This is a genomic window from Corynebacterium pelargi (assembly GCF_014635485.1).
Taxonomy (GTDB): Bacteria; Actinomycetota; Actinomycetes; order Mycobacteriales; family Mycobacteriaceae; genus Corynebacterium; species Corynebacterium pelargi.
Window position 1 is genome coordinate 230,686 of record NZ_BMCX01000003.1, and the last position, 55,432, is coordinate 286,117.

Below are 55,432 nucleotides of genomic sequence, written 5' to 3' on the forward strand. Positions count from 1 at the left end.
GAAGGTTGCTGTAATCGCCGTCGCTGACCTCTGGATCCAGAATCGAGGCTGCCTGGCCTTCCCAACTCAAGCCCAGGTAGCACTCATCGGAAGCCAAGATCGCATTGTGCTTGCGGGCATATTCCACCCAGTCACGCAATTGCTCGTGGCTTGCCACTGCCCCGGTGGGGTTCGATGGCGAGTTGATAAAGATTAGGTCGACGTCTTCTGCTTCCGCTGGCGGGGTGCTGGCTCGCAGCGGGGTGGCGCCGGCGAGCAGCGCTGCTACCTCGTAGGTGGGATAGGCAACCTCTGGGATGATCACGGTGCCGCGAACCCCAAGAAGGGAGGGCAGCAGCGCAATGGCTTCTTTGGTGCCAACCACGGGAAGCACCGCCGGGGCGGGGCTGATGCCGTAGCGGCGCGCCAAGGAATCGACGATGGCTTGGCGCAGTGCTGGCGTACCGATGGTTTGTGGGTAGCCACCGGCTGCGCCTGCTTCCGCAAGGGCGAGTTGGATGCCGGGCGCTACGTCGTCGACAGGCGAACCCACAGAAAGGTTGATTAACCCCTCTGGGTGTTGGGAGGCCTGGGCCTTCGCTGGTTCTAGAGAGTTCCAGGGGAAATCAGGCAGCGTCGAAGACGACGGTGTGCGCACGGGTGGCTCCTTTGCAGCAGAAGAAAATGAGAACTAGGCCTGGGGTGGCAGTTCCGCAATCATCGGGGCGTCGAAGTCTTGAGGCCCCAGCTTGGCGGCGCCACCGGGTGAGCCGAGATCATCAAAGAAAGCGGCGTTGGCGTCGTTGTAGTCGATCCACTCATCGGGAACATCGTCTTCGTAGAAGATGGCCTCGACGGGGCAAGCGGGCTCGCAAGCACCGCAGTCGACGCACTCATCGGGGTGAATGTAGAGGGAGCGCTTGCCCTCATAGATGCAATCGACGGGGCACTCTTCTACGCAAGAGCGATCCATGACATCAACGCAAGGTTGTGCGATTGTGTACGTCATTGAAAGTACAATCTCCAAATTCCAAACAGTTGGCTTAATCTGCCTTATTATGTCACTTCGCACGCAGCATAGGCCACACGCCTCCGGCTATGCCAGCAAGAAGTAATAAAATTGAGCGGATTCCGGGAACTAATACCGTATCGCCCGCACCGGCGGTGGCAAATACAAAGAGGAAGAACCCCAAAATCCACACACCAAGTGGCAAGAACTTCAGCGGGGATGCCGGCGCCCACAGCAGCGCAGTTTTGCTTAAGACCAGGTTAAATAGCAAAGCAATCACCACGGTGTACGGCACCGGCACACCACCGATCCAGGTGCCTAGGTAGATCACCTCTAAAAAAACGGAGATCAGCGCGCCAAGCGAAAGCCAAAAAAGACCGAAAGCGGCCTCCCCTTTGCTAAAGCCTTGATGCACATAGGCGGTGCGATCATCGCGAGGGTCTGTCACTTGCTGCTCCTTGGCGTGTTGCCTCGCGTGGTTTTGGGCTGCCACTTAGAGTCCTTCCATTGGGTCATTCGACTCCAGCGGATCGGTATTGCTTCCGCCACCGAGGCGATAGTGCTCCTCACGCAGCAGAGGCTGGGCAATCAGATTGGAAAGCGCGAACACTGCGGGCACCAAGTCTGGATCGTCTACTTGGGCGATTGCCGCGTGGGGGTTGGTGGCAGAAATTGTGCCATCGGCGATCCACAACTGGGTTGCGTGGGCCTTCATGCCGTTGAGCTTGGCTGTCCAACTGCGCGGATCAAGGGTGACGGTGATATCCACGTCGTTTACGCAGGCGAGCTCTCCCGGTAAGGCTTCGCGCCAGCCATGGGGAATCTGGGTGATCGCCGCTAAACCGCGATTGAGCATCGTCCGGGAGGTAACCGCCCACAGGATGCGTGGCACCGGCACCTCTTTGGCAGCCTCGTGGGTGATGTGGTGGGCGCGCACGTGATCGGGGTGCCCGTAGCCTCCATCAGGGCCGTAGGTGATGACGAGATCGGGCTGCAAACGGCGAAAGACCTCGACGAGGGCGTCCACCGATGCAGGGCCGGAGGAAATGAATGCACGCTCGTGTTCATTCGAAGGTGCGCCGATCATGCCGGAATCACGCCAGGTGCCGGCACCGCCGAGGAATTCCCCTTGCACCCCTAAGGCCTCCAGTGCAGCGCGCCACTCCCCGATTCGAAATCCGCCGAGCTGGTCTGCGGCATCTGCCACCAGGCCTTGCAGGGGCTCGCCGATGACCTCGCCTTCTTCACCCAGGGTGCAGGTCACCACGGTGACTTCCGCACCGCGGGCAGCGAGTTGGGCTAGCAGGCCACCAGTCCAAATGGATTCATCATCGGGGTGGGCATGCACCGCCACCACGGTTTTTCCTAATAGGTCGCGCATCATTGTCCTTTGTTTATGGTCCATTCGGCAAGAGAAGTGAGCCCCGCTGGCCAGCGTTCCAGGGATGGATTCGGCCCAACAATACCCCTGCCCAAAGCCTGCAGGCGCACATCTCGAACGATGACCGTATTCAGGTGCTGGGTGGCCTCAAGCTCAGCTACCGCAGCAGCAAGCTCCTCGGCCGTGGCGTTGCCCTGAATCATCCGCTCAATCATCGCCTCCACCTCTGGGACGCACATGGTGGAAAGATTCGCCGCAACCACTTCACCGTCGCAGTGATACTGGTCGCGATTCTTAGCGGGCGTCCAAGTGATCAAAGCATCCAACTCGCCGTTGGGCAGGGCATTTTCAAAGAGATCGGTGGCATCAGAGGTTTCGATGTTGGCCGGAATATCTGCGTTGCGTAGGACGTCGACAAGCGCCCTGGTGGCAGCCAGCGCAGTTGGATCTGAAGGATCAACCCCAATCACCAAAGGCCTACCCAAGGCTTGCAATGCTTCAGGCTGCGGCTCCTTGGGCTCAAGTGCTTGTTCTACTTCGAGTGCGGCACTTCGGCCTGTGGCCAAGCGAGCTAAGGTCGCGGGGTCGATCATGGAAGCCAAGCTCGCGCGCTGCGCAGTATCGAGCTTGGTGGTGGCTGTGACCTGCAAACGGCGATCCAACACCGTGGTACGCACCTGCGTTTCGGGGATGAGCTCCAAGGTCTCGGAAGCCACTTCCGTGGGCGTCATATCCACAAAGCTCAATTGTCCAGATCGCAGCATTTCTGCTGCTTGAGGCAGCGAACGGACCTCGACAAACTGCAGGGTTTCAACCTGCGCCGGCTTTGCTCCCCAGAAGCGATCATTGCGATGCAAGGTGATCACACCGCGGCTGCGATCCACGCTATGGAGAGAAAAACGCCAGCCGGAGGCAGGGATGTCTTCTCTTAATGCCTTGTCAAAGCCTGCTTCATCCTTCAGCACATGGCTTGGAAGCAGCGCAAGGAACATCGTTTGCCAATTGGCAATGGGCTGGGAGAAATCCACAAACACCGTGCGGCCGCCGTTGGCAGATCGAATATCGCTAATGGCTCGATAGCGCACCGCATCGAGGGTGCCGGGGGTATTGGCAATGCCATTGCGCAGGTATTCAAAGTCGGAGACGGTAATCGGCGTGCCATCAGACCACTGCGCTTCGGGGTCAATGTCGTAGCGAATAGTAAGCGCCACATCATCAGCCGGGGTGACCGGCTTGGCAGATTCCAAGAGGTCTTTGTTCATCTGCCCGTCCACGAAGGTGCTTGGCAGCACGAGCTGGGCGAGGGTTCGAACGAACTCCGAATCATCTGCCAAAAGATGCGGGTTCAAACCAGCGTAGATGGGGTCGATGCCCACACTCAGCCGCGGCGGCTCATCGGGAGTTTCGGTCTTGGTGGTTGCCACCGCTTTGCTTGGCTTTGCCTGTTCTACAGGAGCAGGGCCGGGATTGGCCGAACATGCAGCAAGCACCGCTGCCAGAGCGATGATGCTGGTGCGGTGCTTGATTAACATGAATGTAGATTTTAGCGCAGGTTGCAGCTCAAAACCCTTGGGCTCTGAGCAGCACCAACGCCCCTACTCATTGCGCGGCTTACTTATTGCGCGCCTTCTCGCGGGAACGAGCGCGAGCACGCTCGGTGGCGTTCAGGATGACCTTGCGCACGCGAAGCGTCTCTGGGGTTACTTCCACGCACTCGTCTTGACCACAGAACTCCATGGCCTCATCCAGCGAGAGTGAACGTGCCTTTGCCAGGGTGACGGTGGCATCTGCGGTAGCAGAGCGCATGTTGGTGAGCTTCTTTTCGCGAGTGATGTTGATGTCCATATCCTCATCGCGATTATTCGCACCCACGACCATGCCCTCATAGGCTTCGGTGCCTGGCTCCACAAAGAAGGAGCCGCGGTCTGCAAGCTGCATGAGTGCATAGGCGGTGATCTGACCGGAACGGTCGGCCACCAAAGAGCCCGTGGCGCGATCCTTGATCTCGCCGGCCCAAGGCTCGAGGCCTTCGGAGTAGTGGTTGGCAATACCGGTACCGCGAGTCTCAGTCATGAAGGTGGTGCGGAAGCCGATGAGGCCGCGGGCAGGAACCTTGAATTCCATGCGAACCCAGTCATCGGAAATATTGTCCATCGCCACCATCTGGCCCTTACGAGAAGCCATCAACTGGGTTACTGCACCCTGGTACTCGCTGGGCACGTCGATCACCATGTGCTCATAAGGCTCGTAGAGCTTGCCGTCGATTTCTTGGGTCACCACCTGTGGTTTACCCACGGTGAGCTCGAAGCCTTCTCGACGCATCGTCTCCACCAGCACCGACAGGGCCATCTCGCCGCGGCCTTGTACTTCCCAGGCGTCGGGGCGCTCCGTCGGCAGCACGCGCAGCGAGACGTTACCGATGAGCTCTTGGTCCAGACGGGCCTTCACCATGCGGGCGGTGAGCTTATCGCCGCCACCACGGCCAGCCAGCGGCGAGGTGTTCACGCCGATGGTCATCGAAATAGCAGGCTCGTCGACGGTGATGCGTGGCAGTGGGTTCGGGTGCTCGGGATCTGCGAGGGTATCGCCAATCATCACATTGTCGATGCCCGAAATAGCGGCAATATCACCGGCAACTACCTCATCCGCAGGCACGCGGGTCACGCCGACGGTGCGCAGCAGCTCTGCGATCTTGGCGGTCTTGGTGTGCTGGTTGCCTTCTTCGTCATAGTGAATCCAGGCAACCTGCTGGCCTTTCTTCACACTGCCGGAGTGCACGCGAATCAGACCAATACGACCCAGGAAGGAAGAGGAGTCCAAGTTGGTAACGTGCGCCTGCAGGGGTCCATCGATATCGGCGGTGGGCTCGGGCATGACCTCGTAGATCACGTCGAACAGCGCCTGGAGATCTTCAGCCTCGGGCACATTGCCATTGCCGGGGTTTTCGGTCGAGGCCTTGCCCTCACGGCCGGAGGCATAAAGCACCGGCAGATCGAGCAGGTTCTCAGCGGCTGCAGCAGCTTCTGGATCGTCAATGGCGCTTGCCAGTTCCAGCAGCAGATCGTGGGCTTCTTCTACCACCTCGTCGATACGAGCGTCCGGGCGGTCGGTCTTGTTTACCAAGATGATCACCGGCATCTTCGCGGCGAGAGCCTTACCAAGCACGAAGCGGGTCTGCGGCAGCGGACCTTCGGATGCGTCGATCAACAGCACCACGCCATCAACCATGGACAAAGCGCGTTCAACCTCGCCACCGAAATCGGCGTGGCCGGGGGTGTCGATCACGTTGATCACAAGGTCGTTGCCGTCTTTGCCTGCGCCCTGGCGTCGAATAGCCGTGTTCTTGGCCAGGATGGTGATGCCCTTTTCTTTTTCCAGATCTCCGGAGTCCATCACACGATCAACGACTTCTGCGTGGGCGTCAAACGCCCCTGATTGACGCAGCATTGCGTCGACAAGCGTGGTTTTGCCGTGGTCAACGTGTGCGACGATGGCAACATTGCGGAATTCTGGACGGGTCAAAGGAGATCTCCTGGGGTATAGCTGCTGCACCCGATGGATCGTGGGCGCAGGTGTACAGCGTTTCAACAGTACTGCACCGTGGGTACAAGTGCACCTTTTCGCACTTTTTCTTAGCCCTAAAGGCTCGCTTCTCCCAGGGCGGTGATGCTGCTGGTCGCGCGGCGTGACATTGGGTGGCGCAGTTTTACAAGGCCACATTCCTCCAGGAACAAGCCTCCAGCATTGACCGATTGCGCTTTTCTACCAAAAAGTATCTGCAGCGCCTCATGGTGCTTGGCATCGTAATTCTTTCGCTGCTAAGCTGCTCAAAAAGTAACGAATTGATAACAAAGCTGTGATTTTCCTGGTAGTGGCGTTTTTCGCGCGAACAGCGAAGATAGCAGCCCTCCCCGTCTTGACATGCGCAAACACGGGGCTATTGTTACTTGAGTACGCTTGTGTGACTAATGAGTTGGAGACACGCCGAGAAAATTCTCAAAATCTCCTGTCAATACTCACACCCTGACTTCTAGGAAAGGCACGCCGTGACCCTTCTTTCCCGAAAGGCGATTGCTGCCGCCGCTATGGCCTTGGGCCTGTGCTTCGGCTCAACTCCGGCCGTTCAAGCTGCCCCCTTGTTCCCTGTTGAAGATCTCGGCCTTCCACTCGATCATCTGGGTCGGCCTAACCAAGAAGTGCTCAACGCAGCAAAAGACTTCGCCCAAAAGCTCCCCGAGCAACAGCGCGAACAGCTCCTTGCTGCCATCCGCTTCTATGAAGGCCCCAGCAAGTCGAACACCCTCCTGCCCGATAACGCACCGGTATTTACCCAGTTTTTCTGGCCCGTCGTTGCCGGTAAATGCATCGACGGCAAGTTCGACTCCACCGGAACCGCCATCGCCGTGGCAGGTCCTGCACCCATCCCCGCCCCCAAGCCGGGCGTAGGCGAGGCCACCTTCGTGTTCACTGCCTTGGGCACCCGCCCGCTGGCAGGCGAGCAGAACATGAACGTGCACTGGTTTAATATCGACACCCTCCAAGGTGGCACCACCAAGCTTGGAGATCACGGCATTAACCCCCAAGGCCCTTCGACTGTTTCCGGCAAAGCCGAAACGGGACGCGGCCGCGTGGTTGCCTTGCTTGAAGGCACCGTGGGCACCCAAGACGGCCCTTGCAACTACTTCCCCACCACGGCAGCGTTTGTGGTGATGTAAATGGTGGATCTGCACCCGGTAAAAAGCGAGTCCTTCGATACGACTGCGTCTTTAAACACCGATCCCAAAGGTTTTTTGCGTCAGGTTGATACCTTCAAGGAAACCGAGTTTGGGCTCTACATGGCTAGAGGTGCAGATCACCCACGCTTCGGCTACCTAGAATCCTGGCTTCTGCCAGACCTGGGTTTGCGCGCAAATATCTTCCACTTCCGCGATGGCGTGGACGCGCGCATGGACTTCTACTTCGATATCGCCGATATTTCTAAATCGGAAGGCGTCTGGCACACCCGCGATCTTTATGTGGATCTTGTGAGCGTCTGCGGCGAGCCGGTCAAGGTGATGGACATCGATGAATTGGCCGCCGCCACCAGCGAAGGCCTCATCACCGCCGAAGAAGCTGAGCGGGCCATCGACGCCACGCTTGCAGCCGTAGAAGGCATTACTCGCCACAGCGATGATCCCATGGCCTGGCTGGCCTCCATGGGCATAAGCCTGGACTGGGCAGAGCACGTCGATCTGATGCCTGCTGGTTCCTAAAGAACCTGGTTCTTCGGATCGACGCCGAATCTTCCCAAGGGCTGCGCAACGCAGCTTGAATATCCTTAAGAAAAGCTCAGGTGGCCAGACATACAAGGGGCGCAACATGCTGTTGCGCCCCTTGTATTCGTGCTAATACCCAAGCGAGTTTTCGCTCTTGGTTTTTCCGCTCTTGGTTTAGAGCAGCCCCAGGCCTGGCACGGAGTTGATCAGATCCCTGGTGTATTCCTGCTGTGGATCAGCAAAGATCTGATCGGTGGTGCCGCGTTCTACCAAACGACCCTGCTCCATCACCACGACCTCGTCTGCGGTTTGACGCACCACGGCCAGGTCGTGGGTGATAAACAGATAGCTCAAGTGGAGTTCTTCTTGTAGCTCCGTGAGCAACTGCAGGATCTGGTGCTGCACCAACACATCGAGTGCCGATACTGCCTCGTCGAGCACCACCACTTCCGGGTTCAGTGCCAGGGCTCTAGCCACCGCGATGCGCTGGCGCTGGCCACCAGAAAGTTCGTTGGGATACCTGCGCATGGCAGAACGAGGCATCGCCACCATATCCAGCAGCTCGGCTACGCGCTGCTCGCGCTCTTTGCGATTACCCACCTTGTGCACCACCAATGGCTCTTCGATGCAGCGATAAATCGAATACATCGGATCCAAAGAGCCATAGGGGTTTTGGAAGACCACCTGCAGCTTGCGGCGCATATCAAAGGTTTCTTTGCTGCTGAGCTTGGTAATGTCCTTGCCCTTATACAGCACCCGACCGCTGGTTGGCTCCAGCAGTTTCAGGATCATATTGGCAACGGTCGATTTACCCGAACCGGATTCACCCACGATTGCCAGCGTGGTGCCTTCGCGCAGCCCGAAGGTCACGTCATCGACGGCACGCAGTTGCTTCTTAGCACCTCGGGCGCCTCGCACATCGAATACCTTGGTCAGGTTCTCAACTTTGATCACGTCTTCTGCTTCGACGTCGTGCTCAGCCACCAGCACTTCTTCTGCTTGCACACCTGCGGCCTTGGCCGATTGGATGCGTGAAGAAGCAAGCGAGGGGGCGGCACTGACCAGGCGTTGGGTGTAGGGGTGCTGGGGATCGCGCAGGATCTCAAGCGAAGGCCCAGATTCCACGATGCGGCCGCGGTGCATCACCACGAGATGTTCGGCGCGCTCTGCGGCAAGACCGAGGTCGTGGGTAATAAAGAGCACTGCTGTGCCGAGGTCTTTGGTTAAGGTGCCGAGGTGATCCAGGATCCGCTTCTGCACCGTCACATCGAGGGCCGAGGTGGGTTCATCAGCAATGAGCAAACGCGGCCGAGCGGCAAGGCCCATACCGATCAAGGCGCGCTGGCGCATACCGCCGGAGAATTCGTGCGGATACTGCTTTGCGCGACGTTCTGCGTCGGGAAGCCCGGCCTCTTCAAGCAATTGCGTTACCGCAGCATCCATTTCGGAGGCTTTGACTACGTTATTTGCCTTCAGCGCCTCTTTGATTTGAGTGCCGATTCTCCACACCGGGTTGAGGTTGCTCATTGGGTCTTGAGGCACAAGGCCAATCATGGACCCGCGATATTCCTGCATCTCCTTATCGTTGAGCCCGGTGATGTCCTTGCCCTCAAAGGTGATCCGCCCCTTGGTCACTTTGCCGGTTCCAGGCAGCAGACCAATGATCGCCATGGCGGTGGTGGATTTACCGGAACCAGATTCACCCACAATCGCCACGGATTGACCAGGGTAAATCTTCAGATTCGCACCACGTACCGCCTCGACGGTGCCGGTGGAGGACTCGAAGGCGATGTGGAGATCTTCGAGCTCAAGTAGTGGAGTAGGTTGCTGCGTATTCATTTAACGCTTCCTCGCCTTCGGATCAAGGGCGTCGCGCACAACGTCACCCATCATGATAAAGCTCAACACGGTCGCACCGAGGGCCATGGCCGGATAGAACAGCACCATCGGTTGGGTACGCAAGGAGGCCTGTGCCTTAGCAATGTCGCCACCCCAGGAAACGATGGTGGGCGGCAGGCCGATGCCCAGGAAGGACAGGGTTGCTTCGGCCACGATGAAAGTGCCCAGCGCCACGGTTGCGTAGACGATGATGGGGGCTGCGGCATTGGGCAAAATGTGCTTGCCCAGGATGTACCACTTGCTTGCCCCAACCGCCTTGGCTGCGGTGACGAATTCTTCGTTCTTGGTGGCCATGACGGTACCGCGGGTAATGCGGGCGATGGAGGTCCAACCGAAAATTGCCAAGACCACCACCACCGTCAAAATGGTGCGATATTCCTTAAATACCTGCATCACCACGATGGCGGCGAGCACCAGGGGGACGGCGAAGAAGATGTCGGTGATACGCGAGAGAACCGAGTCGAGGATGCCGCCGAAGTAGCCGGCAAGTGCACCAATCGTGGTGCCGATGATCACCACGAGCAGTGTGGTGAGCACGCCTACGCTTACCGACGCCCTCGCGCCGTAAATCATGCGGGCATAAATATCGCAGCCCTGGCGATCAAAGCCGAAGGGGTGTCCGGCAGTGGGCTCGTTCAAAGACTTGGAAAGCTCGCAGAAGGTCGGGTCGGTGGAGGTAAATAGTTGGGGTACGGCAGCAAGCAGGAGCGCTGCAGTAATGAGCAGAGCCGAAACCCAAAACATGGGGCGCTTGCGAAGATATTTCCATGCCTCTCCCCAGACTGAGGTTGGGGCCGAATCATCGCGAACGGCGTCGACTGCACCGAGGCCCGTCTCATCGACTTCTGCCACGAAGCGCTCTTGACCGGGCAGTGGCTGGTAGGTAGCCCGGTTATCCTGCGTGTTCTTGGATGAGTTAGGCATAGCGAATCCTTGGGTCGAGCAGGGCGTAGAGGAGGTCGACGATCAGGTTGGCCACGATGTAGACGATGACCAACACGGTGGTAAACGACACCACGGTGGTGGGTTCACCCTTGAGAATCGCCTGATAGATGGTGCCACCGACACCGTTGATGCCGAAGATACCTTCGGTCACGATCGCGCCACCCATAAGCGCACCAAGGTCGGTGCCAAGGAAGGTCACCACCGGGATCAGGGAGTTACGCAGCACGTGTCGGCGGGTGACTTCTCCCCCGCTTAAGCCCTTGGCGCGGGCGGTGCGCACATAGTCGGCGCGCAGATTATCGGATACCGATTGGCGTGTGAGTCGAATGACGTAGGCACACGACAGTGCACCGAGCACTACCGCTGGCATGAGCAGCGATTTGAAGGAATCATTCGCGCCGACGGTCACAGGCAGGATGCCCCATTTCACGCCCACGAAGAATTGGAGCACGAAACCGATCACGAAGGAAGGTACGGCGATCACGAGGAGGGAGAGCACCAGCACGGTGGAGTCGAAGAAGCCACCGCGACGCATACCGGCGAATACGCCGAAGGCCACGCCCAGGATCATCTCAAAAATCAGCGCCATCACGGCTAATTTGATGGTCACGGGGTAGGCATTGGCCATCACTTCGCTCACGGGCCGGCCTGAGAAGGTGGTGCCGAAGTCGAGGGTGAAGATGCCCTTGATATACAGCAGGTATTGGACGATGAATGGTTTGTCCAGGTTGTATTCTGCCGTCAGTCTCGCTCGGGCTGCCTCTGATAGGCCTCGATCGCCACCGAGGGCTTCGATCGGGTCGCCGGGCATGAGAAAGACCATGGCGTACAGCAGCAGGGTGGCACCAAAAAATACAGGGATCATCTGTAAGATTCGGCGCCCAACGTAGCGCAACATGGTGGTGTTCCTTTGAAGAATGTTCGGGTGGGAAATGCTTGGAAGTGTAAATTTTTAAAGCAAATGCGAAGCCCCGGTCGCCGGAAGTGGCGACCGGGGCGAAAACCGTGGGCCGCGAGGCCTAGGGCAAAGAATTACTTCTTTTCGATCGCGGCGTACTCAGGCAGGGAGTTCCAGCTAAAGGTCACATTGCTGACCTTGTCGGAGGAACCGCCGGTGACGTTGGAGTACCACAGCGGAATGGCCGGGAGGTCGCGGAAGAGGATCTCTTCTGCCGACTGGTATTCCTTGATGCCTTCTTCAACATCCTTCTTGTTCGCAGCCTGCTTCACCTTGGAGTCGAACTCAGGGTTGGAGTAGTCGCCATCGTTGGAGGAAGCGTTGGTGACGTAGAGAGGAACGAGGAAGTTACCAATTGCTGGGTAGTCGGCCTGCCAACCGGAGCGGAAGGCACCCTTGATGGTGCGCTTCTTCACGTCGTCACGCAGGGACTTGAAGTCCGGGTAGGGGTTACCCGATGCCTCGATGCCGAGGTTGTTGCGGATCTGGTTGCTCACGGCATCTGCCCAAGCCTGGTGGCCACCATCGGAGTTGTAGGCGATGGTGAATTCGCCGGTGAACTTGGAGATGGAATCAGCCTTCTTCCACAGCTCCTTGGCCTTGTCCGGATCGAACTTCAGCACATCGGAGTTTTCCAGATCGTCCTTGTAGCCGTCGATCACCGGGGAGGTGAAGTCCTTGGCAGGGGTACGAGTGCCCTCGAAGATGGTCTTGGTTACCTCTTCACGATCAATTGCGTGCGAGATGGCCTGCCTACGCAGCTTGCCTTCTTCACCGCTGAAGTGCTCGAGCTTCTCGGGGATGGTGATGGACTGGAACACAGCGGCAGGCTGGTTGACTGCGCGATCGCCCAGCTCATCTTCGAAGGTGGAGAATGCGGAGTCCGGAACGGCATCCAGCACATCGAGGTTGCCGGCCAGCAGGTCGGCGTAGGCGGCGTCCTGAGAGCTGTAGAAGACGAACTTCAGGCCGTCGTTCTTTGCGGCGTTTTCACCACTGTATTTCTCGTTGGGCACCAGCGTTGCAGATTCCTGGTGGTTCCATTCCTTGAGTACGTAGGGGCCGGAACCAACCGGGTTTTCGCCGGCGCTATCAAGATCTTCGAGCTGCTTCGAAGGCATCACAAAGAAGGCCGTGTAGCCGAGGCGAGTGGGGAAATCCGACTCAGGTTGCTCAAGTTCCACGGTGAAGGTGCGGTCGTCCACAACCTTCAGGCCCTCAAGTTCCTTGACTCCTTCGCTGTAGCCCTTAATCGGCTCGAAGAAGAACGCATTCATCATGCTGTTTGCCACGGCGGCGTTCCAGGTATCAACGTAATCCTGGGCGGTCACGGGGCTGCCGTCGGAGAACTCAAGACCCTCTTTGAGCTTGATCTTGTAGGTCTTCTCGCCTTCCAAATCAATGGATTCGGCTTGGTCATTGTGGGGCTTGCCGTCACTGTCGTAGTGCACCAGACCGGAATACAGCAGTTCGACGATCCTGCCGCCGCCGGTTTCGTTCGTGTCGGCCGGGATCAAAGAATTCTGAGGCTCAGAACCATTCGCGGTGACGTAGTTTGCGCCTTCAGAGGCTCCGTCCGAGGAGCAGGCCGCCAGGCCTAAGACAACGGTGGCTGAGGTAGCAATCGCTACGGTCTTTTTCAGATGCATCAGCTTCTCCCTGTGCGTATTCCAACGGTTGCTGTACTACAGAAGCTGCAGCAAAGCCTGGACTATGCGGTTCACTCTAGCAGCAGGCGCGGGGGTAGGAGGAAGATTCGGGACAAAAAAATTCAAACGCTTGCGGTAACGGGAGTGCCCATCCACCAATACACATCGGGGGTAGGCATGACAGAAAAGTGAAATTGTTCCTGTTGTGCCCAACGCTGCCAGAAGGGTTCATATTCGGGATCACGCGCCAATGCCCTGGCCTTGCGCCACTGCTCAGGGCCATCAAAGACGATGCTAAGCACATCACCTTCACTTCGCGCGGCAGCAAGCGTTGCGGGCGTCAATGCCCCTACGCCCTCGATAATCAAGTGCTCGCCTTGTACACTGCGCCACTGGCCATGGACGTTGTTGTGCCAGTCCCAAGGGAAATACCCTCCTTGGCCAATCACCTGTTTCGCTGCAATGGCACTGCCAGCAGCCAACCCATGCCAGCCTGGGTAGAGATCATCCATGCTCACCAACGGCCAATTAAGCAGCCCGGCCAGCTTTTTGGCGAAGGTCGTTTTCCCGGCGCCAGAGGGGCCGTCGATAAGCACAATCATGCGCCAAATAGCCTCAGATAGCCCGACCATGCCGCGATAGCCAACGATGCGCTGGACAGGCCAAGGCAGACGGCCATCAGCAAGTAATCGGGAAGGTGCAGGCGGGAGGGCCTGGCCCAGGTGCGATTGGGGTAGGCGGCAAAGCCTCGCGCTTCCATCGCGGTAGAAAGCTTGGCGCCGCGACGCAAGGTGAGCACCAAAAGGCCAAAGGTCATGGAAAATGCCTTGCGCAGCACGTTTTCCTCGCCAAGGCCTCTGGCTCGGCGTGCCCTACGCATCGACGCCCAATCGCGACGCGCCAAGCCCAACATACGCCCGGCAGCCACCGCGCCAATGACAAAGCGCTCAGGCAATTTCAAGATTTGCGCCAGGCCATCGCCTAGTTCGGTGGCGTTGATGTTGCTCAGCAGCACAATTGCGGGAAGCCCGAGGGCAAACACGCGCACCATGACCGCCAAGGCCAAGGAGATGGAGTTGTCGGTGATGTGGGCAAAGCCGAAGGAGAAGTACTCTTTGCCTTCCGGTGCGCCGTAGAGCAGCATGGACGTGCCAGCCAAAGGTGCTGCAATCAGCAGTGGAAGGCTGCGTTTGAGCATGCGCATCAGCCCTGGGCCAATGAGCAAGGACAGCACCACCGTGCCGCACACAGCCACCGCCGAAGACACCACATCGACGCTGACCAACAGCGGAGTAGCGAGCAACATCAAACCTAAAATGCGAGCTACAGGGTTAAAGGCAACGCGCACCAGGGCGTTGGGAGCAACTTTGCGGCCTTGGTTGTTCGCACCGTTGTTGTTTTGCGAGTTGGAATCAGGTGTTTGTTGCGTCATAGCTGGATCTCCTGATCACCGAGGGCACGACGGTATAGCGCGTCGTGGGTAATTGAGCACACGCTTAAACCCTGGTCACGCTGCTGGGCTAGCAGTTCCACCAACGCAAGGAAGGTCTTGCGATCCTGGCCAAAGGTTGGCTCATCCAACAGCATGATCTTGGGTGAATGAATCAGCACCGTGGCCACCGAAAGCCTGCGTTTTTGCCCGCCTGAAAGCGTAAAGGGATTGGCCTCGGCTAAAGCATCAAGGCCTAAGGTTTCGAGTACCTCGTCGGCGCGGCGCTGATCTGCAGCGCTGAGCTCTCCCCTGGCACGTAAGCCCACCAGCATTTCTTCGCGCACCGTCTTGGCCACAAACTGATGCTCGGGATCCTGGAATACGTACCCGATGCGCTGCGCTAAGGCTTGGGATTTCCATTTCCTTGGGTCGAGCGTGGACGTGCCAAAAAGCTCCTTCGAGGCACGCACTTGCCCGCCGTGGGGATCAAGCAAACCCGCCAATGTGAGCATGAGTGTGGTTTTCCCTGTGCCATTGGCCCCGGTGATCACCGTGGAACAGCCCTGCGGTAGTTGAATCAACGACTGCTGCCCAAGGGCATGGTCCCAGCCGTAGCGTAAGTCAATGCCTTCAAGTGCAGGCGCGTTGCCGGCGCACTCGGGCTTCGCAGCAGGCAGATCTGGTTCCACGCCGGGCACCCACACGCCCTCGGCGGCAAGGCGGGCGCCTTCTTGTTCCAGCACAGCCTCAGGCGTGCCGTCGGCAAGCACCCCTGTTTGGCCGATGACGATGATGCGATCAACGTGCTCAATCCAGGTTGCAACGCGGTGTTCCACCACGATCAGCGTGGTGTCAAGCCGGCTTGCCGCCGCCACGACCTCTTGTACGCCCTGGGGGTCGAGGTTCGCCGTGGGCTCATCTAACAGCACGATATCGGCGCCCATGGCCAGCACACCTGCAAGGGCAAGACGTTGTTTTTGTCCACCGGAGAGGGCATGCGTTGGATGATCAAGGGCAAGGTCTAGGCCTACTTGCTCCAGCGCTTGAGGCACACGGCGCCAAATTTCCTCGCGCGGAATTCTCAGGTTTTCGCAGCCGAAGGCCACATCATCGCCTACTCGCTGAGAAATGACCTGCGCGTCTGGGTCTTGCAGCACCATCCCGCAAATACCTTGAACATTGATCTGCCCGCTGTGTTCGCCCTCGTCTTCTCCAAGCAGGCCGGCAATGGAATGCAGCAGCGTGGATTTGCCGGAACCGGAGGCGCCAAGCAGGAGGACTTTTTCTCCGGCTTCAATGTCGAAAGAGATGTGTTCTAAGGCAAAACGCCGCCTGCTGGCGTGGCGGTAGGAGTAGTCCCGCAGGGAGATGTGGGGGCTCATGAGGTTGCGTTATTCCTTTCAACCTTAAGGGATGTGCCATGCTGATCGTTATGAAAGATCGCCTGAGGATTGCGCTGAGCGTAATACTCGCGGGAGTATGCGCAGGCTTGATCGGTGCAGCGATGTCGTGGGGTATTCACCTGGTGGAAGCCCACTTGAGCCTGTGGTTGAGCCTGGCGCTTGGCCTTGCCGCAGGTGTGATGTGGTGGCAGGTGCGTCGCCGCAAAGATTCCAGTGCTTCGCAGCTTGTCGACGCCCTGGCGCAAACCATCGCCGTGGGCGCGGGTGCATCTTTGGGCCGTGAGCAAGCACCCCGACAGGTAGCTGCATTGGTTGCCCGCAAACTGTGGATGCCTGCCCAACAGCGTGAAACCTTGGCGGCTGCCGCTGCCGGCGCCGGCTTGGCGGCGGTCTATAACATTCCTCTGGCTGGGGTGTTGTACACCTTGGAAGTGTTGCCCATCCGCCGCAGTATTCGTTTGGGCGTGTTTGCCTTGAGTTGTTGCGCCATCGCCACGCTCACGGCGTGGCCGCTGCTGGGTGGTGGCGCGTTTTATTCCATTCCCGATCCAGGCCTTGATCAACTCACCGTGCTCCTTTTCGCCCCCGTCATTGCCGTGGGTGTGGGCTTGGGTTGGCTGTTTCGCCAGGGAGCTATCCGGCAGGTGCGCCGCCGCATACGTGGCAGGTGGCTCATGCTAAGCGTCCCCCTTGCCATTGCTGCGGTGTTGTTGATCGCGCAGGCGCTGCCGGAGGTTCCAGGCAATGGGCAATTGCTGCTGGATTTCACCTTTCACTCTCCCTTGCAATGGCAACACGGGGCAACCTTGGTGCTAGCAAAGCTGCTCTTGACGTGGTTGTGCCTGCGCGCTGGCGCTGCCGGTGGTGTGCTTACCCCATCACTTGCTGTCGGTGGCACCGCCGGTGGCGTGATCGGCACACTCTGCGGCGCCGATCCGCTTACCTTGGCATTAGTGGGGGCTGCGAGCAGTTTGGCCATGACGCAACGCGCACCATTATTTGCTGCAGTGATGACGATCGAATTGACGCACCCTTCAGCCCTGGTGAGCTGCATCATGCTCGCTCTTGCTATACCAGCTTCCTGGCTTCACGCCCGGCGCCGAAGCGATCAAGCACACCAGTAGCTGCCAGCGCCTTGACCAGGTAGTAGCCCACTACACCAGCCAGGATGGCACCGGAGATAGAAAGGCTGATCAGGTAGCTGACGTTAAACAGCACAGATTTGGCGTAGTTCGCCGAAAGGAAGAACTCCAAGACGAAAGCGCCAATACCGGCACCGACGCCGGCAAGGGCAGCAACCGGCAGGCCGAAGCGCTTATAGGCAAAGAAGAAGAAAATCAGCTCTGCGCCGAGGCCTTGAGCAAGGCCCGAGTAGACCGTTTCAATGCCCCACTGATTACCCAACACCGCCGAAACCACGGCGGCGAGCAGCTCAACATAGATTGCTGCGAAGGGTTTGCGGATAATCAACCCGCCGAGCACACCGCCGAGCAGCCAAATACCGGCGGCAATACCACCGAAGCCTGGGGTGAGTGCATTCGCCGCTGCGTACCAGGCGTAGCCGATGCCATTCCATACCCAGAAGATCAAACCGGTAGCAATACCAAGCACGCTCGCAGTCACGATGTCGATGACGCGCCAGTTTTTTCCTTGTTGTGCCATATGTTTCTTCCTCCGCCGGCATTATCCGGATCAGGTTGGACGGTTCGCACCGCGCCAAAGCTTGCATGCTTACTGCGGTGGATCTCAGCCAGGCCGTTGCTGCGCTAGGTAGTTGCTGTGCTGGGCAGTTGCTGCGCTAGGCACAAGCAGGCGCCGGGCTCCCGTGTGTTGTTGTTGGTGTTCAGCCCGAGATACTACAGCATCACCACGCAGTGTCGATTCCTCGAGTCTAAGGCTTGCCTTATGTCAGTCCGGCCGCTTGGTGTGGGCCGCTTGGCGGCGCGAAAGGCTTGCTGGCACGGCAGTGGTGATCGTGGCGGACAACCCTGGCGGGGAGGCTGCAGCTTGTAAGCTCCGCGGCTTTTAAATAAAGAGCAGGAGGCTGATTGCCATGACGCCCATACCGAGGATGAGCCCGTAGATGGCGGCGTGGTGTTTGCCGGTGGATACGGCGGTGGGCAGCAGCTCGTCGAGGGAAATGAACACCATGATGCCGGCGATGGCTGCAAATGCCACGCCGAGGGTGGCAGGGCCGATCAGTGGCAACAGCAGGAGGTAGCCCACCACTGCCCCGAGTGGTTCTGCTAATCCGGAGGCAAGACCAAGCCAAAAGCCCTTGGCTTTTGATCCGGTTGCTTCGCGGATGGGCACCGCCACAGCAATGCCCTCTGGAATGTTGTGGATGGCAATGGCTACGGCTACGGGAAGGGCGACTTGGAGGTCTTCTAAACCGGCAAGGAAGGTGGCAAAGCCTTCAGGGAAGTTGTGGATGGCAATAGCCAGGGCTGTGAGCACACCCATTTGCATCATTTTGCTGCGGCGTTTGGATTCCAGATTGCCCGGCTCGTGGGGGTTGACGGGCTCGGGAACCAGCCGGTCGATGATGCCGATAAGCAAAATGCCGCCGAAGAAGGCGCCTACCGCTGCCCAGGCACCTGGGCGTTGGCCCATTGCTTCCTGAAGCTTTTCAAATCCCTCGGGCAGGATTTCGATAAAGGAGACATAGAGCATCACGCCGGCGGAAAAGCCGAGGGTGATGGCTAGATAATTTTCTGTGGGCTTTTTTCTCGTCACCGCAATTGCTGCGCCCAGGCCGGTGGAAAGACCAGCAAAGAGGGTCAGCGCAAATGCTTGAAACACTGCATCAGGCAAGAGTGAAGTAACCTTTCTATCAACCTTCGATGTCACGACTCGATACCGAAGAACCTACCAGAAATACATTTTCATTAAGGATTGATCGTTATGGCCGGTGGCCTTGCAGCTCTGCTCGATGACGTAGCCCTGATTGCCAGGACAGCCGCATCAAATGTCGATGACGTAGCCGCCGCAGCAGCCAAAACTTCCGCGAAAGCCGCAGGCGTTGTGGTCGACGATGCTGCCGTGACACCACGCTTTGTCGAAGGCGTTTCTCCGGCCCGCGAGCTGCCGATCATTTGGCGCATCACCAAGGGATCACTCTTTAACAAGCTCATTATTATCCTGCCGATCATTTTGGCGCTCAATGCCCTAGCCCCTTGGGCCTTAACGCCGCTATTGATGATCGGCGGCACCTACCTCTGCTTCGAGGGGGCCGAGAAGGTCTTTGAGATGTTCAGCGGAGCGCAGCACGAAAAAGAAGAAGAAAGTGCTGCAAAAGATGAAGACACTTTGGTGCGCGGCGCGATCATGACGGATCTGATTCTTTCCGCCGAGATCATGGTGATCTCTTTAAACGAGGTTGCCGATCAAAGCTTCTGGATGGAACTTGGCGTGCTCGTCACCGTCGCCATCGCCATTACCGCGCTGGTGTACGGAGCCGTGGGCCTGTTGGTAAAGATCGACGATATTGGCCTGCGCTTCCAGCAAAAGGAAAGCGATGCCGCCAAGCGCTTTGGCAGCGTACTAGTCAAAGCAATGCCCAAGATCCTCAACACCATTTCCATCATCGGCATGTTTGCCATGCTGTGGGTCGGCGGCCACATTCTGCTCAGCGGTAGCGACACACTCGGCTGGCATACACCCTATGAGCTCGTGCATCACCTGGAAGAAGGCGTTGAACACCTAGGCGGCTTCGTGGTGTGGAGCGTTGAAACGCTGTGCTCGCTGGTCGTTGGACTTGTGGTGGGCTTTATCGTGCTTGGCATCATGCATCTCCTGCCCTTCAAGCGCCACTAGCAACTCTATTTCATCGGAGTTGAGGGGATACACGCCCAGTGCGAAGATCCCCTCCACCCTGGGTCACCCTATGTGCAAGCATGACACCCTCTTTGCAATCCGCTTCTGAGTGATAGCATGCGCTATCATTTACACTTCTGCAGAAAACGAAAAGTTTGCATCAACTCTTAGCCCCGCCGGGCGAGTGTGAGGTGATGATCTACAACAAGGAAGTGAAAGAAGCCATGCACGCCAATGACGTCGCGCTAGTTATCGAGGGTGGCGGAATGCGCAATGCCTATACCGCAGGCTGCATCGATCAGCTCCTAGCCCACGACATTCACTTCGGATGGGTCGGAGGCGTGAGCGCCGGGGCAAGCCACACCGTGAACTTCTTATCCCACGACCGGCAACGCTCGCGGCTATCTTTTGTTGAGCTTGCAAGTGATCCAAAATCAGGCGGGGTGAAGTCGATGTTGCGTGGCAAGGGCTACTTCAACGTCGAATACATCTACGAAACTGCCGGCGCACCAGGTGGCGATATCCCCTTTGATTGGGAGACTTTCTGCCAAGATCCAACACCCATGTGCATTGCTGCCACCCGGGCCGATACCGGCGAAAACGTCTATTGGGGTCGCGAGGATTTTGCAGATCTTTATGACCTCATGCGTAAAGCCCGAGCCTCTTCTACCCTGCCGGGGCTGATGCCCGTACCCGAGATCGACGGCGTGGAGTATGTCGATGGCGCCCTGGGCGAATCCGGCGGGCTGCTTATTCAGGCAGCCATGGATGCAGGCTTTGAAAAGTTTTTAGTGCTGCGCTCTAAACCGCGTGGCTATATCCGCCCCGAGCTTTCAAAACCAGCCGTGGTGCGCAAGCTGCTCCGCAAACGCCCCGTGGTGGCAGAGGCGATGATTAAGCGGCCTGCGCGCTATAACGCAGAGGCCAAAAAGATTGATCAGCTCGAAGCGCAAGGCCAGGCGATGGTGTTTTATCCCGAGCATTTGAGCATCGAAAACACCGAGCGCAACCGGGAGAAATTAGAACACGCTTGGAACTGCGGTGTAGAGCAGACCAAGCGTGAGTGGGATTCCTGGATGGAATTTTTAAGTTAAAGCCAAGCGCTAAGGCTTTAAGCGAAGATCTCCACCAGCTTCGCGTTGAAGGCAGGCAGATCGTCTGGGGTGCGAGAGCTGACCAGACCGCGATCTTCTACTACTTCCTCATCAACCCAGGTAGCGCCTGCATTGCGCAGGTCGGTTTGCAGGGAGGGGTAAGAAGTAAGGGTGCGGCCCTTGAGCACATCGGCATCAGTAAGAATCCACGCTGCGTGGCAGATGGCGCCGAGCGGCTTGCCCGCCTCAACGTGCTGCTTTACCAGCGCCACGGCGTGCTCATCCATGCGGATATGATCCGAGTTACCGGTGCCACCGGGCAGGATAATGCCGTCGAATTCCTGGGTAGCAGCCTCGGCGGTGCTGAGATCAGCATCCACCTTGGTGCCATTCTTACCCTCAATTGCCTCCGCGTTAGGCGTTACGACCTTCACGGTCGCGCCGGCTTCCTTTACAGCCTCCAGCGGCGAAGTAAGCTCAGAATCTTCAAATCCATCGGTGGCGATGACGGCAATAGTTTTGTTGTTTAAGTCAGACATTCTTTCTCCTAATCGAAGGGCATCGAGCTTTTCGACGCCCGCGGAGCCCCGAGCGTACCGACATAAAAGAAAGTAGCCAACGTGCTATCACTTTCCGCTATCTGCTTGTCGTGACCTTGAAGAACATCAATCTCAGCCACAAGCCGACTCTTTGCAATGCCAAAGCCCGCCTCCTGCACTAGGAAGCGGGCTGCAGCGTGAAAGCAACGAGTGATTAGACGTTAAACCTAAACTCCACCACGTCACCATCGGCCATGACATAGTCCTTACCTTCTTGGCGGACCTTGCCCTTGGCCTTTGCTTCGGCCATGGAACCGGCGGCATCCAAGTCCTCGAAGGACACGACCTCGGCTTTAATAAAGCCCTTCTCAAAATCGGTGTGGATCACGCCGGCGGCCTTCGGTGCGGTATCGCCCTTGTGAATGGTCCAGGCGCGGGATTCCTTCGGCCCTGCGGTGAGGTAGGTCTGCAGGCCGAGCGTGGCAAAGCCGGCCTTGGCCAAAGAGTGCAGGCCGGGCTCGTCTTGGCCGACGCTTTCGAGCAGCTCCATCTTTTCGTCTTCATCAAGCTCGAGCAGCTCAGTTTCAGTCTTGGCGTCCAAGAACACGCAATCGGCCGGTGCTACAAGCTCGCGAAGTTCTTGCTTACGTGCGTCGTCGCTAAGCACTTCTTCATCGGAGTTGAATACATAAAGGAAGGGCTTGGCCGTCATCAGGTGCAGCTCACGCAGCAGCGCAAGGTCGATCTCGCCGGCTTTGGCGGCAGAGAACAAGGTGCGATCGTCTTCAAGCACGGCCTGGGCCTTCTTGACCTCTTCCACGGTGGCGGCGAGGTCTTTATTCTTACGCGCGTCCTTTTCCAGGCGCGGCAGGGCCTTTTCCACAGTTTGTAGATCAGCCAGGATCAGCTCGGTGTTGATCACGGAGATATCGGAGCGGGGATCTACTTGGCCATCGACGTGGATCACGTTGTCGTCGGCAAAGGCGCGCACCACCTGGCAGATGGCGTCGGCCTCACGAATATTGGCAAGGAAGGCATTGCCCATGCCTTCGCCCTCGGATGCGCCCTTGACAATGCCGGCGATGTCCACGAAGGACACGGTGGCAGGCAGGATGCGCTCGGAGCCGAAGATTTCGGCGAGGCGATTAAGGCGCGCATCGGGAAGCTCAACCAGGCCCACATTGGGCTCGATGGTGGCAAAGGGGTAGTTTGCCGCGAGCACATCGTTGCGGGTCAGTGCATTAAAGAGGGTGGATTTGCCCACGTTGGGCAGGCCGACGATTCCAAGTGTAAGACTCACGTTTGGGTATCCTATCAGCCCTTGCTTTGGCCATCACAGCGCAACCTGCTGCAAAGCAGCCAAAGCGTTTTCCTCATAATCTCACATAGTGATACACTCCATACCATTAAGCGGTCATCACACTGCTGTTTGTGGCACAAGCTCAAGGCCCACCACCCCTCAAGGCCAACGCAGCTTGGAACACGGCCTCTCCCTCACCTTTGTTGCGAAAGGTAGCATCCATGTCTCAAAACCAGCAGCGTGAAACATTTTCATCCCGCTGGGTGTTCATCCTGGCCGCCATCGGCTCCGCCGTCGGCCTGGGCAACATTTGGCGTTTCCCCTACGTCGCCTACGACAACGGCGGCGGCGCGTTCCTGATCCCCTACCTGATTGCGCTTCTTACCGCAGGTATCCCCCTGCTGTTTTTAGACTACGCACTAGGCCACCGCTACCGCGGCTCCGCACCCCTGGTGTACCGCCGCATCAAGCGCTGGGCAGAACCCGTGGGCTGGTTCCAGGTAGGCGTGAGCTTTTTCATCACCGTCTACTACGCAGCCATCATTGCCTGGGCTGCGCTTTATACCGTCAAGTCCTTCAACCTGGCCTGGGGCGATGATCCAGCGACCTACTTCGGAGAAAGCTTCTTAAAGGCAGATAACAGCGCCAACTTCTCCTTCGACTTCGTCCCCGCGATCTCCCTTACCCTGGCCATCGTCTGGATTGCCGCAGTGATCGTGCTGGCCATGGGCGTTGATGCCGGCATCGGCCGAGTATCCAAGCTCTTCATGCCACTGCTGACTGTGCTCTTCCTCATCGTGGTAATCCGCTCAGTGTTCCTTGAAGGTGCAGCCGCAGGCCTGGATGCCTTCTTCACCCCCAACTGGGAGGCACTGAAGAACCCAACGGTGTGGATCTCGGCGTATGGGCAGATCTTCTTCTCGCTCTCGGTGTGCTTCGGCATCATGCTCACCTACGCCTCCTACCTCAAGCCGCGCACCAACCTTTCCGGCACCGGCTTGGTCACCGCCTTTGCTAACTCCTCCTTCGAGGTGCTCGCAGGCATCGGCGTGTTCGCGGCCCTTGGCTTCATGGCCACCCAACAGGGCGTGGGTGTAGATGAGGTAGCTACCTCCGGCATCGGCCTTGCCTTCGTGGCCTTCCCCGCGATCATCAACCAGATGCCCATGGGAGCAATCTTTGGCGTGCTCTTCTTCGGCTCCCTGACCATCGCCGGTTTCACCTCCTTGTTCTCGCTATTCGAGGTCGTGGTCTCCGCCGTTAAAGACAAGCTGAACCTGCCGCGTAAGAACACCGCCATCGGCATGGGCGTGATCATGGCAGCCATCTCGCTGCTGACCTTCTCCACCACCTCCGGCCTCATGCACCTGGACATCGTGGATAAGTTCACCAACAACGTCGGCATCGTATTCATCGCATTGGTCGCCATCGTGGTCTTGGACTGGGTGCTGCGCCGTATCGACGAATTCTCCCTCCACCTGAACATGGTCTCTTCCTTCCATGTGGGCGTGTGGTGGCGCATCTGCGTTGTAAACATCACCTCGCTGGTGCTTGGTTTCACGCTCTTCCAGGAATTGCTCAAGCTTTTCGACGAGCCCTACGGCGGTTACGCGCCAGCCCAGGTGGGATGGTTCGGTTGGGGCACCATCGCCGTGATCGTCCTGTTCTCCCTGATTATGAGCCTGGTGAGCTGGCCTGAGCACCTCCCGGTCGATGGCCCTCCCGGTTCCGACTTCGGCGTGGACCCCGACCACGCCCTCACCCCGGAGCGACCCTCGCAATACGATCCCTCCAGGCGTCGTGTTGCTGGATTCGCCATCGAGCAATACAGCAGAAAGGAGCGCTAAGCATGTCCTCTGCAGCAATCATCATGATGGTGCTGTTCATGGTGGTGATCTGGGGCGGCCTCGCCGTATCCCTGCTCACCTTGAACCGACACCCCGATGAATCCTCAGGCATTCTCGGCGAGCACGAGTTCGCTACCGATGAGGTGCTCATCGCTCAAGAAATCCGCCAAGAAGATTAAATAAGCACCCAACCCACCGCAGTTGCACTCGCTAGCCGCGGTGGGTTTTTCATGCCCCTGGCGTGCATGAAGTGTCAAAGGTGCACATTAGGCGCAACTAGTGCAGGATGTATTCGTGCAAAACAATTCTGGCAATACCGAAAACTCCACCGAACAGCCCACGCTGCAGGAGTTAGAACAGGCCCCGAGCGTGGATCGCTCCGAGGTCATCGGCGATGGCGTTCGCGTTGTCGCCCTGTGGTGCATTCGCATCCTCGTTATTGCAGTGACCTTCTATGCCGGCTGGCATGTGATGAAGCCCCTCTGGGGTGGGGTGCTGCCGATCATCCTGGCCATCATTGTCTGCACCGTGCTGTGGCCGCCAACGTATTGGCTTCGCAGCAAGGGCATTCCCGCAGCACTGGCTGCCGCCATCTCGTTGCTGACCAGCTTTGGCATGTTCGGTGCCCTGATTTGGCTTATGGCACCCAATATTGCCAATCAATCCCAAACCCTGTACTTCCAGGCCTTCGAGGGCATCCAGCAGGTTCAGCTCTGGCTCCAAGGCCCGCCGTTTAACCTCGACCCGGATGAGCTGAGCAATCAGATCAACCGCGTTGCCGAATGGTTCCAGGAGCAAAGCGGTGCGATTGCCAGCGAAGTCTTCTCCGGCATCAGCATGGCCACCTCCGTGCTGGCCACCTTGGCCATCGTCTTTGTGCTGACCTTCTTCTTCCTCAAAGACGGCGACCGCTTCCTGCCATGGCTGCGTTCGGTCACCGGTCGCCGCGCCGGCTGGCACCTCACCGAATTGCTCACCCGCGCCTGGAATACCCTCGGCGGCTTCATCCGCGCTCAGGCTTTAGTTTCGCTTATCGACGCAGTCTTCATCGGCGGCGGCCTGTTCATCTTAGGTGTTCCCATGGCCTTGGCCTTGGCGGTGCTGACCTTCATTGGTGGCTTCGTCCCCATCGTGGGTGCCTTCGTCTCAGGTTTTATCGCCGTGCTCGTGGCTCTGGTGACGCTGGGGCTGAACAAGGCCATCATCACCTTGCTCATCGTGCTGGCCGTGCAGCAATTGGAAGGCAATGTGCTCTCCCCGCTGCTGCAATCCAAGGCCATGAACCTCCACCCCGTGATCGTGTTGATCTCGGTGACCGTCGGCGGTGGCCTCTTCGGCATCATCGGCGCCTTCTTGGCAGTGCCCTTCGCGGCCACCATCGCCGTGGTGCTGCGCTACCTCCAAGACATGATCGCATTGCGCTCAGGCGAAGCCACCATCAATGACATCACCTTCGCCACCGACGACGGATCCAAGGGTGCGCGCGATAGTGAGCGCGACGGTGAACGTCGAAAAGCTGAAAAGCAGGAGGAAGCCAAGAAGCGTCAAGGCGGCCCCAAGGCACTGTTCGAGCAGGTCTTTAGCAAACAAAATTCCGGCGCCAACTCCGCAAATAGCGGCGACACGGGCAAGCAAGGCTCTTAGGTTTTACCCCTATCACTAGGTAACATAACTGCCCGTGCCGCAAATGCCAGAGATCCGCCACAATCGACCGGGAAAGCAAAAGCAGCCCTCATGGAGCCTGCCACTGCTGACCGCGGTGTCGATTCTGTGTGCCGCTCTGCTCACCGGTGCACTCATCTGCATCTGGCTCGGCGGCCTCGGCTGGCCATTTTTCCTCGCATTCATCCTGGCAAGCCTCATCGGCGCCACCGTCTGTGAACGCCGCGGCCTATTCATCTTCGTCGCGAGCATCCCCATTTTGTTCGCCATCTCGTTGGTGGCAAGCGCTTGGTTTATTGTTCGCGGCAGCGCAGCCGATGGCGCACCAGTGAGCAAAACGCAGATCATCACGGCCGTCTACCCGCTGGCCCAGTACTTCCCGCTGCTGTTTTTCGTCACCTTGGCGGCCGGCATCATCGCGGTCGTGCGCATCAAAGTGCTCGGCGATGCTGAAGACAAGAAGGCGGGCAAGCAGCTCAGCGAGCAGCGCAAACGCGAACGCGAGGCCGATCAGCGAAACCGCCGCGCCGCCAGCCGTGCACGCAGCCAGAGCAAAGCCTCGCAGGTCACTGTGGAAGAACTCATGCAGAAGCGTCGGGTGCGTCCACAGGATGCCCAGCAGCCAGAGCACCCCGGCGCACCACGCCAAGGTGTGCAGGCCAAACAGCCGCGCGAACAAGTGCGTAGGCCTCAACCTCCGCGCGCGGGCTACCCGGATCCCGGATCGATGCGGATTCGCCCAGAAGAAGATCCTCGCGTGCTTCGCGAGCCGCGTGGCGAACGCTTCCAGCACGAAGTCGAACACGGCCCGCGGCGTGCGCCCTTCGAGCCGAGCAACCGTCGCGAACGGGCTTCTCGTGATTACTCCCAGCGCCCGAATCCGGAGCTGCGCCACCAAGAACGCTTTGAAGATCGTTTTGCTCGCACCAGCCGTGGGGAGCACATTCGCCCGGATGCCAATCGCGAGCAGCCGCGGGATCGCCGCTATCAGCAGCGCCCTGCCCAGCGGCCTGCGCAACGCAGAGATCAACGCCCCGATCCCCGACAGGATCCGCGCCAGGATCCGCGCTGGAACGAGCAACGCCGCCAGGATCGCTTTGCCCAGGAGTATCGCCGCGGGGAGCGCCGTCCTGCCGATCGTGTGCGCCCCGAAGATCGGGTACGTCCAGAGCAGCGCATGGAGCGTCCGGCACCGCGTCGGCAGCGCGACTATGAGCCCCCTGTGTACCCGCGCCGCAACCAAGGCCAGCGTGTAGAACAGCAGCCACCGAGGCGCCCCCGGCCTGAGCAACGTCGCGAGCAACGCCCCTATCAACGCGGCCAGGACGCCCGCCCTCAGATGCCACGCCAGCCACGGCCACGCCCGCGCGGCTATGAGGACGAGCGCTAAAACGCATCTCCTGTTCAAGTCCTCGCTTTTCTCCCTGGCTGCCTCGTTCTAAGCATTGGGCATTGGTTCTTGGGAATTGGAGCCTTGCCGCAACGAAAAAACCGCCTTGGCGCCGAAGCGCCTTGGCGGTTGAGTGTTTTTCGGCCTACGCCAGCAAGCAATTAGGCCTTATTGGTGCGCGGTGCGCGAAGATCCCTGGGCAAAGCGAAGGTGATCTTTTCTGCCGCGGTGGTGACTTCCTTGGGGTTTTCAAAGCCGCGGGCGGCGAGCCACTCCAGCACGTCGCGCACGAGAATCTCTGGCACCGAGGCACCGGAGGTAACGCCCACGGTGTTCACGCCTTCTAACCAGGACTCTTCGATCTGCGAGGCGTAGTCGACAAGGTAGGAGGCTCGGGCACCAGCTTGAAGCGCTACTTCCACCAAACGCTTGGAGTTTGAAGAGTTCTGGGATCCAACCACGATCACCAAGTCGGACTCAGCAGCAATGGCTTTGACGGCCACCTGACGGTTTTGGGTGGCGTAGCAAATGTCATCGCTGGGTGGATCTTGGAGGTGGGCGAAGCGCTCGTGCAGCTTCTTCACAATCTCCATCGTCTCGTCGACAGAAAGGGTGGTTTGAGAAAGCCACACGAGCTTTTCTTCTTGGAGCCACTCCGGAAGCGCTGCAACGCCTTCTACCCCATCGACCAAGTGGGTGACGTCTGGGGCCTCGCCGGCGGTGCCCTCTACTTCCTCGTGGCCTTCGTGGCCGACGAGCAAAATGTGGAAACCATCGCGGGCGAAGCGCTTGACTTCGTTGTGCACCTTGGTCACCAGCGGGCAGGTGGCGTCGAGGGTTTTAAGGTCTAGCTTTGCGGCCGATTCGTGGACTGCGGGGCTCACACCGTGTGCGGAAAACACCAGGTGGGAGCCTTCAGGAACCTCATTCGTTTCGTCTACGAAGATGGCGCCGCGTTCGGCAAGGGTGTCCACCACGTAGCGGTTGTGCACGATTTCTTTGCGCACATACACTGGCGAGCCGTACTTCTCTAAGGCGCGTTCTACCGTTTCTACGGCTCGATCTACTCCGGCGCAGTAGCCGCGGGGTGCTGCGACAAGGACTCGCTTGTGTTCATTCGTCTCGGGTGAGGTCATGGTGTACAGCATATGTGTTCTAAGCTGGCTTCCGCGAGAAAGGATCCACGGTGGCAGAAACTGAAGCAAAGATGATGTCGGTGCATCAGCTCAACCAGGCGGTCAAAGGCTGGATTGAAAAGCTTGGCACCATCTGGGTTGAGGGGCAGTTACTGCAGCTTAAGTCCTCACCGAATTGGGCGTTTGCCTATGCCACGCTTCGCGATCCCTCCCGCGAGGATTCCGTGCGCATCACCTTCCGCCCCCAACTTCTGCAGCAATTGCCGGCGCTTCCTCAAGATGGCGATCGGGTGCGCGTCTGGGCCAAACCATCCTTTTATGCCAAAAACGGCGATTTTCAGCTCTGGGTAAGCAAGATCCAGCCGGTGGGTATTGGTGAGCTTTTGGCGCAGATTGAGCAGCTTCGTGCCAATCTTCGTAGCCAGGGGCTTTTCGACGTCGCACGCAAGCGTCCCTTGCCCTTCTTGCCGCGAAATATCGGCCTGATTACCTCCCGTGGCTCCGATGGTGAGCGAGATGTGCTTTCCATAGCCAAGGAGCGTTGGCCCGAGGTTCGCTTTAGCGTGCGCAACACCTTAGTCCAGGGTGCCGGTGCCGTGCCGGCCATCATCTCCGCGCTCCAAGATCTCGATGCAGACCCCAGCGTTGATGTGATCATCATTGCCCGCGGAGGTGGTGCGATGGAGACGCTCCTGCCGTTTTCTGATGAGGCTTTGGTTCGCGCCGTTGCCGATGCCCAGACCCCGGTGGTATCCGCCATTGGCCACGATCGCGATCGCCCCATCTTGGATGATGTGGCCGATCTTCGTGCAGCCACCCCCACCGATGCGGCAAAACGGGTGGTGCCTGATGTGGTAGCCGAGCGGGTCTTGGTATCGGATTTACGTGCCCGGGCTGCGGCAGCCTTACGCGGTTGGGTGCAGCGCGAGCAGCGCACTATTGAGGCGCTACGCAGCCGCCCGGTGCTGGCTCAACCCATGCGCACAATCGATCACCACCGCCAAGAGGTTTCTCAGGCAGTCGGTGCGATGCGCAGGGAGGTGCGCTATCTGCTCAGCCATGAGCAGCAGCTCACAGGCGCGCTACGCGCTCAGCTCCAAGTCCTTGGCCCGGCTGCAACGCTGCAACGTGGCTATGCCATCGTGCAGGTGGTACCCCGCGATGGTTCGGAACCTGAAGTAGTCAGCAGCTACGCCATGTCCCCGCCTGGCAGCCAATTACGCATTCGCGTTGCAGATGGTTCGATTGTTGCTGCCGCCATGCAGCAGGCACCCGCCAATTAAGCTCCTAGGCGAACAGGAAATAAGGAAAGAAGACTTTATGAGTGACGATGTCATCGGCCGCGGTTCCGGCGAAAACGCTTTTGATCCCGTAGAGGGATTGTCCTATGAACAAGCCCGCAATGAGCTCCAAGAGGTCGTGCAGATCCTGGAACAGGGCTCGATGGGTCTTGATGAATCCTTGAAGTACTGGGAACGCGGCGAGGCGCTTGCGCGTCGCTGTGAAGAGCACCTTGCTGGTGCCGCCCAGCGCGTAGAAAAAGCGCTCGAGCAAGCAGCTCGAGCGCCAGAAGAGGACTAGTTCTTCCCAACCACCGGTGCTTCGGCGGTGGCTTTGATCACGGCATCGAAGTCTTCTTGTGATGCCGCACCGCTGACGAGCAAGCGGCTGCTGCCAAGATCGGCCACCATCACTGGGCGAACATCGCGTTCATCAGAGCCATAGGTGGTCACGGTGATATCGCCTACCTTGCGGCTGCCCTCTTCTTCACGAGGGTGCTCATCAAAACCTTTAACAGCTTCTTGTGCTTCTACCCCGGTTTGCACGAGCTGCACATACGCATCCTTGCGCACAACCCAACCGATCGCTGGTGCAGGTTCGCCTGCAATTGAGGTTCTTCTTGCAGAGTTCGGCACCCAGTCTTCAGGCATATCGGGCATATGCAAGGGGAAATTCATGGCGCCGGATTCAATTTCGATGAAGGTATCGGGGTCTACCTCGCGCACCGGGCCGTTTTCTGCGGTGTCCTTATTAAAGCTGCACATGCCGGTAAAACCCACCGAGAGCACCATCACGATGATGATGGCGCCCAGGGACAGGAACATGTCGCGTCCGCCTTGATACAACTTCGGTTTCTCTTCAGCCACGCCCCAAAGTATTCCACGCCCGCCCCAAAAGAGCACAGCCGCTGGTGGGTTCGCTGGGCGTCGAAAAGCTTTTGGGTTCAAGTTTTGGTTTCAACCCCCGAATGGGTGGAAACTTCGCCCACGGGGGCACCCGAAGGTGGAACAATGTAGGGGGTAACTACACGCCGATTGTGCACCGCATGTCGAGGAGGCAGCGTTTTCATGAATCTCCACCCGGAAATCCCAGACCGTAACCTAGCTTTGGAGCTCGTCCGCGTCACCGAGGCAGCCGCGTTGGCGTCCGGTCGATGGGTTGGCCGCGGTATGAAAAATGAGGGCGACGGTGCCGCAGTTGATGCCATGCGCAAGCTCATTAACTCCGTGGAAATGAACGGCGTGGTCGTCATCGGTGAGGGCGAAAAAGACGAAGCCCCCATGCTCTTCAACGGTGAACACGTCGGTACCGGCCAGGGCGCCGAGGTTGATATCGCCGTGGATCCGGTCGATGGCACCACCTTGATGGCCGAGGGCCGCCCCAACGCCATTTCCGTGCTTGCTGCCGCAGAGCGCGGCTCGATGTATGACCCCTCGGCGGTGTTCTACATGAAAAAGATCGCCGTAGGCCCAGAAGCCGCAGGCAAGATCGATATCGAGGCGCCTGTTGAGCACAACATCAAGGCAGTGGCTAAGGCAAAGGGCATTCCCGTTGGCGACACCACCGTGGTGGTGCTGGACCGTCCCCGCCACGATGATCTGATTAAAGAGATCCGCCAGGCAGGCGCCAAGGTTCGCCTGATTCGCGATGGCGACGTTGCCGGTGCCGTGGCGGCAGCACAGGACTCGAACTCCGTGGACATGATGATGGGCATCGGCGGCACCCCCGAAGGCATCATCGCCGCTTGCGCCATGAAGTGCATGAATGGTGAGATCCAGGGCATGCTCCACCCCACCAGCGATGAGGAAGCTGCCAAGGCACGCAACGCCGGCCACGAGCTTGGACGCGTGCTTGGAACCCACGATCTGGTCTCCAGCGACAACTGCTTCTTCGTGGCCACCGGTGTGACTAACGGCGATATGCTGCGCGGTGTTTCTTATCGCGCAAATGGTGCGACCACCCGCTCGCTGGTGATGCGCTCGAAGTCCGGCACCGTGCGCTTTATTGAGTCCACCCACCTGCTGCCCAAGCTGCAGGAATACTCCGTGGTGGATTACTCGCGCAAGGACGACTAACCACCCCCAGCACGCCTTTGGGCAGACGCACATCCGCACGAATTGTGCTCTGCGTAAAGGCGAAGCGCACCTGGCGATCAGCTATGTCCTATTTCACATTATGGGATCTTGCTTGATCGCCAGCACACTACGCCCTGTTTTGGGCATACTGGAACATAGCGGTGCCACGCACGCGGCTTTTGGCCGTGGAGGCACCACGCATGACTATTGATCAACAACCCGCAAAGGTGACATCTTTTATGGCTGAGCAGCAATACCGCATCGAACACGACACCATGGGCGAAGTAAAGGTTCCGGTGGACGCTTTGTGGCGCGCACAAACCCAGCGTGCCGTGGAAAACTTCCCCATCTCCGGCCGTGGCCTGGAATCCGCGCAAATTCGCGCCATGGGTCTGCTCAAGGCTGCCTGCGCGCAGGTGAATAAGGATCGCGGGCTTCTCCAGGCAGAACAAGCCGACGCCATCATCGCAGCGGCGAAGGAAATCGCCGAGGGCAAGCACGACGATCAGTTCCCCATTGACGTCTTCCAGACCGGCTCTGGTACTTCCTCCAACATGAACACCAACGAGGTGATTGCGTCCATCGCAGCCCAAAACGGTGTGGAGGTTCACCCCAATGACCACGTCAATATGGGCCAGTCCTCCAATGACACCTTCCCCACCGCCACCCACGTGGCAGCTACCGAGGCCGCAGTCAAGGATCTGATCCCTGGCCTGAAGGTGCTGCACGAGTCCCTTGCCAAGAAGGCAAAGGAGTGGGAGAAGGTCGTGAAGTCCGGCCGCACCCACCTCATGGATGCAGTTCCGGTAACCCTCGGCCAGGAGTTCTCCGGTTATGCCCGCCAGATTGAGGCTGGCATCGAGCGCGTGGAGGCCACCCTGCCTCGCCTCGGCGAACTGCCCATCGGCGGTACCGCTGTTGGCACCGGCTTGAACACCCCCGCCGACTTCGGCGAGAAGGTCACCGCTGAGCTCAAGGAACTCACCGGCGTTGAGGAGCTGCGCGAGTGCGAAAACCACTTCGAGGCTCAGGCTAACCGCGATGGCCTCGTGGAATTCTCCGGCGCAATGCGCACCATTGCCGTGTCGCTGAACAAGATCGCCAACGACATTCGCTGGATGGGCTCCGGCCCGCTGACCGGTCTTGCAGAAATCCACCTGCCCGACCTGCAGCCCGGCTCCTCCATCATGCCCGGCAAGGTCAACCCGGTGCTCTGCGAAACTGCAACCCAGGTTGCAGCTCAGGTGATCGGCAACGACGCTGCCGTCGTCTTCGGTGGCTCTCAGGGTGCTTTCGAGCTCAACGTCTTCATCCCGATGATGGCCCGCAACGTCCTTGAGTCCTCCCGACTCCTGGCCAACACCGCACGCGTGTTTGCAGAGCGCCTTGTCGACGGCATCGAGCCCAACGAGGAGCGCATGAAGACCCTCGCCGAGTCTTCGCCTTCGATCGTGACCCCGCTGAACTCCGCCATCGGCTACGAGAACGCAGCCAAGGTTGCCAAGACCGCGCTGAAGGAAGGCAAGACCATCCGTCAAACCGTGATCGATATGGGCTTTGTTGATGGCGAGAAGCTCACCGAGGAAGAACTGGATAAGCGCCTCGACGTTCTTGCCATGGCAAATACCGACCGCGATAAGTAATTCGCACTCAGCCTGCACCACCATCAGGCTTGAAGGCGGCGGTATTTTCCGCCCCTTTCCCCCGCGCTTTCAAAGTGCGGGGGATTCTTTCATTGGAGCTGATTTCCTATGCACATCACCGCTTTGCAGATCCCCCAAGCAACGCTTATGCCATGGGAAGCAATGGCCGAGCACCCGAATATTGAACAAATCACCGAGGACCTGTTTCGCAGTTGCCTCGACCCTCAAACCCAGAGATTTACCACCATTGCCCACGACTACACCTTCGAGATGGCCCGGGAGTTCCTCCGCACTCCCGCCCTGCGTTGGGCAATCATGAGTCAAGGGCGCTACTGCGGCAATGTTGAGCTGCGCCAAGAAGCACCTGGGCATTACTCCATGGGCTATAACCTCGCACCTTGGGCACGCGGCAAAGGCCTGATGCGCGCAGCCGCCCGCGAGGTGGCAGATTATGCACTTCAGCATGGTGCCCACAGCATCGAAATCAGCGCGATGCACGACAACGCGGCCTCAATCGCGGTGGCCCAAGCCCTCGGGGCGAAGCTCATCCGCAAAGAAGCAATCTGGACCTTTGAAATAACCCAGACATAAGAAAGCAGCCCGCTTAGCAAAGCGGGCTGCGAGGTGTTGGTTATTTGGCGCTAGTCTTTGTCCAGCGCGGCTGCTGTTTCATCGTCGATCTCGGGCTTGGGCAGAAGCTTTTCCCAGATATCGGTGTCGCGCCACTGGCCTTTGAATTCTCCATAGGTCATCTTGGCAAGGTGGCGTAGGGTGCCGACCTTTTCAAAACCTCGGGATTCATGCAGCTTCGCGGAACCAACATTTTCCGGGAAGATCCACGAGTGGATGGCCCATTTGTTCAAAGCAATACACACTTCGATCAATTGATCCACCAATGCCCCGGCAACACCACGACCGCGGGCATCTGGATGGATATAGATGGAATCTTCCACCACTCCGTGGAACACACTGCGGGTGGAGATGGGAGCTGCGGCCACCCACCCAATCACCTTTTCGTCGTTGTCTGCTTCGACAGCCACATAGAGTGATTCAGGGATTTTCGCTTTAGAAAAGCGCTCCCAGCTCGGTGCCTCTACTTCGTACGAGGCATTTCCGGTTTCCAGCCCGAGCAAATAAATTTGCTGCACCTGGCCAAAGTCGGCCCGGCGCAGCGGACGAATGACGAAGTCCTTTTCTGGCATGGGGTTGATTCTTTATCACCCAGGCGATGTTTGCAAACTCCGCCGAATCGAATTACTTGGTGACGATCTCAGGGCTGAAAACGCCAGCGTCGTCAGCGGTCCAGTTGATGGTGCCGTTCTTGAACTCCTGGGTCCAACCCTTGTCGGTGGACTCCTCAGCGGAAACCGGAGCGCCAACCTGAGACTCAAGGCCACCGTCGTTCAGCCAGGTCTCACCGATCTTGCCCACTACCGGAACAGCCTTCTCGCCGTCCCATACCAGCATGTTGCCCTCTTCGAGGGTTGCGAGGTAGGTGTGGTCAGGGCCTTCGCTTACGCTCTGGAGCTCACCCATGGAGTCCTTGTTGTCCTCGATGGCGTCCTTCAGGCCGGAGGGCACCTGCACAGCTTCGCCGGCAGCGGTGTCTACGTCTACGAGCTCCTTGTCGCCCTCAACAGCGTCCTTGGCGTCGGATGCAACATCGGAAGCCTTGTCGGTGGCGTCGGATGCAACATCGGAAGCCTTGTCGGTAGCGTCGGTAGCGACCTCAGAAACCTTGTCGGTTGCGTCGGTAGCAGCCTCAGACACAGCAGCGCCGGCGTCCTTGGCAGCCTCTTCAGCGTCGGAGCAGGCAACGGCACCGAAGCCGAGAGCAACGGTGGTGGCGATAGCGAGAGTGCGCTTCATCTTCATAAGTTCAGGCATCCTTTCAGGGGTTATTTGATTACCACATACGATATTGGGCTAAGGCACTGCACTGAATCAAGCCATAAGCCAAAAAGCATGTGAATTGTAATTCAATCGTGACCTTGGAGTTTTTCGAAAAAACACTCCAATTGGCCTATCGTTTTGTCCCCCGCCTTCGTTGCTTCTTTCTGAGCGGACGCCTCCCAACCTTGGCTTTTTTCGTCACCTCACGCTTCGGCTCAGCCTTCGACTTGGCCGACTTTTTGGTTTTAAGCTGCCGCGAGGAGTTCGCTCGACGCCCCTTGGCAATACCCACAAAATCTTGAATATCTTCGCCGTCGCGCTCCTTGTACCAAACCAGCGCGATGCTCGTATCTGGATGTGCCTGGCCGCTATAGCCGCGGTGCTCGACCTTTTTCCCGCACAGCACCTTCAGTAATGGCCGGGGTGCGAACACAATGCCGACGTTGGCCGCCACCACTTGCAGCCCTTCGCGAATCTCTTGGATCGCGCTTGGCCCCTGGTAGGTGGCCATGACCTTTTCATCTTCAAGTTCATCTGGCCCGAGGGTGTCGAGCAAGGTCATGGTGTGATCTACCGGCAGCGCAACGCCGCGTGCCTCTTCATAGAGGCGCACGATGTGGAGATCTTCTTGTGATTGCTCAACGCGAGGATCGGGCAAACGAACCAAGCTCAGATCGGCATCGCCACTGAAGAGGTCGTGGACGGGATCGTCGCTACCAAAAGGCTGCACCCCACCATGGAAGGTGCGCTCATTGAATCTTTGGAACCACTTATCGGGTTCAGTGCCAGTAACGAAGCTCAGTCGAAGCATGAACTAATGCTAGCGTTGATGACGTGAATGAAGCATCTGCGCGTACTCCGTCCGGCAAGGCGATGAAGCCCCAAACCGCCGCGAAAAAGCTCGGCATCTATTTGCCTGCGGCGCCCGAAGAATTCCAGAACTCTGCGCTTACCCACGATGAGTTTAACGAGCTGCAGCACACTCCCCCAGAGTGGTTGCAGGAGCTTCGCCGCAATGGCCCGCACCCCCGCCCGGTTGTGGCGCAGAAATTGGGCATCACCATCGCTGCTTTAAAGCGCAATGATATGGATAAGCCGCTCACCACCGCGGAGATTAAAGCATTGCTAGAAAATCAACCCGAGTGGCTACGGAAGGCGCGCACCGCCTTGGCCGAGCAGCGTGAAGAACAATCCGGAGAAAACAAATAAGACTTAGTCTTGTTCTTTTTGCACCCGCACAGAGTTGCTGTGCGGGTGTTGTGCTTGTTCTAGGCTGCGCAGGGCATCCATGTGGTCGCGATAGGCAGAAGATCCGGCATCGGTGAGCTGAATCCAGAGCACATCCTCGCCTCGGGTGGAGCCGATCTCTCGGAATTTGCTGAGGTATCCTGCCTGCTCTAAAGCGCGAAGGTGTTTGGATAAGGCGCTGGGCGAAAGCTCGGTGGCCTGGGCAAGCTTGGAAAAGCGCATCTCGTTGTGGCCTTCTACAGCCGCTGCTCCGTAGAGCGTGGCACAGATGGCTAGGCGTTGAAGCGGGTGGATCAGTGGATCAAGCTGTGGCACGTGTGCTGCTTACTTTCGCATTGCTGCTGTTCGTTCTCGATAGATAAATCGGAATACTACGGCGCTTAATACACCGAATACTAAAGCCACCACCAGTTGGATAAGGAAGTGCTGAAGAGCAAGAGGGTCGCCCAAGAAGTTGAACATCACGCTGGTCAACACCATCCACGCCACCATGGCGGCGATGGCTCGAGCCGACATGGGTATGTGGGAAACTTCGGTTGGCTGTCGCGTTGCTGTTCGCACGCCGCTTGAGCGGTAATCGAAAAAGGCCACAAGCAGTCCGAGGGCGAGGACGAGAAATTGCGACCATAGAGGCCAGGAACGTACCGCCATGAGAAATACCACCGTGGCCAGCAGCCCGATGGTGACCCAGCTTCTGGTGTTTGCGCCATCGCGCCTGCGCTGGCGTTGTTCGAGGTTTCGGGCGAAGCTGTAATCACTCATACCTTTTCACGCTCCTCAGGGTCTGCGCTTTCGCGATGATCGGGACGCCTCCACTGACTCATTGGCGGATCCTGCATCGCCTTATGACAACAGTGTTTCCTTAATGGCAACTCTAACCCTAGTGTTGCCGAGGGCGCAACGGTGCCACATGTCACAGCTTTCTGGCTGGGGAATCGAAATTCACACCGTGCAACTTTGCACCGAGTGCAATTTCGGGCATAGAATCACAGATATGTCCACAGAAATCCACAAGAACGCCACAACTGCGTGCACGGATCCTGCACCTTCACACCGTGAAGCCAAACGTATCCGCACCCACCGAGCGATCGAGGATGCCGCCACAGCCCTGGTGTTGGAACGCGGCTTCCAGGATGTGACCGTGGACGATATTTGCAAACCAGTTGGCATTTCACGCCGAACATTTTTTAATTACTTCAACTCCAAAGAAGAAGCAGTGCTTGGAAGCGGGCACCGCGAGCTCAGCGAGGAAGAAGTAGAGCAGTTCTGCGAGCAAGAACACCCCAACTTGCCCGCAGCAACCTTAAGCCTGCTCGTTTCTTTAATCCTGGATCCCAATCGCGACGAGCTGTTTAGCGCCGAAACAGAAGCGAGAAGAAAGGCCATCTGCGAGGAAGAACCGGCATTTATCCGCCATCAAATTTCTCGCTTTCACGATGCCCGCGAAGCCATCAGTGCCGCCATTATTCGCTACTACGAGCGTTACCCTCAGGCCCGCAAAACCAATGAATCGGTAGAAGACGAGGCATACGCCCTGACCGGCGTGGTGTTTTCCACCGTGATGTCTGCAATGCACTCCGGCACGCACACCGGCAATCTCACCCCCGCGCACCTGCGCGCCACGAGTGCCACCATGCTCCAGGCCACCATCGATCTTCTGCGACCTTCACCCTAGAAACTCATTAATTTTTTAATCCGCCAAAAGCACGCACCAAAGGACCTCACACCATGAGCATCACGACAACGAAGGAAAAGCCCCAAAAGCGCGAATCCTCCATGACCCCCGAGCAACGAAAACGCGCCTGGTGGGTCTTATCCGCACTGATGGTTTCCATGCTGCTGGCCAGCCTGGACCAAATGATCTTCTCCACAGCGCTCCCCACCATCGTTGGTGAACTTGGCGGCGTCGACCACATGATGTGGGTGATTACGGCCTACATGGTCGGTGAGACCATCATGCTGCCCATCTACGGCAAGCTCGGCGATATCGTTGGCCGCAAGCCACTGTTTATCGGCGCATTGAGCATCTTCCTCTTAGGCTCGATCATCGGCGGCTTCGCCCACACCATGACCCTGCTGATCGCTGGTCGCGCCGTACAAGGCGTGGGCGCCGGCGGATTGATGATCCTCTCCCAGGCCATCATCGCCGATGTAGTCCCCGCCCGCGAACGTGGTCGCTTCATGGGCGTCATGGGCGGCATCTTCGGTTTGTCTGCCGTGCTCGGCCCGCTGCTCGGTGGATGGTTTACCGAGGGTATCGGCTGGCGCTGGGCGTTTTGGATGAACCTGCCGCTGGGCGTTATTGCCATCCTCATTGCACTCTGGCGCCTGCAAATTCCTAAGGGCGAGAAGAAGCCACTGCAGTGGGATTATCTCGGCACCGTCTTGATGATCACTGCCACCGTCTCCTTGATCCTGTTCACCACCTGGGGCGGCTCCACCTATGAGTGGTCTGATCCATTGATCATCGGCTTGATCGTCACGAGCATCGTCAGCGCAATCGCATTGGTGATCGTCGAAAAGCGCGCAAAGAACCCCCTGATTCCGCTGGACTTCTTTGCCAACCGCAACTTCGCAGTCACCACGGCAGCAGGCCTGGTTCTTGGCATCACCATGTTCGGCATCCTGGCCTACCTTCCCACCTACCTGCAGATGGTCGCTGGCATTTCCGCCACCGAAGCCGGGTACATGATGATCCCCATGATGGTGGGCATGATGGGCTTTTCCATCTGGTCAGGTATCCGCATCACCAAAACCGGCACCTACCGCCACTTCCCCATCATCGGCATGGTCATCGTGTTCATCTCACTGTTCATGTTCCACGCCATTAAGGTCGAATCTTCGCTGTGGTACATCGGCGCCTGCCTCTTTACCGTCGGCACCGGCCTTGGCCTGAGCATGCAGGTGCTCGTGCTGGTGGTGCAAAATACTCTGCCAATGGAGGTCGTTGGTTCAGCTACGGCAGTGAATAACTTCTTCCGTCAGATTGGCTCCTCCATCGGTTCGGCACTCGTTGGCGGCATCTTCGTTGGCAACCTCAAGCCGCTGCTAGAAGAACGCCTACCCGGCGCCGTCGCCCAACTGCCCCCGGAACAAGCCCAGGCCATGTCCCAGCAAGGCTTGGATGCCAATAGCGTGACTCCCGAAAGCGTCCAGCAACTCCCCGGTGCAGTACACGAGGCATTCATTTACTCCTACCACGACGCGCTCATGCCGGTGTTCATCATCTTGATGCCGCTGGTGATCACCGCACTGGTGCTGGTATCCGCCATTAAAAACGAGAAGCTGCGCGAAACCACCCGCACCATGGAGGCAGACCGTAAGGCCCAGCAGGAAGCCGAAGGCGATGCCCACCAGGGAGCCGAAGAAAGCCAGGATCCCCAGGTGGAACAGCCAGAGGAGCAGGCCTCCACTAGTTCCACTGCGGGACGCCACCGCTTTGAAGGCTAGGCACTAGGCCTCCCTCCCAAGCCTTCGGGTTTGACCCAACAGCGCAACGCCCCGGAACGTGCACGATGCACAGGTTCCGGGGCGTTTTTAAGTGCGCGCTAGAGCAAGGAGGTACTTAGAGCAAACCCCACTGCTCGAGATCTTCATACAGCGGATACTGCTGAGCAAGCGCTTCTACACGCTGGCGCAGCGCAGCAACATCGGCAGCCTTACCCTGTTTGAGGGCTTCTGCGAGAATCTCTGCGACCTCTTCAAATGCGGCGGCATCGAAACCGCGGGTGGCAAGCGCCGGAGTGCCGATGCGCAAACCGGAGGTCACCATTGGCGGACGGGGATCGAAAGGCACCGCGTTGCGGTTGACGGTGATACCCACCTCGTGCAGCAAATCCTCTGCTTCTTGGCCATTCATCTGGGAATTGCGCAGATCAACCAAGACCAGGTGCACATCGGTGCCGCCGGTGAGCACATCTACGCCAGCGTCCTTGCAGTCCTGGGCCGTGAGGCGTTCTGCAATAATGCGAGCACCCTCAAGGGTGCGCTCCTGGCGCTCCTTGAACTCTTCGCTGGCAGCAACCTTCATGGCCACGGCCTTTGCGGCCACGGCGTGCATCAGCGGGCCGCCCTGCTGGCCGGGGAAGACTGCGGAGTTGAGCTTTTTGGCGTAGTCCTGCTTGGCCAAGATCATGCCCGAACGAGGACCACCCAAGGTCTTGTGCACGGTGGTGGACACGACATCGGCGTGTGGCACCGGCGAGGGGTGCAGGCCGGCTGCCACCAAACCTGCAAAGTGGGCCATATCTACCCACAGCTTTGCGCCAACTTCGTCGGCGATGCTGCGGAATGCGGCGAAGTCCTGCTGGCGAGGATATGCAGACCAGCCGGCGATGAGCACCTGGGGCTTTTCGCGCAGGGCTTGTTCGCGCACCTTGTCCATGTCCACTCGGAAAGTCTCAGGGTCTACCTCATAGGCTGCTACCTCGTAGAGCTTGCCGGAGAAGTTCAGGTGCATGCCGTGGGTGAGGTGGCCACCGTGAGCCAGGGACAGACCCATGATCTTCTCACCTGGCTGCGCGAGCGCCATGAGCACTGCGGCATTGGCCTGGGCACCGGCGTGGGGTTGCACATTGGCAAATTCAGCGCCGAACAGTTCCTTGGCGCGGTTGCGAGCCAGATCTTCTACAACGTCTGCGTATTCGCAGCCACCGTAGTAGCGGCGCCCTGGGTAGCCTTCGGCGTACTTGTTGGTAAACACCGATCCTTGGGCCTGGAGCACCGCGCGCGGCACGAAGTTTTCCGAGGCGATCATTTCCAAGGTGCCGCGTTGGCGCCCGAGCTCGTCGTGGATGGCCTTTGCCACCTCTGGATCAAGCTCACTGAGCGCCATATTGTGGATGTCTTGTGCCATGGCTAGGCCACATCACCTTTCGTAGTGGGGGTTATTCTCCGGACGCACACCCAAGCACGTCCAGGTCAGTTTAACGCACAGGTGAGGCCACACTCCCCCGTCCATTGCCCCTTTATGGTTCCTGGCGATTCGGAAGCAGGGGTAGCCGCGGGGCACAATGGAGCTATGGCCCGCCTCAAAGACGCAAGCCCCTACTTGGATTTCGACCGCAGCTCCTGGCGAGCGTTGCGTAAATCCATGCCCCAGGTGCTCACTGAGGAAGAAGTGGTGGAACTTCGTGGTATCGGCGAAAACGTCGACCTCGAGGAAGTCACCGAGGTCTATCTGCCTTTAAGCCGTCTGATCCATTTGCTTGTCGACGCCCGCCAGTCCCTCAACCGTTCTGTGGAAACCTTCGTTGGCGCACCGGCACCCCACGTCCCCTTCGTCATCGGCATCGCCGGTTCTGTGGCCGTGGGCAAGTCCACCACCGCCCGCCTCTTGCAGGTGCTCCTCCAACGTTGGGAAACACACCCGCGTGTCGATCTTGTGACCACCGATGGGTTTTTGTACCCCACTGCACAACTGCGCGCTAAGGGCCGGTTGAACCGCAAAGGCTACCCGGAAAGCTATGACAGAAGAGCGCTGCTGCGTTTTGTCACCGATGTGAAATCCGGCAAGCCGAACGTGACGGCACCTGTGTATTCCCACACCGCCTACGACATTGTGCCCGGGGAATTTGTCAATGTGGATCGTCCCGATATTTTGATCGTCGAAGGCCTCAACGTGCTCCAAACAGGCCCAACGCTTACCGTGAGCGACCTTTTTGATTTCTCCATCTACGTCGACGCCCACACCGAGGACATCGAGCGCTGGTATATCGAGCGCTTCTTAACGTTGAGAGGCTCAGCCTTTCGCGAGCCTGGCGCACACTTTTCGCACTATGCCGATTTTGACGATGCCACCGCTGAAGCAGAGGCTCGACGCATCTGGCAGACGATCAACCTGCCCAACTTGGTAGAAAATATCCAACCCACCCGAGTCCGTGCATCGCTGGTGCTTTCTAAAGGCTCAGATCACGCAATTCAGCGCATTAGAATGCGCAAGCTCTAGGTCTGCTCAGCCCAGCGCACAATCGGGTCTAAGGCAGCAAGATCGGTGTGGTCGATATCTTTGCCAAACCCGGCGATCAGCGCTTTTTCCGCAGCACTTTTCAACGGTTTGGCCTTCAGCAACGCGACCACTGAGCGCATAATGTTTAGGTGCTTGTGGCTCAGTTCTGAGTAAAACAGCCGCCCTGGCACATAGAAACGAGCCACATGCTCCGGCAGATGATGGCGCATCTGATCCTTCTCGGCGGCGATCACAGGATCGGTCATCCCCACTGCCACCACCGCCAATTTCCTGTGCTGCAGTTGGTGGCGATCAACATATTGCAGCGCCGGCATCTTCGGGCCGTGCACTGGGCCGAGCACGATCACTGGCCCGTCGGCTGGGATGGGGTGGGTGGTGTCGAGGGCATCGGCGCCAAGACGCGCTGCGAGCTCTTGGGCATAGGCCTTGGTGGAGCCATAGGTGGAGGAATAGCGAATATGCATGATTACTTGCCAAAGCGCCGGCTGCGCTTGGAATACTCACGCAAGGCTCGAAGGAAGTCGAGTCGACGAAATGCCGGCCAATAGGTATCGGTAAACCAGATTTCCGAGTACGCCGCTTGCCAGAGCAAGAACCCCGAGAGTCGCTGCTCACCTGAGGTGCGGATCACCAGGTCGGGGTCCGGTTGACCTGAGGTGTAGAGGTGTTTGGAAATCGAGTCCACGCTGACTGCCTCAGCAATCTTTTCGGCAGGGACTCCCGAGCGAGCGGCGTTGGTGATGAGTTCACGCACGGCGTCGACAATCTCCTGACGCCCTCCATAGCCCACAGCCACATTGACTGCCACGCCGGTGTGCTCGGCGGTTAATTCTTCTGCGCTGCGCAGACGCTGCGCTACACGCTCCGGCAGGAGATCCAGGTGACCCACCAGGCGCACGCGACAGTTGGTAGCTTCGTCTGCCAGCTCATCGACGACATCACCAATGATGTTGAACAGCAGTTCAAGCTCATCGCTGCGCCGACCGAGATTTTCGGTGGAAAGCAGGTAGACCGTCACCAATTCCACATCGGTGGTTTGGCACCAACGCACGAGCTCACCGATTTTACGAGCACCCACACGGTGCCCATGGCTAATGTCGGCAAAGCCTGCCTCACGAGCCCAGCGACGATTCCCGTCGCACATCACCGCGACGTGCTTGGGTTGGGCTACCCCAGCGATTTCTCGACGCAAGCGGCGTTCATACACCGGATACAGCACTGCATCAGCAAGCCTTCGTGCCCGCTGCTGTGCCTTGGCAGCCAATTCGAGTGGTTGCATCACAGCCAGTGCTTCTTCCGGCGATCGAGCACCCCCGCCTCTTCCATCGCCTTGTCAACGGCCTGCTCATCAAAGACATCGAGGCCGTGGGCTTCAGCGAAGATGCGACGACGATTCATGCGGGAATAGCGACGATGGAAGGCATATCCGAGGTAGAGCACCAGCACTAAAAGCGCTACGAGCACCAACCATCCCACCGGGGATGCTTTGCCAAACTCAGATCCAGCAGGTCCAGGGCCTTGCTGCGCCAAAATCAAAAGATCAGTGGTCATGCCTTTTCTAAGCTCCTTGGATAATGCTTGTTGATCGTCACGCTTATTCTAGTACCCCACCGCCTACTTCCAGGTTCGTGCTGGCTGTGAGGTTATCAGTGCAGGTATTTAGCCTTGCTCATCAATACCAGCAAAAAGATCGTCCTCCGGGATCGAGGTGCTGACCCGGGTAGCGGCCAATTCGAATTCCTCTGTTGGCCACAGGCGCTGTTGCACTTCTACTGGGGTGGCAAAGAAGGTGCCAGCAGGATCGATTTGGGTGGCGTGGGCGCGCAGGGCATCGTCGCGCTGCTCGAAGAATTCAGCGCAGTAGACCTGCGTGGTCACCCTGGCCATCACATCGGCCTTATTGGCTTTCCAGCGTTCCAAAATATCGCTATAGGGGCTTGGCTTGCCCTGCTCAATGAGCAGATTGTGGAACATCTCCATGCGCTGGCGGATAAAGCCGTGGGTGTAATAGAGCTTGAGTGGCTCCCAGGGCTGCCCGAGCTCTGGGCGATATTCACCAAGCCCTGCTCGCTGCCAAGCCAGCATCGACACCTCATGCACCTTGAGGTGATCAGGGTGAGGGTAGCCGCCATTTTCGTCATAGGTGATGATCACATGGGGGCGGAACTGACGGATCACCGCCACGACCTTCGCCACAACCTCATCAGTGTCGGCCAAGGCAAAGCTGCCTTCCGGAAGCGGTGGCGGCGGATCCCCTTCGGGCAATCCCGAATCGACATACCCCAACCAAGCATGCGAAGCGCCAATAGCTTTGATCGCCTCGGCCATTTCTTCGCGTCGAATAGCGCTCATGTTTTCTGCAACCCCGGGCTTATTCATGGCGGGGTTGAGAATATCGCCACGTTCACCACCGGTACAGGTAAGTACCATCACCTCGTGGCCCATGGCGGCGTACTTTGCCATCGTGGCGGCACCTTTGCTGGATTCATCATCTGGATGTGCATGGATCGCCAGCAAACGAAGTGGTTTCATCGGGTAAGTCTCCTCACCTTTTTAAGGCTTAGTGGCTACGGGCTGTTGCTAATCAGTGTGCAACCATCCTAGCGTGAGTACGGTTGGCTATTATGGTCTAGTCCCATGGTCGAATTGACTCAAGCAAAAGTTGCAAGGAGTGCACTATCTTATGGCTCGCAAACGCTATGCTGCCGGCGCTAATTCAAGCCAGCAATCCACGCTGAGCGGCAAGCTGCTTGCCATTCTGATTCTGGTGATGGTCTTTGCCGTGGCAATCGCCGCTTTCAGATTAGTCAAACAGCAACAAGCCATCACCATCACCGGCAAGACCGCCGAAGTCACGCAACTGAGCGATGATCAATTCAAGCTCAGCTTCGATGTCACCCGCGACGACACCTCCACCGACTCGTATTGCATTGTCAAAGCCTTAAATTACGACATGGCCGAGGTTGGACGCCGTGAAGTGGTGATCCCCGCAGGTGGCAACCGTACCGCTCGATACGAGACGATCATTACTACCAGTGGCCCCGGTGCATCCGCCGATGTCTATGGTTGTGCCACTGAACTCCCCTTCTATCTGAGCGCACCAGATTCCCCTGCACGCTAGCCAAGGTGCTAGTATCTTGCAGTAATTACGCCAACAAGCCCCGCTACGACGGGGCTTCGCCATTGCAGCGCTGGCGTGCGCACCGTCGAATACCACCAACGAACCATTATTTAGGAAGTCACCGTGGCTGAGAACCAGAAGCAGTACATCACTCCCGAAACCAAGGCCAAGCTCGAAGAAGAGCTCAACGCCCTGATCGCGCACCGCCCCGTGGTGGCCGCCGAAATTAACGAGCGCCGCGAAGAAGGCGACCTGAAAGAAAACGCCGGCTACGACGCCGCCCGCGAGATGCAGGATCAGGAAGAAGCCCGCATCAAGCAAATCTCGGAGATCCTTGCCAACTCCACCACCGAGCGCGCCGGCATTGTCGATGGCGTCGCGTATGTCGGTTCCGTTGTGCACGTCTACTACAACGAAGATCCCTCCGATAAAGAAACCTTCCTCATCGGTACCCGCGCTGCTGCGAGCGACAACAAGGACCTGGAAACCTACTCTGAGCAGTCCCCCTTGGGCGCTGCCATCATCGGCGCGAAGGAAGGCGAGACTCGCGAGTACACCGCACCGAATGGTCGCACCATCAAGGTCACCGTGGAATCTGCCGCACCCTATGACTCCACCAAGGCTGCAACTCCCCGCAAGGCCTAATTCCGCTGTATTGATCGTGACCTCATGAGTTCGACGTTTCTGCAGGCCGCTTCCGCGATGGGAGCGGCCTTTGCGCTGGGTTGTACCCTAAGCGCCTGCGCCGCCTCAGGCGATACCGCTACGCCAAGCACTCAGGCCTCTGACACGACTGCGCTATCCTCTTCGGCTGCCTCAAGCCCCAAAAGCTCCAGTACGCAACGATCCAGCGCAGCAAAATCGAGCGCGCCAGCATCCAGCAAGGCTCGCACAAGCACCGCTTCGGCCGCTTCTTCTACATCAAAAACAAGCCGTAGAACAGCAGCATCGACTACGCGCTCAAGCACGAAGCGTTCCACGAGCGCTCCGTATCCGGCGAAGGCGCTGCCTGGTTGGAAAAACTGCATTGAAGATCCAAAGCTGAAGCCATCGACGGTGATGCTGGACTGCATCCACGAAGCTACCTACGTAGAAAAGGTGAAGTGGAAGACCTGGAGTGGCGAGCAAGCCACAGGTGCCGGCACCTACGTTTCCAATGATTGTGGGGGCGCGCCGTGCAAGAAGCCGCAGCGTTGGAAAGTGACCGTGGTGCTTAGCGATCCGGTGGAAACCCCTGAAGGCATCGTCTTTAGTAGCGCCACAACCTATTAGATACACATAAACGCCACCTCAAAGAGTTGAGGTGGCGTTCAGTATTTGTGCTGCTTATTTGCTAGCTGCGGTTGAAGTAGCTCAGCAGACGAAGAATCTCGGTGTACAGCCACACCAGGGTCACTGCCAGGCCAAGTGCTACGCCCCAGGCGTAGTTGGAAGGAGCACCCTCGCGGATCAGGCGATCAGCCAAGTCGAAGTCGCTGAGGAAGCTCAGCGCAGCAAGGCCGATGCAGACCAGGGAGAACACGATGGCGATGGGGCCGCCGTTGTACAGCGGGTTGGTGCCGGTGAACAGACCCAGCAGCAGGCTGCCCAGGGAGAGCACCAGGACGCCGACGATGGCGCCGGTGAGTACGCGCTGGAACTTCGGGGTGACCTTCACGGCGCCGGTCTTGTAGACCCACAGCATGCCGGCGAATACGCCCACGGTACCGAGCACCGCCTGGCCGATCATCACTGCGGCATTGGAGCCACCAACGGTGACGCCAGCGAACAGACCGGAGATGCCACCAACAAACAGGCCCTCAAATGCGGCGTAGACAAGGGTGACAGTCTTGGAACCGAATTTCTTGCCAAAGCTTGACACGAACACCGTGATCAAACCGCCGAACATACCCACAAAGGTGAGGATGTATGCCAGGCCGGGGCTGGTGAGCAGCAAGCCGAAGTTAATCAAGGCGCCAACCACGATCACGCCGAGGGTGATGGCGGTTTTGGTCACCACATCATCGACGGTCATGGGGCGGTCTGCTACCTGAGACTCTTGGAAACCCTGGTAGGGGTTTTGCTGCATGCCTGGCGCATAGGCGGCCTGCTGGCCGCGCTGCGAGTTCGTGAGCGAGGTCAACACGGGGTTGCTACTGCGCATGGAAAGAACAATTCCTTTCTTTAAGGACGTGCCTCAAGATTTGTCATTAACGTACATTCCTAACAACGCACAAGCATTGCATGGAGTTCCCGAACTCGCCACTTTTCTTTTTGCCTTAGCCAAGCTGGGGCTGCAGGCTTTGGCGCGCAGCCGCAAGCTCAGCTTCGCTCAGCGCCTCCATGGGTGCTTCCCAGGCGTTGCGAGCGATCTGCTCAAGCGTGATTGGTCCTTCTGCTTGCTCCAGGGACAATGCCAGTGCCACCGAGCCTGCGGCCACATCCAAACGGGTGTCGGTACCAGCGGGGATGGTGACGGTGTCGCCCTGAGCAACGAAACGGCAATAACCAGGAGTGGTCACCGTGGCGGTGCCTGCGTAGATCCACATCACGACGTCGGTACGGGCACGGGCAAACATGGTGGACTGGGGCACCGATGGCGCCGGCGCCTGCTTTTTGCCCACACCTGCATGGACGGCGAAGGCTGCGGGAGTAAAGCCGGTGTGACGCTGGAACGCGCGGTTGAGCGAGGAGGCTGCTTGGAACCCAACGCGCTTCGATACCTGCGCTACGGGCAGTCGCTGTTCAAGGAGTGCGATGGCGGCGTGCACGCGTTGGGCGGCTCGCCATTCGCTAAAGATTAAGCCGGTTTCTTTAAGGAACTGGCGCTGCAAGGTACGCGAGCTCACTCCGACTTGTTCTGCAAAGCGCAGCAACGACTTTTGAGATGCCGGGTGGCGGCGGAGTTGGCGCGCTACCGTGCGTGCCTCGGTGGAGGTCGGCATCACCGGTTGATAGGTGGTAGCGCGCACCAGGTTGGAAAGCTCGGGGCTTAATCCCCTACCGCCGATCCGCTGGCGCGAAAACTCGTAGACCATAAAGGAATTCCACTGCACACCGAGGCGCAGACGACGCGGCTGCGCGGCGTCGATAGGGCATGCCATGGGCAGTACGGTGGCTGTTCCTTGCACGTAGCTGCCCTGTGGGGCGATGAGCAGATCGCCGGCGCTCAAGGGCACGAGGCGATCATGGGTGATTAGTGTTGCACTTCCTTCGACGCACCACAGCAGTTGCGTTGTAGTACTGGGGTGCATTGGCACGTTCAGCATGTCCTTGACCTTTCCACAAATATTACAAAGGCAAGGATACCCTAAGCCGGTGAAGGAGTGAAGATAAGCACAGGAAGGGGGTTGAAAAAGATGCACCCACCGCGGCTCTAGCGGTGGCGGGGAGCCACAGACTCCGGCGCACGCTTCGGCTCCGTGGAGTTAAAGGCAGTGGTTGGCTGGTGAAGATGACGGCGTTCCGGAAGATAAGTCCAAGCTCCGGCCTTATAAGGATCCGCCGGTAGAAGGTGATAGACAGCAGTAGCGCTCATCGAAAAAATCCTTTGATCGAGTTGTTGTTTCTTAGACTCGAATCTAAAGGGACAAACTGACCAGGGACTTTCTAAAAGCTGTTAGCAACCTGAAGATTTGGATAAGAATCCATCACGGCGCTACCCCTGCACCGCGGTATAAACGGTGCCCCCAGTGGGACTCGAACCCACACTTGATCGATTTTAAGTCGACTGCCTCTGCCAATTGGGCTATGGGGGCAAGCGCTATTTCAGCGCGTTGAATAGTCTAACCCACGAAGGGGCGCTTCTTCGAAACACCAGGAAAGCTAGGCTTTCGAGCGTTGCTCAAACAATTGAGCCACAATGCCGTCGAGGATGTCTTTTTCGGAAATCACGATGGTATTGGCCGAAGTATTGCGATGAATCATCTCGATGATGCCTTCCACCACCACCGAACCACCGGCAATCACGTCTGCTCGCCCAGGGTGCATCACCGGGTGCAGCAAGCGTTCAGCGGCACTTTCGGCAATCAATTGGCGAGTAATCGTGTGCAAGGACTCGGTGCGCAGCACCGCGTTATGAATTGCTTTAGGGTCATAAGACTCAAGCCCTAAGGCCAAAGCAGCCAAGGTGGTAAACGTGCCGGCGCAACCGACAAAGGTCTGCGCTTGGGTAATAGGCACGATCGTTTCTACCTCTTTGATCCGCTCCGCCACATAATCCTCGGCAATTTCCACCTCGGTGGCCGTTGGCGGATCGCTGCGCATAATGCGTTCGCTCAGGCGAACACAGCCCATGCGTGTTGAATGAGAGCCAAAGATGCTGCCATCGGCATCACCAACCACAAATTCCGTGGAGCCGCCACCGAGATCCATCACACAAAATGGGCCGTCTTGAGGGTCGAGATCTGCCACCGCTCCGCGGAAAGACAGCGCCGCTTCTTCCTCGCCGCTGATCACTTCGGCACGGTAGCCGGGACGGATCCTGCCCAGCAGCGATCCAGTCATGCGGAAGAACTCATCTCGGTTGCTTACATCCCTGCTTGCAGAGGTCGCCACCATGCGCACGGTGGTCACGCCGAGATCTTCCATCGTCTCGACATATTGCTCGAGTGCTACTTGGACTCGCTCTAGGGCCTCGGGGGCGAAAGCACCGGTGGCATCGACGCCTTCTCCAAGGCGCACTACCTTCATCTCGCGGGTGACGTCTGCAATAGAGCCTTCGCGAAGTTCCGAAACCAGCAAGCGAATTGAGTTGGTTCCGCAATCAATGGCTGCGACGCGCGTCATCCATATACTCCTTTAATGTGTTTTAAGCCTTTGGTGCTTCTGCGTGGCTGAAATCAAATTCTTCAAGATCGATGCCAAGGTCTGCACAGCTTGGCCAGTCTTGAGCAATAGCAGTGCCTCGAAGATCGGCATGCTCTGCTGCCATTGCGACGGCTTCGGTACCCAAACGCACATGCTCTGGGCCTTTCGCTAGCGCATAGGCCATCAGCACGTGCAAGCATTTCACACGTTCAGGCATGCCGCCGCCACTGAAATCGGTGCCGAGATCTTCAATGGCATTGCGCTCAGCCAAATATGCCTCATGCGCCTGGCGATAGTCTTCGGCCAATGCTTCATCTTGTTCAAGGCGCTTGGTCATCCACTTCATTACCTGCGCTACCTCAAGCCGCGATGCCTCGGCAGTCAGCCTCGGATCGGTGAGGTAGAAAAGCGTGGGAAATGGGGTGCCATCTTCGAGGCGAGGCGCAGTTTTCACTACTCCGGGTGCCCCGTCGGGGCATCGATAGGCAATTTCGAGCACCCCACGCGGGGTGCGACCTAGTTGCTGTTCAACTGCTTGAAGATCAGTAGCGGAAACACTCATGTCGAACATTCTCACACGCGCGGTGCGTCTTTCACGAATACACCGCGCTGATCGCCAGCCTGAGGGTGAGCGCCTAGGGCGTTGCCTCTTCGGGAGCCGGAGCAATGGGCAGATGCATCTCGGGGTCTTCTTCGGGCGCATCTTCTACCGGTGGGGTAGCCAGTGCTTTCCACAGCACCTTGTACCAAGGCTTCTCGCGATCCAGCGAGGCATCGTCCTCCGCACTGCTGCTATTTGTGTCTTCCAAGGCAGGATCCACAAGGCGGAAGGCCGTTTCTCCTTGCTCTACAAGGCCAAGGCGCAATTTGGCTTGCTCGCGAACATAGGCCTCGTCTTGGTAGCGGTCGATTTCCTCGATGAGCCGCTGTTTTTCCTGCTCTTTGGAGGCAATGGAAGCCTCGACCCGCTTCATCTCAGCTTTTTGCTGCAGATAGGTATTCAACGGGGTGTAGATCATAAAAGAGACAAACACCAGCACGCCTAGCAGTACCAATGCGCGAAGACCACTGAGAGAAAAAGGTGCTTGCAGCCGAAGGCGGCGCTTTTCCGGCTCACTGCGGTTGGCCACCGGCACCGCGCGTTTGCTCTTGATCTTCATAAGGATCTTCATTCTAGCCTCAGCAATAACAAAAGGGGCGTCACCATCGCCGGTGACGCCCCTGAAGTGTTGAGCCTCTTAGGCTAGCTCATGCTTAGGCCTTGAAGCGGGGGAAGGCGGAGCGGCCTGCGTAGACTGCTGCATCGCCGAGCTCTTGCTCGATGCGCAGGAGCTGGTTGTACTTAGCCACACGCTCGGAACGTGCGGGAGCACCGGTCTTGATCTGACCGCAGCCCAATGCGACAGCGAGGTCTGCAATGGTGGTGTCTTCGGTCTCGCCGGAGCGGTGAGACATCATGGTGCGGTAGCCGTTGCGGTGAGCAAGATCAACGGCATCGAAGGTCTCGGTGAGGGTACCGATCTGGTTTACCTTCACCAGCAGTGCGTTAGCGGCCTTCTTGTCGATGCCTTCTTGCAGACGGGCGGGGTTGGTGACGAAGAAGTCGTCGCCAACGAGCTGCACCTTGTCGCCGATAGCGGCGGTCAAGGCGGTGTAGCCCTCCCAGTCGTCTTCCTGCAGCGGATCCTCGATGGAGACGATGGGGTATTCGTCGATAAGCTGCTCGTAGACCTTGGACATTTCTTCGGCGGTGTGCTCGCCACCTTCGAAGTGGTACTTGCCGTCCTTGAAGAACTCAGAGGATGCAACGTCGAGTGCCAAAGCGATATCCTCGCCCGGCTTGAATCCGGCCTTCTCGATTGCCTCGACAATCAGGTCGAGGGCAGCCTTGGTGGAGTCCACGGAGGGAGCGAAGCCACCCTCATCGCCAAGACCGGTGGAAAGGCCCTTGGCCTTAATCACAGACTTCAGTGCGTGGTAGACCTCGGCACCCATGCGCAGGGCGTCGGCGAAGCTTTCAGCACCGATGGGAGCGATCATGAACTCCTGGACGTCAACGCCGGAGTCTGCGTGAGCGCCACCGTTGACGATGTTCATCATGGGAACGGGCAGCAGGTGAGCGTTGGGGCCACCGATGTAGCGGTACAGGGGCAGGCCAGCGGACTCAGCGGCGGCCTTGGCCACAGCCATGGACACACCCAAAATGGCGTTTGCACCCAGGCGAGACTTGTTCTCGGTGCCGTCGAGCTCGATCATGGCCAGGTCGATCAGGCGCTGATCATCAGCCTCGGCACCTGCGATAGCGTCAGCGATTTCCTCGTTAACGTTCTCCACTGCCTTCAGCACACCCTTGCCCAGGTAGCGATCGCCACCATCGCGCAGCTCGTGAGCCTCGTGCACACCGGTGGATGCACCGGAGGGAACGCCGGCAACGCCGTGGGCGCCGTCGTCAAGGAATACTTCTGCTTCTACGGTGGGGTTGCCACGGGAGTCGAGAATCTCGCGTGCAAATACGTGCATAATGTCAGCCACTGTTGGTCTCCTATAGCCGTTGTGGATTCTAGATTCGCCCGCCCTAAAAAAATCAGGACGCGCTCTAGAGCTCAGTTTACGCGGGCTTCGGGCTTCATGCCCCGGTGAAGTAGCTCGAAGTCTCTCACTACGTTCCGAAGCAAGAATGTGGTTTCAAACAATCCTCTTGCCCGAATTCCGTGTTCCTAGCCAATTATGCCAACAATTCGGAAGCTATACCGCCCGATTTTCGTGAGTTTTTACACACTTACGCGAAGAATCCGGAGAATTCGGACACATCCGGAAAAAACCACCGGCCACTGAGGCTATCTTCCCAGGACCCGCAGCCCGACTTCTGTTCAGGCTTAGGCCCGTTGCTCCAAAGCATAGGAAGCCGCGGCGTTGCGGACATTGCGGAGGTATTCCTCTGATTGGTTATAGGCACGGATTGCAGCGGCCCACCCTTGAGGCGTGTCCAGGTCCCCACCCTTGGTGCATAAAAGATTCGCAGCAGAAGCGGCGGCATCGTCGATCTGGTTGGGGTCTGCTACCCCATCGCCATTGGCGTCGCGTCCGTACACGCTCCAGGATTCGGGAATGAACTGCATGGGGCCTACAGCGCGGTCGAATTCATTATCGCCGTCTAGTTTGCCGCCGTCAGTATCTTCTACTCGCGCGAATCCGGGCGATCCATCGAGGGGAACACCAACGATCGGTGGCAGCACATAGCCTTGATCGTCGATGCTTCGGCTACCAAAAAGCTGTCCTGAGTAGCTGCCGTGTCGGGTTTCTACGAAGCCGATGCCGGCGAGGGTGCCCCAGTTGAGGTGGCACTCTGGATAGGACTGCCTGGCAATTAATTCTGCGTTGCCATAGGCGCGCAGCGCGGCTGCTGGAATGCCCGTTGTTTCTGCCAGCGGTTCCGCCCAAAACTGCAACTTATCGCTGGTGCGCCCTGGAGTGTTCACGTCGATCTCGGGCACAGCGGCAGCATCGGCAGGGGGAACGTCTTCTGGCACTTTGTGCCATTGGCGCAAGGAATTCGAATCGTCGATCACCGTGAGCGCCCAGCCCACCAGCGCAATGACCATCACAATCGCAAGCAGTACTACTACTGCACACCCTGCTGCTCCTCGCGCTGATTTCGCCATGGCGAGCTATCCTACCGCAGTTTGCCTTCCTCCCAGAGACGAACCTGCTCATCAGCACTGACTACTTCGGTGGTGCCGTCGAAAAGGTAGGGTGCGCGCTTTTGCAGCTTTGCCACAAAGGCGGCGGCGACGTCGTTGAGGTCAAATGCACCACGTCGATCGGCGATCTCGGCGTGGAAGAGAACCTGCAGGAGGACGTCGGCAAGCTCATTGCAAAGCTGCTCATCGCTGCCGCCTTGTTCAATAACTTCTTTTAACTCGGCGGTTTCTTCTTCGAGATACGACACGAGCGTGGCGTGGGTTTGCAGTTGCTCCCACTCCCCTAGATGCAAGGCGCGTTCCATGGTGCGAATAGCTTGCCCCATCGCCTCATGACGGCTGGGCACTTCGAGGATTTCCTCGCCACGCGCGCGTGCGTCTTGCACGGCCTCTGCATGCTCATCGGTGCTCACAAGGAGCGTGTCTTCTCCAGGGGCGACACAATCGCCGAAATCCCAACGCACGGTCACTGGCACCTCATCGGTGTAGACGACCTGGCCTTTGAGCTTGGGCACAAATTGAAAAGGAATCAGCGTTGGCCATCGGGCGTCTAGGAGCAAAACGGTCATGGGTTCCATGATAGAGCCTGTGGGCAAACGCACCTACCCCCTATTCGCCAAATGCTTATAGGCAAACCTAAGCTAAGCATTAAGGGTTAGTAGAGCCTTAGCTACTCGCCCCTTGTATCTAGCTACCTCAAGTCGCTCCCCTCAAGGAGGAACCTCATGCGTCTATCCCGCCCAGCACTCAGCGTCGCTGCTCTCGCACTTACTGCAACCCTGGCAGCTTGCTCCGGCAATGGCGAGGAAGCCGACACCACCAAGGCATCGTCTTCTGATACCGCCGTTCAGTCTTCCGAGGCTCAGAACGATACTTCGGACAAAGACACGGACACGGACACAGACAAAGCCGATGAAGATTCCGAAGCCCATAAAGCAGCCGTGAATAAGTACACCGAGTACGTTCGTGGCCAAGTTGCCAGCCTCCAAGGTGTTGGCGAGGAATTCATCGCCGCTGTCG

At 58.2% G+C, this 55,432-nt stretch carries 61 protein-coding genes and 1 tRNA gene (2 of these 62 running past the window's edge); 22 read left to right on the forward strand and 40 right to left on the reverse strand.

Going from position 1 to position 55,432, the window contains the following annotated elements:
* The 6 genes from dapC to typA all read right to left on the reverse strand — a co-directional run.
* Positions 1-637, reverse strand: partial view of a succinyldiaminopimelate transaminase gene (gene dapC, locus IEU99_RS07475; protein ID WP_128890086.1) — the 5' portion only. It extends 446 nt beyond the left edge of the window; 637 of the gene's 1,083 nt are visible here — the first part of the coding sequence; its start codon is at positions 635-637; the stop codon falls past the left edge of the window.
* A gap of 33 nt (positions 638-670) precedes the next feature.
* Positions 671-988, reverse strand: coding sequence for a ferredoxin (fdxA, locus tag IEU99_RS07480; protein WP_128890087.1), 318 nt, complete (start codon positions 986-988; stop codon positions 671-673).
* A 52-nt stretch (positions 989-1,040) separates the two neighbouring features.
* Positions 1,041-1,436, reverse strand: coding sequence for a hypothetical protein (locus tag IEU99_RS07485; protein WP_128890848.1), 396 nt, complete (start codon positions 1,434-1,436; stop codon positions 1,041-1,043).
* 45 nt (positions 1,437-1,481) lie between these two features.
* Entirely contained in the window at positions 1,482-2,369 is an 888-nt protein-coding gene (gene mshB / locus IEU99_RS07490; protein ID WP_128890849.1) for an N-acetyl-1-D-myo-inositol-2-amino-2-deoxy-alpha-D-glucopyranoside deacetylase, read from the reverse strand.
* Positions 2,369-3,901, reverse strand: a complete 1,533-nt coding sequence (locus tag IEU99_RS07495) for an ABC transporter family substrate-binding protein (protein WP_128890088.1) — start codon at positions 3,899-3,901, stop codon at positions 2,369-2,371. Before IEU99_RS07495 ends, mshB begins: the two co-directional genes overlap by 1 nt.
* 79 nt (positions 3,902-3,980) lie before the next feature.
* Complete coding sequence (gene typA, locus IEU99_RS07500; RefSeq protein WP_128890089.1) at positions 3,981-5,891, reverse strand: translational GTPase TypA; 1,911 nt, start codon at positions 5,889-5,891, stop codon at positions 3,981-3,983.
* Positions 5,892-6,415: 524 nt separating this feature from the next.
* Between typA and IEU99_RS07505 the strand changes: the two genes are divergently transcribed.
* Together IEU99_RS07505 and IEU99_RS07510 are read left to right on the forward strand one after the other, a co-directional pair.
* On the forward strand, positions 6,416-7,084 hold the full coding sequence (locus IEU99_RS07505; RefSeq protein WP_229718426.1) for an Rv1157c family protein: 669 nt from the start codon (positions 6,416-6,418) through the stop codon (positions 7,082-7,084).
* Entirely contained in the window at positions 7,085-7,621 is a 537-nt protein-coding gene (locus IEU99_RS07510) for a ribonuclease FAU-1 family protein (RefSeq protein ID WP_128890090.1), read from the forward strand.
* 177 nt (positions 7,622-7,798) lie between these two features.
* On the opposite strand, the gene IEU99_RS07515 is transcribed toward IEU99_RS07510, so the two are convergent.
* The 7 genes from IEU99_RS07515 to IEU99_RS07545 form a co-directional block, all read right to left on the reverse strand.
* On the reverse strand, positions 7,799-9,463 hold the full coding sequence (locus IEU99_RS07515) for a dipeptide ABC transporter ATP-binding protein (RefSeq protein WP_128890091.1): 1,665 nt from the start codon (positions 9,461-9,463) through the stop codon (positions 7,799-7,801).
* On the reverse strand, positions 9,464-10,447 hold the full coding sequence (locus IEU99_RS07520; RefSeq protein ID WP_128890092.1) for an ABC transporter permease: 984 nt from the start codon (positions 10,445-10,447) through the stop codon (positions 9,464-9,466).
* Complete coding sequence (locus IEU99_RS07525; protein ID WP_128890093.1) at positions 10,440-11,366, reverse strand: ABC transporter permease; 927 nt, start codon at positions 11,364-11,366, stop codon at positions 10,440-10,442. Before IEU99_RS07525 ends, IEU99_RS07520 begins: the two co-directional genes overlap by 8 nt.
* Before the next feature lie 134 nt (positions 11,367-11,500).
* Positions 11,501-13,075: a peptide ABC transporter substrate-binding protein gene (locus IEU99_RS07530; RefSeq protein WP_128890094.1), complete on the reverse strand. Its 1,575-nt coding sequence runs from the start codon at positions 13,073-13,075 to the stop codon at positions 11,501-11,503.
* Between the two features lie 122 nt (positions 13,076-13,197).
* On the reverse strand, positions 13,198-13,677 hold the full coding sequence (locus IEU99_RS07535; RefSeq protein WP_128890851.1) for a nucleoside/nucleotide kinase family protein: 480 nt from the start codon (positions 13,675-13,677) through the stop codon (positions 13,198-13,200).
* Positions 13,674-14,507 carry an energy-coupling factor transporter transmembrane component T family protein gene (locus tag IEU99_RS07540; protein ID WP_128890095.1) on the reverse strand — a complete coding sequence of 278 codons (834 nt, stop codon included), beginning with the start codon at positions 14,505-14,507 and terminating at the stop codon, positions 13,674-13,676. Before IEU99_RS07540 ends, IEU99_RS07535 begins: the two co-directional genes overlap by 4 nt.
* Positions 14,504-15,889, reverse strand: a complete 1,386-nt coding sequence (locus IEU99_RS07545; RefSeq protein WP_128890096.1) for an ABC transporter ATP-binding protein — start codon at positions 15,887-15,889, stop codon at positions 14,504-14,506. Before IEU99_RS07545 ends, IEU99_RS07540 begins: the two co-directional genes overlap by 4 nt.
* A gap of 38 nt (positions 15,890-15,927) precedes the next feature.
* On the opposite strand from IEU99_RS07545, the gene IEU99_RS07550 reads away from it, so the two are divergent.
* Positions 15,928-17,034: a chloride channel protein gene (locus IEU99_RS07550; RefSeq protein WP_128890097.1), complete on the forward strand. Its 1,107-nt coding sequence runs from the start codon at positions 15,928-15,930 to the stop codon at positions 17,032-17,034.
* Here IEU99_RS07550 and IEU99_RS07555 read toward each other — a convergent pair.
* Both IEU99_RS07555 and zupT read right to left on the reverse strand, forming a co-directional pair.
* The gene (locus IEU99_RS07555) at positions 16,979-17,572 is read right to left on the reverse strand and encodes an ECF transporter S component (protein WP_128890098.1); all 594 of its coding nucleotides are present in this window, start codon (positions 17,570-17,572) and stop codon (positions 16,979-16,981) included. The genes IEU99_RS07550 and IEU99_RS07555 overlap by 56 nt on opposite strands.
* A 363-nt stretch (positions 17,573-17,935) precedes the next feature.
* Complete coding sequence (gene zupT, locus IEU99_RS07560) at positions 17,936-18,712, reverse strand: zinc transporter ZupT (protein WP_229718427.1); 777 nt, start codon at positions 18,710-18,712, stop codon at positions 17,936-17,938.
* Between the two features lie 102 nt (positions 18,713-18,814).
* Between zupT and IEU99_RS07565 the strand changes: the two genes are divergently transcribed.
* Positions 18,815-19,726 (forward strand): DUF808 domain-containing protein, encoded by a 912-nt coding sequence (locus tag IEU99_RS07565; protein WP_128890100.1) that lies wholly within the window; start codon positions 18,815-18,817, stop codon positions 19,724-19,726.
* A 194-nt stretch (positions 19,727-19,920) separates the two neighbouring features.
* On the forward strand, positions 19,921-20,820 hold the full coding sequence (locus IEU99_RS07570) for a patatin-like phospholipase family protein (RefSeq protein ID WP_229718428.1): 900 nt from the start codon (positions 19,921-19,923) through the stop codon (positions 20,818-20,820).
* A 17-nt stretch (positions 20,821-20,837) separates the two neighbouring features.
* Here the strand turns inward: IEU99_RS07570 and IEU99_RS07575 are convergent, their stop codons facing one another.
* Together IEU99_RS07575 and ychF are read right to left on the reverse strand one after the other, a co-directional pair.
* The gene (locus IEU99_RS07575; protein WP_128890101.1) at positions 20,838-21,359 is read right to left on the reverse strand and encodes a type 1 glutamine amidotransferase domain-containing protein; all 522 of its coding nucleotides are present in this window, start codon (positions 21,357-21,359) and stop codon (positions 20,838-20,840) included.
* Positions 21,360-21,573: 214 nt separating this feature from the next.
* Entirely contained in the window at positions 21,574-22,659 is a 1,086-nt protein-coding gene (ychF, locus tag IEU99_RS07580) for a redox-regulated ATPase YchF (protein ID WP_128890102.1), read from the reverse strand.
* 221 nt (positions 22,660-22,880) lie between these two features.
* Here ychF and IEU99_RS07585 point away from each other — a divergent pair, with 221 nt between their 5' ends.
* The 4 genes from IEU99_RS07585 (at position 22,881) to IEU99_RS07600 (ending at position 27,558) form a co-directional block, all read left to right on the forward strand.
* Positions 22,881-24,506, forward strand: coding sequence for a sodium-dependent transporter (locus IEU99_RS07585; protein WP_128890103.1), 1,626 nt, complete (start codon positions 22,881-22,883; stop codon positions 24,504-24,506).
* A 2-nt stretch (positions 24,507-24,508) separates the two neighbouring features.
* Complete coding sequence (gene metS, locus IEU99_RS07590) at positions 24,509-24,685, forward strand: methionine/alanine import NSS transporter subunit MetS (RefSeq protein ID WP_128890104.1); 177 nt, start codon at positions 24,509-24,511, stop codon at positions 24,683-24,685.
* Between the two features lie 163 nt (positions 24,686-24,848).
* The gene (locus IEU99_RS07595) at positions 24,849-26,150 is read left to right on the forward strand and encodes an AI-2E family transporter (protein WP_229718441.1); all 1,302 of its coding nucleotides are present in this window, start codon (positions 24,849-24,851) and stop codon (positions 26,148-26,150) included.
* 43 nt (positions 26,151-26,193) lie between these two features.
* Complete coding sequence (locus IEU99_RS07600) at positions 26,194-27,558, forward strand: DUF6542 domain-containing protein (RefSeq protein ID WP_308488705.1); 1,365 nt, start codon at positions 26,194-26,196, stop codon at positions 27,556-27,558.
* 161 nt (positions 27,559-27,719) lie between these two features.
* Here IEU99_RS07600 and IEU99_RS07605 read toward each other — a convergent pair whose 3' ends face one another.
* Positions 27,720-28,694 carry a 4-hydroxy-3-methylbut-2-enyl diphosphate reductase gene (locus IEU99_RS07605; RefSeq protein WP_188358299.1) on the reverse strand — a complete coding sequence of 325 codons (975 nt, stop codon included), beginning with the start codon at positions 28,692-28,694 and terminating at the stop codon, positions 27,720-27,722.
* A gap of 71 nt (positions 28,695-28,765) precedes the next feature.
* On the opposite strand from IEU99_RS07605, the gene xseA reads away from it, so the two are divergent.
* Together xseA and IEU99_RS07615 are read left to right on the forward strand one after the other, a co-directional pair.
* Positions 28,766-29,977, forward strand: a complete 1,212-nt coding sequence (gene xseA / locus IEU99_RS07610) for an exodeoxyribonuclease VII large subunit (protein WP_128890853.1) — start codon at positions 28,766-28,768, stop codon at positions 29,975-29,977.
* A 37-nt stretch (positions 29,978-30,014) separates the two neighbouring features.
* Entirely contained in the window at positions 30,015-30,275 is a 261-nt protein-coding gene (locus IEU99_RS07615; RefSeq protein WP_128890108.1) for an exodeoxyribonuclease VII small subunit, read from the forward strand.
* On the opposite strand, the gene IEU99_RS07620 is transcribed toward IEU99_RS07615, so the two are convergent.
* Complete coding sequence (locus tag IEU99_RS07620; protein WP_128890109.1) at positions 30,272-30,841, reverse strand: DUF4245 domain-containing protein; 570 nt, start codon at positions 30,839-30,841, stop codon at positions 30,272-30,274. The two genes, IEU99_RS07615 and IEU99_RS07620, sit on opposite strands and share 4 nt — an antisense overlap.
* Positions 30,842-31,042: 201 nt before the next feature.
* Between IEU99_RS07620 and glpX the strand changes: the two genes are divergently transcribed.
* The 3 genes from glpX (at position 31,043) to IEU99_RS07635 (ending at position 34,284) form a co-directional block, all read left to right on the forward strand.
* The gene (glpX, locus tag IEU99_RS07625) at positions 31,043-32,050 is read left to right on the forward strand and encodes a class II fructose-bisphosphatase (protein ID WP_128890110.1); all 1,008 of its coding nucleotides are present in this window, start codon (positions 31,043-31,045) and stop codon (positions 32,048-32,050) included.
* Between the two features lie 239 nt (positions 32,051-32,289).
* Entirely contained in the window at positions 32,290-33,693 is a 1,404-nt protein-coding gene (locus tag IEU99_RS07630) for a class II fumarate hydratase (RefSeq protein ID WP_128890111.1), read from the forward strand.
* A 108-nt stretch (positions 33,694-33,801) separates the two neighbouring features.
* Positions 33,802-34,284: a GNAT family N-acetyltransferase gene (locus IEU99_RS07635; RefSeq protein ID WP_128890112.1), complete on the forward strand. Its 483-nt coding sequence runs from the start codon at positions 33,802-33,804 to the stop codon at positions 34,282-34,284.
* A 50-nt stretch (positions 34,285-34,334) separates the two neighbouring features.
* Here the strand turns inward: IEU99_RS07635 and IEU99_RS07640 are convergent, their stop codons facing one another.
* The 3 genes from IEU99_RS07640 to IEU99_RS07650 all read right to left on the reverse strand — a co-directional run bounded on the left by IEU99_RS07640 (position 34,335) and on the right by IEU99_RS07650 (position 36,397).
* Complete coding sequence (locus IEU99_RS07640) at positions 34,335-34,895, reverse strand: GNAT family N-acetyltransferase (protein WP_128890113.1); 561 nt, start codon at positions 34,893-34,895, stop codon at positions 34,335-34,337.
* A 52-nt stretch (positions 34,896-34,947) separates the two neighbouring features.
* On the reverse strand, positions 34,948-35,562 hold the full coding sequence (locus IEU99_RS07645; RefSeq protein WP_164931164.1) for an LGFP repeat-containing protein: 615 nt from the start codon (positions 35,560-35,562) through the stop codon (positions 34,948-34,950).
* Between the two features lie 154 nt (positions 35,563-35,716).
* Positions 35,717-36,397 carry a LysR family transcriptional regulator substrate-binding protein gene (locus tag IEU99_RS07650; RefSeq protein ID WP_128890115.1) on the reverse strand — a complete coding sequence of 227 codons (681 nt, stop codon included), beginning with the start codon at positions 36,395-36,397 and terminating at the stop codon, positions 35,717-35,719.
* Positions 36,398-36,459: 62 nt separating this feature from the next.
* Between IEU99_RS07650 and IEU99_RS07655 the strand changes: the two genes are divergently transcribed.
* Positions 36,460-36,795 carry a DUF5997 family protein gene (locus IEU99_RS07655; RefSeq protein ID WP_128890854.1) on the forward strand — a complete coding sequence of 112 codons (336 nt, stop codon included), beginning with the start codon at positions 36,460-36,462 and terminating at the stop codon, positions 36,793-36,795.
* Between the two features lie 3 nt (positions 36,796-36,798).
* Here IEU99_RS07655 and IEU99_RS07660 read toward each other — a convergent pair whose 3' ends face one another.
* The gene (locus IEU99_RS07660) at positions 36,799-37,149 is read right to left on the reverse strand and encodes a transcriptional regulator (RefSeq protein ID WP_128890116.1); all 351 of its coding nucleotides are present in this window, start codon (positions 37,147-37,149) and stop codon (positions 36,799-36,801) included.
* Positions 37,150-37,158: 9 nt separating this feature from the next.
* Positions 37,159-37,596: a hypothetical protein gene (locus IEU99_RS07665; RefSeq protein WP_128890117.1), complete on the reverse strand. Its 438-nt coding sequence runs from the start codon at positions 37,594-37,596 to the stop codon at positions 37,159-37,161.
* Positions 37,597-37,828: 232 nt separating this feature from the next.
* Between IEU99_RS07665 and IEU99_RS07670 the strand changes: the two genes are divergently transcribed.
* Entirely contained in the window at positions 37,829-38,509 is a 681-nt protein-coding gene (locus IEU99_RS07670) for a TetR family transcriptional regulator (protein WP_164931165.1), read from the forward strand.
* Between the two features lie 53 nt (positions 38,510-38,562).
* Positions 38,563-40,284 carry an MDR family MFS transporter gene (locus tag IEU99_RS07675; protein WP_229718429.1) on the forward strand — a complete coding sequence of 574 codons (1,722 nt, stop codon included), beginning with the start codon at positions 38,563-38,565 and terminating at the stop codon, positions 40,282-40,284.
* A 115-nt stretch (positions 40,285-40,399) separates the two neighbouring features.
* On the opposite strand, the gene glyA is transcribed toward IEU99_RS07675, so the two are convergent.
* A complete protein-coding gene (glyA, locus tag IEU99_RS07680; RefSeq protein WP_128890119.1) occupies positions 40,400-41,689 on the reverse strand; it encodes a serine hydroxymethyltransferase in 1,290 nt (429 codons plus the stop codon).
* Between the two features lie 165 nt (positions 41,690-41,854).
* Here glyA and coaA point away from each other — a divergent pair, with 165 nt between their 5' ends.
* Positions 41,855-42,781 (forward strand): type I pantothenate kinase, encoded by a 927-nt coding sequence (coaA, locus tag IEU99_RS07685; RefSeq protein ID WP_128890120.1) that lies wholly within the window; start codon positions 41,855-41,857, stop codon positions 42,779-42,781.
* Here the strand turns inward: coaA and IEU99_RS07690 are convergent.
* The 4 genes from IEU99_RS07690 to mca all read right to left on the reverse strand — a co-directional run bounded on the left by IEU99_RS07690 (position 42,778) and on the right by mca (position 45,334).
* Positions 42,778-43,266: a flavodoxin domain-containing protein gene (locus tag IEU99_RS07690; protein WP_229718430.1), complete on the reverse strand. Its 489-nt coding sequence runs from the start codon at positions 43,264-43,266 to the stop codon at positions 42,778-42,780. The genes coaA and IEU99_RS07690 overlap by 4 nt on opposite strands.
* Positions 43,267-43,268: 2 nt before the next feature.
* On the reverse strand, positions 43,269-44,081 hold the full coding sequence (locus tag IEU99_RS07695) for an isoprenyl transferase (protein WP_128890856.1): 813 nt from the start codon (positions 44,079-44,081) through the stop codon (positions 43,269-43,271).
* Positions 44,081-44,353, reverse strand: a complete 273-nt coding sequence (locus IEU99_RS07700) for a hypothetical protein (RefSeq protein WP_128890122.1) — start codon at positions 44,351-44,353, stop codon at positions 44,081-44,083. Before IEU99_RS07700 ends, IEU99_RS07695 begins: the two co-directional genes overlap by 1 nt.
* A 108-nt stretch (positions 44,354-44,461) precedes the next feature.
* Positions 44,462-45,334, reverse strand: coding sequence for a mycothiol conjugate amidase Mca (gene mca, locus IEU99_RS07705; RefSeq protein ID WP_128890123.1), 873 nt, complete (start codon positions 45,332-45,334; stop codon positions 44,462-44,464).
* Between the two features lie 151 nt (positions 45,335-45,485).
* Between mca and IEU99_RS07710 the strand changes: the two genes are divergently transcribed.
* On the forward strand, positions 45,486-45,923 hold the full coding sequence (locus IEU99_RS07710) for a DUF4307 domain-containing protein (RefSeq protein ID WP_128890124.1): 438 nt from the start codon (positions 45,486-45,488) through the stop codon (positions 45,921-45,923).
* Positions 45,924-46,046: 123 nt separating this feature from the next.
* Entirely contained in the window at positions 46,047-46,568 is a 522-nt protein-coding gene (greA, locus tag IEU99_RS07715) for a transcription elongation factor GreA (protein WP_123960510.1), read from the forward strand.
* A gap of 131 nt (positions 46,569-46,699) precedes the next feature.
* Here greA and IEU99_RS07720 read toward each other — a convergent pair whose 3' ends face one another.
* Positions 46,700-46,996 (reverse strand): hypothetical protein, encoded by a 297-nt coding sequence (locus tag IEU99_RS07720; protein ID WP_128890125.1) that lies wholly within the window; start codon positions 46,994-46,996, stop codon positions 46,700-46,702.
* Between IEU99_RS07720 and IEU99_RS07725 the strand changes: the two genes are divergently transcribed.
* Positions 46,983-47,195: a hypothetical protein gene (locus tag IEU99_RS07725; RefSeq protein WP_128890126.1), complete on the forward strand. Its 213-nt coding sequence runs from the start codon at positions 46,983-46,985 to the stop codon at positions 47,193-47,195. The genes IEU99_RS07720 and IEU99_RS07725 overlap by 14 nt on opposite strands.
* Positions 47,196-47,256: 61 nt before the next feature.
* On the opposite strand, the gene IEU99_RS07730 is transcribed toward IEU99_RS07725, so the two are convergent.
* The 10 genes from IEU99_RS07730 to IEU99_RS07775 all read right to left on the reverse strand — a co-directional run bounded on the left by IEU99_RS07730 (position 47,257) and on the right by IEU99_RS07775 (position 54,981).
* On the reverse strand, positions 47,257-48,066 hold the full coding sequence (locus tag IEU99_RS07730) for a Bax inhibitor-1/YccA family protein (RefSeq protein ID WP_128890127.1): 810 nt from the start codon (positions 48,064-48,066) through the stop codon (positions 47,257-47,259).
* A 115-nt stretch (positions 48,067-48,181) separates the two neighbouring features.
* On the reverse strand, positions 48,182-49,171 hold the full coding sequence (locus IEU99_RS07735) for a helix-turn-helix domain-containing protein (protein ID WP_128890128.1): 990 nt from the start codon (positions 49,169-49,171) through the stop codon (positions 48,182-48,184).
* 107 nt (positions 49,172-49,278) lie between these two features.
* On the reverse strand, positions 49,279-49,440 hold the full coding sequence (locus IEU99_RS07740) for a hypothetical protein (protein WP_164931166.1): 162 nt from the start codon (positions 49,438-49,440) through the stop codon (positions 49,279-49,281).
* Positions 49,441-49,586: 146 nt separating this feature from the next.
* A tRNA-Leu gene (locus IEU99_RS07745) sits at positions 49,587-49,660 on the reverse strand.
* 67 nt (positions 49,661-49,727) lie between these two features.
* Entirely contained in the window at positions 49,728-50,690 is a 963-nt protein-coding gene (locus tag IEU99_RS07750) for a Ppx/GppA phosphatase family protein (protein ID WP_128890129.1), read from the reverse strand.
* Positions 50,691-50,712: 22 nt separating this feature from the next.
* A complete protein-coding gene (locus IEU99_RS07755; RefSeq protein ID WP_128890130.1) occupies positions 50,713-51,273 on the reverse strand; it encodes a DUF501 domain-containing protein in 561 nt (186 codons plus the stop codon).
* A 73-nt stretch (positions 51,274-51,346) separates the two neighbouring features.
* Positions 51,347-51,871 (reverse strand): septum formation initiator family protein, encoded by a 525-nt coding sequence (locus tag IEU99_RS07760; protein ID WP_164931167.1) that lies wholly within the window; start codon positions 51,869-51,871, stop codon positions 51,347-51,349.
* 94 nt (positions 51,872-51,965) lie between these two features.
* Positions 51,966-53,243 carry a phosphopyruvate hydratase gene (gene eno / locus IEU99_RS07765; protein WP_128890132.1) on the reverse strand — a complete coding sequence of 426 codons (1,278 nt, stop codon included), beginning with the start codon at positions 53,241-53,243 and terminating at the stop codon, positions 51,966-51,968.
* Between the two features lie 344 nt (positions 53,244-53,587).
* Positions 53,588-54,373 carry a lytic transglycosylase domain-containing protein gene (locus IEU99_RS07770; RefSeq protein ID WP_128890133.1) on the reverse strand — a complete coding sequence of 262 codons (786 nt, stop codon included), beginning with the start codon at positions 54,371-54,373 and terminating at the stop codon, positions 53,588-53,590.
* Between the two features lie 11 nt (positions 54,374-54,384).
* Positions 54,385-54,981, reverse strand: a complete 597-nt coding sequence (locus IEU99_RS07775) for a MazG nucleotide pyrophosphohydrolase domain-containing protein (RefSeq protein WP_128890134.1) — start codon at positions 54,979-54,981, stop codon at positions 54,385-54,387.
* Between the two features lie 156 nt (positions 54,982-55,137).
* Between IEU99_RS07775 and efeO the strand changes: the two genes are divergently transcribed.
* On the forward strand, positions 55,138-55,432 hold the 5' end (the start) of the coding sequence (gene efeO / locus IEU99_RS07780; protein WP_128890135.1) for an iron uptake system protein EfeO. The gene runs 641 nt beyond the window's last position; the window shows 295 of its 936 coding nt (coding positions 1-295); its start codon is at positions 55,138-55,140; its stop codon lies beyond the right edge, outside the window.

Coding starts and splice junctions, on each gene's coding strand:
- IEU99_RS07575 (WP_128890101.1), bottom strand. CDS start 21,359: ATGTCTGACTTAAACAACAAAACTATTGCCGTCATCGCCACCGATGGA.
- IEU99_RS07615 (WP_128890108.1), top strand. CDS start 30,015: ATGAGTGACGATGTCATCGGCCGCGGTTCCGGCGAAAACGCTTTTGAT.
- coaA (WP_128890120.1), top strand. CDS start 41,855: ATGGCCCGCCTCAAAGACGCAAGCCCCTACTTGGATTTCGACCGCAGC.
- IEU99_RS07725 (WP_128890126.1), top strand. CDS start 46,983: ATGCTGGACTGCATCCACGAAGCTACCTACGTAGAAAAGGTGAAGTGG.
- IEU99_RS07645 (WP_164931164.1), bottom strand. CDS start 35,562: ATGAAGCGCACTCTCGCTATCGCCACCACCGTTGCTCTCGGCTTCGGT.
- IEU99_RS07495 (WP_128890088.1), bottom strand. CDS start 3,901: ATGTTAATCAAGCACCGCACCAGCATCATCGCTCTGGCAGCGGTGCTT.
- IEU99_RS07525 (WP_128890093.1), bottom strand. CDS start 11,366: ATGTTGCGCTACGTTGGGCGCCGAATCTTACAGATGATCCCTGTATTT.
- IEU99_RS07675 (WP_229718429.1), top strand. CDS start 38,563: ATGAGCATCACGACAACGAAGGAAAAGCCCCAAAAGCGCGAATCCTCC.
- IEU99_RS07740 (WP_164931166.1), bottom strand. CDS start 49,440: ATGAGCGCTACTGCTGTCTATCACCTTCTACCGGCGGATCCTTATAAG.
- IEU99_RS07770 (WP_128890133.1), bottom strand. CDS start 54,373: ATGGCGAAATCAGCGCGAGGAGCAGCAGGGTGTGCAGTAGTAGTACTG.
- IEU99_RS07640 (WP_128890113.1), bottom strand. CDS start 34,895: ATGCCAGAAAAGGACTTCGTCATTCGTCCGCTGCGCCGGGCCGACTTT.
- IEU99_RS07535 (WP_128890851.1), bottom strand. CDS start 13,677: ATGATTGTGCTTATCGACGGCCCCTCTGGCGCCGGGAAAACGACCTTC.
- IEU99_RS07565 (WP_128890100.1), top strand. CDS start 18,815: ATGGCCGGTGGCCTTGCAGCTCTGCTCGATGACGTAGCCCTGATTGCC.
- IEU99_RS07700 (WP_128890122.1), bottom strand. CDS start 44,353: ATGACCACTGATCTTTTGATTTTGGCGCAGCAAGGCCCTGGACCTGCT.
- IEU99_RS07630 (WP_128890111.1), top strand. CDS start 32,290: ATGGCTGAGCAGCAATACCGCATCGAACACGACACCATGGGCGAAGTA.
- IEU99_RS07530 (WP_128890094.1), bottom strand. CDS start 13,075: ATGCATCTGAAAAAGACCGTAGCGATTGCTACCTCAGCCACCGTTGTC.
- IEU99_RS07695 (WP_128890856.1), bottom strand. CDS start 44,081: ATGCAACCACTCGAATTGGCTGCCAAGGCACAGCAGCGGGCACGAAGG.
- IEU99_RS07760 (WP_164931167.1), bottom strand. CDS start 51,871: ATGAAGATCAAGAGCAAACGCGCGGTGCCGGTGGCCAACCGCAGTGAG.
- IEU99_RS07570 (WP_229718428.1), top strand. CDS start 19,921: ATGATCTACAACAAGGAAGTGAAAGAAGCCATGCACGCCAATGACGTC.
- IEU99_RS07540 (WP_128890095.1), bottom strand. CDS start 14,507: ATGACGCAACAAACACCTGATTCCAACTCGCAAAACAACAACGGTGCG.
- IEU99_RS07600 (WP_308488705.1), top strand. CDS start 26,194: ATGCCAGAGATCCGCCACAATCGACCGGGAAAGCAAAAGCAGCCCTCA.
- IEU99_RS07555 (WP_128890098.1), bottom strand. CDS start 17,572: ATGGCACAACAAGGAAAAAACTGGCGCGTCATCGACATCGTGACTGCG.
- mshB (WP_128890849.1), bottom strand. CDS start 2,369: ATGCGCGACCTATTAGGAAAAACCGTGGTGGCGGTGCATGCCCACCCC.
- IEU99_RS07670 (WP_164931165.1), top strand. CDS start 37,829: ATGTCCACAGAAATCCACAAGAACGCCACAACTGCGTGCACGGATCCT.
- IEU99_RS07585 (WP_128890103.1), top strand. CDS start 22,881: ATGTCTCAAAACCAGCAGCGTGAAACATTTTCATCCCGCTGGGTGTTC.
- IEU99_RS07655 (WP_128890854.1), top strand. CDS start 36,460: ATGAAGCCCCAAACCGCCGCGAAAAAGCTCGGCATCTATTTGCCTGCG.
- IEU99_RS07635 (WP_128890112.1), top strand. CDS start 33,802: ATGCACATCACCGCTTTGCAGATCCCCCAAGCAACGCTTATGCCATGG.
- IEU99_RS07775 (WP_128890134.1), bottom strand. CDS start 54,981: ATGACCGTTTTGCTCCTAGACGCCCGATGGCCAACGCTGATTCCTTTT.
- IEU99_RS07665 (WP_128890117.1), bottom strand. CDS start 37,596: ATGAGTGATTACAGCTTCGCCCGAAACCTCGAACAACGCCAGCGCAGG.
- IEU99_RS07690 (WP_229718430.1), bottom strand. CDS start 43,266: ATGCATATTCGCTATTCCTCCACCTATGGCTCCACCAAGGCCTATGCC.
- glyA (WP_128890119.1), bottom strand. CDS start 41,689: ATGGCACAAGACATCCACAATATGGCGCTCAGTGAGCTTGATCCAGAG.
- metS (WP_128890104.1), top strand. CDS start 24,509: ATGTCCTCTGCAGCAATCATCATGATGGTGCTGTTCATGGTGGTGATC.
- IEU99_RS07730 (WP_128890127.1), bottom strand. CDS start 48,066: ATGCGCAGTAGCAACCCCGTGTTGACCTCGCTCACGAACTCGCAGCGC.
- IEU99_RS07550 (WP_128890097.1), top strand. CDS start 15,928: ATGCTGATCGTTATGAAAGATCGCCTGAGGATTGCGCTGAGCGTAATA.
- IEU99_RS07720 (WP_128890125.1), bottom strand. CDS start 46,996: ATGCAGTCCAGCATCACCGTCGATGGCTTCAGCTTTGGATCTTCAATG.
- IEU99_RS07735 (WP_128890128.1), bottom strand. CDS start 49,171: ATGCTGAACGTGCCAATGCACCCCAGTACTACAACGCAACTGCTGTGG.
- fdxA (WP_128890087.1), bottom strand. CDS start 988: ATGACGTACACAATCGCACAACCTTGCGTTGATGTCATGGATCGCTCT.
- IEU99_RS07710 (WP_128890124.1), top strand. CDS start 45,486: ATGGCTCGCAAACGCTATGCTGCCGGCGCTAATTCAAGCCAGCAATCC.
- IEU99_RS07650 (WP_128890115.1), bottom strand. CDS start 36,397: ATGCTTCGACTGAGCTTCGTTACTGGCACTGAACCCGATAAGTGGTTC.
- IEU99_RS07605 (WP_188358299.1), bottom strand. CDS start 28,694: ATGACCTCACCCGAGACGAATGAACACAAGCGAGTCCTTGTCGCAGCA.
- xseA (WP_128890853.1), top strand. CDS start 28,766: ATGATGTCGGTGCATCAGCTCAACCAGGCGGTCAAAGGCTGGATTGAA.
- IEU99_RS07750 (WP_128890129.1), bottom strand. CDS start 50,690: ATGACGCGCGTCGCAGCCATTGATTGCGGAACCAACTCAATTCGCTTG.
- IEU99_RS07510 (WP_128890090.1), top strand. CDS start 7,085: ATGGTGGATCTGCACCCGGTAAAAAGCGAGTCCTTCGATACGACTGCG.
- IEU99_RS07515 (WP_128890091.1), bottom strand. CDS start 9,463: ATGAATACGCAGCAACCTACTCCACTACTTGAGCTCGAAGATCTCCAC.
- IEU99_RS07755 (WP_128890130.1), bottom strand. CDS start 51,273: ATGAGTGTTTCCGCTACTGATCTTCAAGCAGTTGAACAGCAACTAGGT.
- IEU99_RS07520 (WP_128890092.1), bottom strand. CDS start 10,447: ATGCCTAACTCATCCAAGAACACGCAGGATAACCGGGCTACCTACCAG.
- IEU99_RS07545 (WP_128890096.1), bottom strand. CDS start 15,889: ATGAGCCCCCACATCTCCCTGCGGGACTACTCCTACCGCCACGCCAGC.
- mca (WP_128890123.1), bottom strand. CDS start 45,334: ATGAAACCACTTCGTTTGCTGGCGATCCATGCACATCCAGATGATGAA.
- glpX (WP_128890110.1), top strand. CDS start 31,043: ATGAATCTCCACCCGGAAATCCCAGACCGTAACCTAGCTTTGGAGCTC.